This window comes from Psychrobacter sp. KFRI-CH2-11, assembly GCF_038239325.1.
GTDB lineage: Bacteria > Pseudomonadota > Gammaproteobacteria > Pseudomonadales > Moraxellaceae > Psychrobacter > Psychrobacter celer.
This window is the reverse complement of the sequence record NZ_CP151283.1, coordinates 57672-115342: the sequence shown is the minus strand read 5'-3', so window position 1 is coordinate 115342 and position 57671 is coordinate 57672. Positions and strand designations below refer to the sequence as shown.

The 57671-nt window shown below is 46.7% G+C and carries 43 protein-coding genes, 5 tRNA genes and 6 rRNA genes (2 of these 54 cut by a window edge); 28 read left to right on the top strand and 26 right to left on the bottom strand.

Annotated elements, in window-relative coordinates; genetic code table 11:
• Positions 1-575: the start of a DNA topoisomerase IV subunit B gene (gene parE / locus AADH33_RS00505; RefSeq protein ID WP_348549206.1), read on the bottom strand. The gene continues 1312 nt to the left of window position 1, outside the view; the window shows 575 of its 1887 coding nt (coding positions 1-575); the start codon lies at positions 573-575; its stop codon lies off the left edge, out of view.
• 110 nt (positions 576-685) lie between these two features.
• A complete protein-coding gene (locus tag AADH33_RS00500; protein ID WP_348549205.1) occupies positions 686-1351 on the bottom strand; it encodes a YqiA/YcfP family alpha/beta fold hydrolase in 666 nt (221 codons plus the stop codon).
• A gap of 189 nt (positions 1352-1540) precedes the next feature.
• Between AADH33_RS00500 and AADH33_RS00495 the strand changes: the two genes are divergently transcribed.
• Positions 1541-1801 carry a DUF1289 domain-containing protein gene (locus AADH33_RS00495; RefSeq protein WP_348549204.1) on the top strand — a complete coding sequence of 87 codons (261 nt, stop codon included), beginning with the start codon at positions 1541-1543 and terminating at the stop codon, positions 1799-1801.
• A 132-nt stretch (positions 1802-1933) separates the two neighbouring features.
• Positions 1934-2827: a pirin family protein gene (locus AADH33_RS00490; protein ID WP_348549203.1), complete on the top strand. Its 894-nt coding sequence runs from the start codon at positions 1934-1936 to the stop codon at positions 2825-2827.
• A gap of 69 nt (positions 2828-2896) precedes the next feature.
• Here the strand turns inward: AADH33_RS00490 and AADH33_RS00485 are convergent, their stop codons facing one another.
• From AADH33_RS00485 to AADH33_RS00430, 12 genes are all read right to left on the bottom strand, one after another.
• Entirely contained in the window at positions 2897-3817 is a 921-nt protein-coding gene (locus tag AADH33_RS00485; RefSeq protein ID WP_348549202.1) for an AbiTii domain-containing protein, read from the bottom strand.
• A gap of 23 nt (positions 3818-3840) precedes the next feature.
• Complete coding sequence (locus AADH33_RS00480; RefSeq protein ID WP_201559438.1) at positions 3841-4410, bottom strand: HNH endonuclease; 570 nt, start codon at positions 4408-4410, stop codon at positions 3841-3843.
• Between the two features lie 129 nt (positions 4411-4539).
• Positions 4540-4654, bottom strand: a 5S ribosomal RNA gene (gene rrf, locus AADH33_RS00475).
• A gap of 121 nt (positions 4655-4775) precedes the next feature.
• Positions 4776-7632: ribosomal RNA gene (locus AADH33_RS00470) — 23S ribosomal RNA — on the bottom strand.
• Positions 7633-7959: 327 nt separating this feature from the next.
• Positions 7960-8035: transfer RNA gene (locus AADH33_RS00465), tRNA-Ala, on the bottom strand.
• An 8-nt stretch (positions 8036-8043) separates the two neighbouring features.
• Positions 8044-8120: transfer RNA gene (locus tag AADH33_RS00460), tRNA-Ile, on the bottom strand.
• A gap of 72 nt (positions 8121-8192) precedes the next feature.
• Positions 8193-9732 (bottom strand): 16S ribosomal RNA (locus AADH33_RS00455).
• Positions 9733-10701: 969 nt separating this feature from the next.
• A 5S ribosomal RNA gene (gene rrf / locus AADH33_RS00450) occupies positions 10702-10816 on the bottom strand.
• A gap of 123 nt (positions 10817-10939) precedes the next feature.
• Positions 10940-13796, bottom strand: a 23S ribosomal RNA gene (locus AADH33_RS00445).
• A gap of 327 nt (positions 13797-14123) precedes the next feature.
• Positions 14124-14199, bottom strand: a tRNA-Ala gene (locus AADH33_RS00440).
• A gap of 8 nt (positions 14200-14207) precedes the next feature.
• Positions 14208-14284, bottom strand: a tRNA-Ile gene (locus AADH33_RS00435).
• A gap of 72 nt (positions 14285-14356) precedes the next feature.
• Positions 14357-15896: ribosomal RNA gene (locus AADH33_RS00430) — 16S ribosomal RNA — on the bottom strand.
• The 16S, 23S and 5S rRNA genes sit together here with 4 tRNA genes alongside, the layout of an rRNA operon.
• Before the next feature lie 1076 nt (positions 15897-16972).
• Here AADH33_RS00430 and thrS point away from each other — a divergent pair.
• The 4 genes from thrS (at position 16973) to rnr (ending at position 23615) form a co-directional block, all read left to right on the top strand.
• Entirely contained in the window at positions 16973-18907 is a 1935-nt protein-coding gene (gene thrS / locus AADH33_RS00425) for a threonine--tRNA ligase (RefSeq protein ID WP_075101251.1), read from the top strand.
• A 23-nt stretch (positions 18908-18930) separates the two neighbouring features.
• The gene (gene infC / locus AADH33_RS00420) at positions 18931-19434 is read left to right on the top strand and encodes a translation initiation factor IF-3 (RefSeq protein WP_075101252.1); all 504 of its coding nucleotides are present in this window, start codon (positions 18931-18933) and stop codon (positions 19432-19434) included.
• Between the two features lie 518 nt (positions 19435-19952).
• Positions 19953-21197, top strand: coding sequence for a toxic anion resistance protein (locus AADH33_RS00415; protein ID WP_348549201.1), 1245 nt, complete (start codon positions 19953-19955; stop codon positions 21195-21197).
• A 141-nt stretch (positions 21198-21338) separates the two neighbouring features.
• On the top strand, positions 21339-23615 hold the full coding sequence (gene rnr, locus AADH33_RS00410) for a ribonuclease R (protein ID WP_348549200.1): 2277 nt from the start codon (positions 21339-21341) through the stop codon (positions 23613-23615).
• Positions 23616-23694: 79 nt separating this feature from the next.
• On the opposite strand, the gene AADH33_RS00405 is transcribed toward rnr, so the two are convergent.
• The 3 genes from AADH33_RS00405 to hisA all read right to left on the bottom strand — a co-directional run bounded on the left by AADH33_RS00405 (position 23695) and on the right by hisA (position 27002).
• On the bottom strand, positions 23695-23982 hold the full coding sequence (locus AADH33_RS00405) for a hypothetical protein (RefSeq protein ID WP_207969979.1): 288 nt from the start codon (positions 23980-23982) through the stop codon (positions 23695-23697).
• A gap of 270 nt (positions 23983-24252) precedes the next feature.
• The gene (locus AADH33_RS00400; protein ID WP_348549199.1) at positions 24253-26016 is read right to left on the bottom strand and encodes a mechanosensitive ion channel family protein; all 1764 of its coding nucleotides are present in this window, start codon (positions 26014-26016) and stop codon (positions 24253-24255) included.
• A gap of 248 nt (positions 26017-26264) precedes the next feature.
• Complete coding sequence (gene hisA / locus AADH33_RS00395) at positions 26265-27002, bottom strand: 1-(5-phosphoribosyl)-5-[(5-phosphoribosylamino)methylideneamino]imidazole-4-carboxamide isomerase (protein ID WP_192995118.1); 738 nt, start codon at positions 27000-27002, stop codon at positions 26265-26267.
• Between the two features lie 1132 nt (positions 27003-28134).
• On the opposite strand from hisA, the gene AADH33_RS00390 reads away from it, so the two are divergent.
• The 13 genes from AADH33_RS00390 (at position 28135) to AADH33_RS00330 (ending at position 43457) form a co-directional block, all read left to right on the top strand.
• Entirely contained in the window at positions 28135-29487 is a 1353-nt protein-coding gene (locus AADH33_RS00390; protein ID WP_348549198.1) for a Na(+)-translocating NADH-quinone reductase subunit A, read from the top strand.
• 5 nt (positions 29488-29492) lie between these two features.
• Positions 29493-30728 carry an NADH:ubiquinone reductase (Na(+)-transporting) subunit B gene (locus AADH33_RS00385; RefSeq protein ID WP_075101258.1) on the top strand — a complete coding sequence of 412 codons (1236 nt, stop codon included), beginning with the start codon at positions 29493-29495 and terminating at the stop codon, positions 30726-30728.
• Entirely contained in the window at positions 30709-31605 is an 897-nt protein-coding gene (locus AADH33_RS00380) for a Na(+)-translocating NADH-quinone reductase subunit C (RefSeq protein WP_207969972.1), read from the top strand. The genes AADH33_RS00385 and AADH33_RS00380 overlap by 20 nt, the downstream gene beginning before the upstream one ends.
• Before the next feature lies 1 nt (position 31606).
• Positions 31607-32278 (top strand): NADH:ubiquinone reductase (Na(+)-transporting) subunit D, encoded by a 672-nt coding sequence (locus AADH33_RS00375; RefSeq protein WP_075101260.1) that lies wholly within the window; start codon positions 31607-31609, stop codon positions 32276-32278.
• Positions 32278-32886 (top strand): NADH:ubiquinone reductase (Na(+)-transporting) subunit E, encoded by a 609-nt coding sequence (gene nqrE / locus AADH33_RS00370; protein ID WP_075101261.1) that lies wholly within the window; start codon positions 32278-32280, stop codon positions 32884-32886. Before AADH33_RS00375 ends, nqrE begins: the two co-directional genes overlap by 1 nt.
• Positions 32887-33007: 121 nt before the next feature.
• A complete protein-coding gene (gene nqrF, locus AADH33_RS00365; RefSeq protein ID WP_348549197.1) occupies positions 33008-34243 on the top strand; it encodes an NADH:ubiquinone reductase (Na(+)-transporting) subunit F in 1236 nt (411 codons plus the stop codon).
• A gap of 302 nt (positions 34244-34545) precedes the next feature.
• Complete coding sequence (locus AADH33_RS00360) at positions 34546-35631, top strand: FAD:protein FMN transferase (protein ID WP_348550000.1); 1086 nt, start codon at positions 34546-34548, stop codon at positions 35629-35631.
• Positions 35632-35752: 121 nt separating this feature from the next.
• Positions 35753-35998: a (Na+)-NQR maturation NqrM gene (nqrM, locus tag AADH33_RS00355; protein ID WP_075101264.1), complete on the top strand. Its 246-nt coding sequence runs from the start codon at positions 35753-35755 to the stop codon at positions 35996-35998.
• 287 nt (positions 35999-36285) lie between these two features.
• Positions 36286-37626: an MFS transporter gene (locus AADH33_RS00350; RefSeq protein WP_143507068.1), complete on the top strand. Its 1341-nt coding sequence runs from the start codon at positions 36286-36288 to the stop codon at positions 37624-37626.
• Positions 37627-37724: 98 nt separating this feature from the next.
• A complete protein-coding gene (locus AADH33_RS00345; RefSeq protein ID WP_348549196.1) occupies positions 37725-38510 on the top strand; it encodes an arylesterase in 786 nt (261 codons plus the stop codon).
• 68 nt (positions 38511-38578) lie between these two features.
• Positions 38579-39280: an ABC transporter ATP-binding protein gene (locus tag AADH33_RS00340; protein ID WP_348549195.1), complete on the top strand. Its 702-nt coding sequence runs from the start codon at positions 38579-38581 to the stop codon at positions 39278-39280.
• Positions 39270-41888 (top strand): ABC transporter permease, encoded by a 2619-nt coding sequence (locus tag AADH33_RS00335; RefSeq protein ID WP_348549194.1) that lies wholly within the window; start codon positions 39270-39272, stop codon positions 41886-41888. The genes AADH33_RS00340 and AADH33_RS00335 overlap by 11 nt, the downstream gene beginning before the upstream one ends.
• A 246-nt stretch (positions 41889-42134) precedes the next feature.
• On the top strand, positions 42135-43457 hold the full coding sequence (locus AADH33_RS00330) for a valine--pyruvate transaminase (RefSeq protein WP_348549193.1): 1323 nt from the start codon (positions 42135-42137) through the stop codon (positions 43455-43457).
• Positions 43458-43500: 43 nt separating this feature from the next.
• On the opposite strand, the gene AADH33_RS00325 is transcribed toward AADH33_RS00330, so the two are convergent.
• The 6 genes from AADH33_RS00325 to hisB form a co-directional block, all read right to left on the bottom strand.
• Positions 43501-44252, bottom strand: a protein-coding gene (locus tag AADH33_RS00325; protein WP_198411581.1) for an IS5 family transposase whose coding sequence is annotated in 2 segments (ribosomal slippage) — positions 43501-44024 and positions 44024-44252 — 753 coding nt in all. Because the reading frame shifts where the segments join, the coding sequence is not laid out codon by codon here.
• A gap of 121 nt (positions 44253-44373) precedes the next feature.
• Positions 44374-45306 (bottom strand): DJ-1/PfpI family protein, encoded by a 933-nt coding sequence (locus AADH33_RS00320; RefSeq protein WP_348549192.1) that lies wholly within the window; start codon positions 45304-45306, stop codon positions 44374-44376.
• Between the two features lie 282 nt (positions 45307-45588).
• Entirely contained in the window at positions 45589-45978 is a 390-nt protein-coding gene (locus AADH33_RS00315; RefSeq protein ID WP_348549191.1) for a hypothetical protein, read from the bottom strand.
• 127 nt (positions 45979-46105) lie between these two features.
• Entirely contained in the window at positions 46106-46738 is a 633-nt protein-coding gene (gene hisH, locus AADH33_RS00310; protein WP_348549190.1) for an imidazole glycerol phosphate synthase subunit HisH, read from the bottom strand.
• Positions 46735-47142, bottom strand: coding sequence for a hypothetical protein (locus AADH33_RS00305; protein ID WP_207969957.1), 408 nt, complete (start codon positions 47140-47142; stop codon positions 46735-46737). The genes hisH and AADH33_RS00305 overlap by 4 nt, the downstream gene beginning before the upstream one ends.
• Positions 47143-47802 carry an imidazoleglycerol-phosphate dehydratase HisB gene (gene hisB, locus AADH33_RS00300; RefSeq protein ID WP_243456282.1) on the bottom strand — a complete coding sequence of 220 codons (660 nt, stop codon included), beginning with the start codon at positions 47800-47802 and terminating at the stop codon, positions 47143-47145.
• A 400-nt stretch (positions 47803-48202) separates the two neighbouring features.
• Between hisB and AADH33_RS00295 the strand changes: the two genes are divergently transcribed.
• Positions 48203-48625, top strand: coding sequence for a hypothetical protein (locus AADH33_RS00295; protein WP_348549189.1), 423 nt, complete (start codon positions 48203-48205; stop codon positions 48623-48625).
• Between the two features lie 147 nt (positions 48626-48772).
• Positions 48773-48848, top strand: a tRNA-Phe gene (locus AADH33_RS00290).
• Positions 48849-48931: 83 nt separating this feature from the next.
• Here the strand turns inward: AADH33_RS00290 and AADH33_RS00285 are convergent.
• Positions 48932-49288: a hypothetical protein gene (locus tag AADH33_RS00285; RefSeq protein ID WP_348549188.1), complete on the bottom strand. Its 357-nt coding sequence runs from the start codon at positions 49286-49288 to the stop codon at positions 48932-48934.
• Between the two features lie 190 nt (positions 49289-49478).
• On the opposite strand from AADH33_RS00285, the gene AADH33_RS00280 reads away from it, so the two are divergent.
• The gene (locus AADH33_RS00280) at positions 49479-49979 is read left to right on the top strand and encodes a DUF4385 domain-containing protein (RefSeq protein ID WP_348549187.1); all 501 of its coding nucleotides are present in this window, start codon (positions 49479-49481) and stop codon (positions 49977-49979) included.
• 228 nt (positions 49980-50207) lie between these two features.
• Positions 50208-50891 carry a phosphoglycolate phosphatase gene (locus AADH33_RS00275; protein WP_348549186.1) on the top strand — a complete coding sequence of 228 codons (684 nt, stop codon included), beginning with the start codon at positions 50208-50210 and terminating at the stop codon, positions 50889-50891.
• A gap of 71 nt (positions 50892-50962) precedes the next feature.
• Here the strand turns inward: AADH33_RS00275 and AADH33_RS00270 are convergent, their stop codons facing one another.
• The gene (locus tag AADH33_RS00270) at positions 50963-51682 is read right to left on the bottom strand and encodes an ATP-binding protein (protein ID WP_348549999.1); all 720 of its coding nucleotides are present in this window, start codon (positions 51680-51682) and stop codon (positions 50963-50965) included.
• A 64-nt stretch (positions 51683-51746) separates the two neighbouring features.
• Between AADH33_RS00270 and AADH33_RS00265 the strand changes: the two genes are divergently transcribed.
• From AADH33_RS00265 to AADH33_RS00245, 5 genes are read left to right on the top strand one after another with little or no spacing between them, the layout of a single operon-like run.
• Positions 51747-52394, top strand: coding sequence for a TnsA endonuclease N-terminal domain-containing protein (locus AADH33_RS00265; protein ID WP_192518606.1), 648 nt, complete (start codon positions 51747-51749; stop codon positions 52392-52394).
• The gene (locus AADH33_RS00260) at positions 52384-54399 is read left to right on the top strand and encodes a Mu transposase C-terminal domain-containing protein (protein ID WP_192518607.1); all 2016 of its coding nucleotides are present in this window, start codon (positions 52384-52386) and stop codon (positions 54397-54399) included. Before AADH33_RS00265 ends, AADH33_RS00260 begins: the two co-directional genes overlap by 11 nt.
• A complete protein-coding gene (locus AADH33_RS00255; protein ID WP_192518608.1) occupies positions 54399-55292 on the top strand; it encodes a TniB family NTP-binding protein in 894 nt (297 codons plus the stop codon). Before AADH33_RS00260 ends, AADH33_RS00255 begins: the two co-directional genes overlap by 1 nt.
• The gene (locus tag AADH33_RS00250; protein ID WP_192518609.1) at positions 55250-56407 is read left to right on the top strand and encodes a TniQ family protein; all 1158 of its coding nucleotides are present in this window, start codon (positions 55250-55252) and stop codon (positions 56405-56407) included. The genes AADH33_RS00255 and AADH33_RS00250 overlap by 43 nt, the downstream gene beginning before the upstream one ends.
• On the top strand, positions 56385-57236 hold the full coding sequence (locus AADH33_RS00245; protein ID WP_348549185.1) for a hypothetical protein: 852 nt from the start codon (positions 56385-56387) through the stop codon (positions 57234-57236). Before AADH33_RS00250 ends, AADH33_RS00245 begins: the two co-directional genes overlap by 23 nt.
• On the opposite strand, the gene AADH33_RS00240 is transcribed toward AADH33_RS00245, so the two are convergent.
• Positions 57237-57671, bottom strand: a protein-coding gene (locus AADH33_RS00240) for an IS3 family transposase (RefSeq protein ID WP_348548557.1); it runs 731 nt beyond the window's last position. Within the gene, positions 57237-57671 belong to an annotated coding region that runs on past the window's edge; the region does not span the whole gene.

Genomic DNA, 57671 nt, shown 5'->3' with positions numbered 1-57671 from the left:
ACCGCCTTGGCTTTTAGGTTATGCTTGAGCTGTTTAATATTGAATTTTGGCGTATCAAAAAAACTGCCATCGGCCCAAAACTGCACCCGAGTACCGCGTTTGCGTTTATTGGAGCTGACAGACTTAGTCAATGGCGTCACCGCTGCGCCATTTTCAAACGCCATCGCAAACTGCGTACTATCACGCCATACTGTCACCTCAACGCGTGTTGATAGCGCATTGACCACAGAGATACCGACACCGTGCAACCCGCCCGACACCTCATAATTGGAGGTCGAAAACTTACCGCCTGCGTGTAGACGCGTCAAAATCAGCTCAATACCTGACTGACCAAACTCAGGATGGATATCAGTTGGCATACCGCGGCCGTCATCTTCGACCGATAGCGAGCCGTCGCTATGCAGCTGTACTTTGATGGTTTTGGCATACCCTGCCAGCGCTTCATCGACGGAGTTATCGATGACTTCTTGGGCCAAATGGTTGGGACGAGTGGTGTCAGTATACATCCCGGGGCGACGGCGTACCGGCTCCAGCCCTTCTAAAACTTCTAACGATTGCGCATTATATTGACTCACAAATGCATCCTTAACTGTTTATATACGATAAATTCTATACAGCCATTATAACGAAAAATAACGCCATTAAGGTCAATACTCAGTCGCTCACGTCAGATAATGTCGTCTCTTTAAATCAAGCGGCCTTTGACCAATTGCTGTATGACCTCGATGACTTTGGGCAATTGTGTTTTAAAATCACTAAAGCGATGATCGCCGCCTTTTTGCATATCGACCGTTGCTCCTTGCTCCGTATAGAAGTTGGCAGAAAGACTGCTATTGAGCAACTCATCACCCTCTTTGATTAGCGCGACTACTTTTTTAGGATAGTTCAGGCTCGATAGCTGATGGCACGCAAACCACTCCAAATCAGCATTCGTGATGCGCCAACCACCTGAAGTGTTGTATAGCACCTCGGATGCCTCGCCCTTCGCATTCTCGTCCTTCGCACCGTCATCCTTAGTCTCAGCGTTATACTTAAATCGCTGCAGTGTCTGATGCGGCTGTATACTAGGGTTTAATAAAAGCGCCGGACAGCCGGTATGGTTACTGAGCAACGTAGCAAAATACCCGCCTAATGAGCTACCGACCAAGACCGTATCTTGACCGTAAGGGTTTTTGCTCGCCACACTATCGATTAACGACAGCATCTGGTCAAACACTTGATCTGGCGTCTTATTTAGATCGGGGCGTAACACCTTGATATCGGGATCATACTGGTGGCAATACTCCTCTAATAGCGAGCCTTTTATAGAATTGGCATCACTGTCTAAGCCATGGATATAAATAATATTCACGTATCATCTCACTTATTGGTTTTGTTAAGATGGTTTTATCTCGATAATAAAAATCCAGCATAGCACTGCCGCAAGCAAAACAATAACACTAAAACGGCACACTATTATTCAGTATTTGCGCCATAATAACAGTATCGACTATACGACGATATAAGTAAAAGGACTAACGACAATAGCAATGGAGCTGCCATGAGTCAGCAGTTTGAACTGTTCGAGATTGCCAATCCCTGTATTGGTGTCTGTCAAAGCAATAAAAAAGGCTATTGCTTTGGCTGTCTGCGTAGTCGTACAGAGCGTCAGCTATGGCATGATATGACAGCAGAACAGCGCCGTGAAGTACTACGACTGGTCAATGGGCGCAGACAGCGTATCGAGCAGATGCGCCAGCGCAAAAACGAGCAGCTAGGCTTTGATTTTAATGAAGCGGCTGAGACAGGAAAGTTGTTTTAATTAGCTCAAAACAATTAAGTAATATTTTACAATGATTTTTATAATTATAGAAAAACTACATAATAGCTATTGAAATATATATCTATATCCTCAAATATATACGAGTAGCCGTTAAAAATGTAGGAGAGCACAATGGATAACAGCCTAATAAATAGCAAAAAAGATACTGTGACCCAATCGCGTCAAATCGAGCAGCTTTTTGCTGGGGTCGATACCCAAGACGGCGCTGGTGTTAAACTCACTCGCGTACTGACGCAGCAGTTGCAACAGCGCCTCGATCCGTACTTGATGCTAGATAACTTCAAAAGTGACAATCCAGATGATTATGTCGCAGGGTTCCCCAATCACCCGCATCGCGGCTTTGAAACCATTACTTATATGATTACAGGCCGTATGCGTCATCGTGATAGCGCGGGTAACGAAGGACTATTACAGAACGGCGGCGTGCAGTGGATGACGGCAGCGAGTGGTGTTATTCATTCAGAGCTACCGGAACAAGAAGACGGCGCGATGGAAGGCTTCCAGCTGTGGCTTAATTTACCTGCCAAAGACAAAATGAATGACCCTTGGTATAAAGACTTCCAAAGTGAGGATTTGCCTAAATACACCACAGAAGATGGCGTAGACGTTACGGTCATTGCAGGTACATCGCATGGCGTCGAAGGTGCAGTCACCCGCGACATTACTGAGCCGACGTATTTGGATATTCATCTACCCGCAGGGACTAGCTTTAGCCAAGCCATTCCAGCCGATCATAATGCGTTTGCCTTTGTCTATCGCGGTAAAGTAGATATCGAAGGTAGAGAAGTACCAACTAAGACCATGGCTATCTTGAAAAATGATGACAATACGGATGGCGTTACCATTACTGCTGATAGTAGTGAGGATACCAAAGTGATTTTGATTACTGGACGCCCATTACGCGAGCCGATTGTGCAATACGGTCCCTTTGTCATGAACAGTCAGCAAGAAATCATGCAAGCCGTCACTGATTTCCAAAGTGGCAAATTTGGTGAAGGGGCTTAATAGTTAGGCTAGTTTATTAGATACTTTACTGGATGTGAAAGCCCGTATTAGTTGTTAATGCGGGCTTTTTTATGGGATCAAACCATAATAATAGTTCAAAGCTGTAGCAAGCAAACTCCCAGCTACACCCAACTCAATTTGCCAACTTGTACTAATTGCTTTAGACAACATTGATTCCATCCAAGATTTTACTGAAGGACCAAATTTATCTTTTTCAACTACAGAAAAACTCTGATCCTTATCAATGGCATCTTTAAGCAAATTGATATCGTCTCTATCAACTCCATTTTTCTGTAGAACTTTTGATAAAGTCTCAAAATCATTTTTTATGATGCTGTTTGTTACTTTTTGAGTATTTTCTGAGCCTAATAATATTGTTACATTGTCCCCAAATATAGCATTGTTAAAAAGGTTTGAAGCGTCAAAACCTCCAACTGCCTCCCGTAGTTCCTTGTCGGATTCTATTTCAGAAAACTCGGAATTCAACTCAAGAACGAAGTCTAATAAACGTGATCTTACCTGCATTAAAATATTTGAAACACTAGCTATTGGTATTTCAGACCATGCTCTTTGAATTATAAATGAATTAGCCAGACCTTCACCAAGCAACCCATTGAACTCCATTGGTAATGGTCTATGAAGCATGACATCATCACTGTCGGTCACCATTTTCTCTATTATAGCTAATGAATAAGCTATTTTAGCTTCTTCTAATGAATGTTTGAACTCATCATCTAAATGTTTCATAGGAATAGGATGTGAATTTACTTGATAAGCTCCATTTGTTGCTGAAACACGTACTTGGGCTGGAATAATACGGTAATCAGGTAACTCATCATCTTGACTATACCCATTCAATTCTTTATTTACCCATATTACTAACTCTTTGTGCCCCATCTTATGAAGAAGGACCTTCGTTTTGATCAAAGCATTAGTTAGAATGCAATTATCAGAGCTTAATATTTCAATAATCTCATCTACTAGCTTCATTAACTTTTCTTTTTATTATTAATTTATTTTTCATACGACCTAGCTATTAATTGATTAATCTCTGTAGCTAAGACCTGAGCTTCTTTCATAGTATCCTGCACGAGTTGCCAATTTTTCCAATGTTGTACCCACTTTTCTTTACCTACAATAGCCTCAAAATCTACTAATGTTGGTTCTAGCCACTGTTCATAAATGGCTAATCTTTCCATTCGCTGTTCTAGGTCTTTAATACCCCTAGACCTAGGTGATAATTTTGCTTCGCTAACCATCCAAGAGCTCCAAAGTTTATTGCCCTTTGACTGATTACACTTACCGCATGCTGGTACAAGATTATGTATTTCTGATATATAACCAGTAGGCTTCTTATTTACGACAAGTGGTCTCAGATGGTCCCATTCTGAAGCAGAAGAACCACAGTAAGAACATTCAAATTTATCACAATCCATTCCAAGAATATTTAAAGCTTCTTTCACTTGTTCATTGGTAGGTAACACAACTGGGATAATCGAATTAATGAATGCGTTAGTAATACTAGATGATCTTCCTGTGATTTTCATCGGTTTTGGCATTTTAAAGAGTAATAAATATTCCATAACTTTTTACTAAAAAATTTATTGAGTTATAAAGTTAGCACTAATGTAATTAATGAACAAGAAAAATATAAAAACCGCACACAAAAGAAAACCCCCTCTGCTTATGCAAAGGGGGCTTTAGGAATAGAGAGCTGACGATGACCTACTCTCACATGGCCGGAGCCACACTACCATTGGCGCAACGATGTTTCACTTCTGAGTTCGGGAAGGGATCAGGTGGTGCCATCGTGCTATTGTCGTCAGCAAAGGGGGTTAGATATGAGTCTGTGTGTTTTACTTATTTGACTAAGTATCACTTATCCTAACTGAATCAAGGATAAAGGTGATATCGATATAATGCTTGATACAAACCACTTGGGTGTTGTATGGTCAAGCCAAACGAGCAATTAGTACAGGTTAGCTCCACACATCGCTGCGCTTCCACACCCTGCCTATCAACGTCCTAGTCTTGAACGGCTCTTTAGGGAAATCTAATCTTGAGGTGGGCTTCCCGCTTAGATGCTTTCAGCGGTTATCCCATCCGAACGTAGCTACCGGGCAATGCCATTGGCATGACAACCCGAACACCAGCGGTTCGTCCACTCTGGTCCTCTCGTACTAGGAGCAGATCCTCTCAAATTTCCAACGCCCACGGTAGATAGGGACCGAACTGTCTCACGACGTTCTAAACCCAGCTCGCGTACCTCTTTAAATGGCGAACAGCCATACCCTTAGGACCTGCTTCAGCCCTAGGATGAGATGAGCCGACATCGAGGTGCCAAACACCGCCGTCGATATGAACTCTTGGGCGGTATCAGCCTGTTATCCCCAGAGTACCTTTTATCCGTTGAGCGATGGCCCTTCCATACAGAACCACCGGATCACTAAGACCTACTTTCGTACCTGCTCGACTTGTGGGTCTCGCAGTTAAGCGCGCTTTTGCCTTTATACTCTATGAACGATTTCCGACCGTTCTGAGCGCACCTTCGTACTCCTCCGTTACTCTTTAGGAGGAGACCGCCCCAGTCAAACTACCCACCATACATTGTCCTCGGTATTGTTATACCTGAGTTAGAACCCCAACATGACCAGGGTGGTATTTCAAGATTGGCTCCACCAAGACTAGCGTCTCGGTTTCAAAGCCTCCCACCTATCCTGCACAAGTCAGGTCAAAGTTCAATGTAAAGCTGTAGTAAAGGTTCACGGGGTCTTTCCGTCTAGCCGCGGGTACACAGCATCTTCACTGCGATTTCGATTTCACTGAGTCTCTGCTGGAGACAGCGCTGCCATCATTATGTCATTCGTGCAGGTCGGAACTTACCCGACAAGGAATTTCGCTACCTTAGGACCGTTATAGTTACGGCCGCCGTTTACTGGGGCTTCGATCAAGACCTTCGCATACGCTAAGCCCATCAATTAACCTTCCAGCACCGGGCAGACATCACACCCTATACGTCCACTTTCGTGTTTGCAGAGTGCTGTGTTTTTAATAAACAGTTGCAGCAGCCTGGTATCTGCGACTGCCAATAGCTTACGGAGCAAGTCCTTCACCATCAGCAGCGTACCTTCTCCCGAAGTTACGGTACCATTTTGCCTAGTTCCTTCAGCAGAGTTCTCTCAAGCGCCTTGGTATTCTCTACCTGATCACCTGTGTCGGTTTAGGGTACGATTCGTTTATGACTATCGCTTAGAAGCTTTTCCTGGAAGCATGGTATTTGCCACTTCGTCCTACAAGTAGGACTTGCTATCAGATCTCGGTATAAAATAGCCCGGATTTACCTAAGCTATAAACCTACATCCTTCCACTCAGACAACCATCGCTGAGCTGGCATAACCTTCTCCGTCCCTCCATCGCATCATAAACAAGTATCGGAATATTAACCGATTTCCCATCGACTACGCCTTTCGGCCTCGCCTTAGGGGTCGACTCACCCAGCCCCGATTAACGTTGGACTGGAACCCTTGATCTTCCGGCGTGCGAGCTTTTCACTCGCATTATCGTTACTCACGTCAGCATTCGCTCTTGTGATACCTCCAGCATGCTTTACAACACACCTTCACAGGCTTACACAACGCTCCCCTACCACTTGAAAACAAATTCAAATCCGCAGCTTCGGCTCCTAGTTTGAGCCCCGTTACATCTTCCGCGCGGGCCGACTCGACTAGTGAGCTATTACGCTTTCTTTAAAGGATGGCTGCTTCTAAGCCAACCTCCTAGCTGTCTATGCCTTCCCACCTCGTTTCCCACTTAACTAGGAATTTGGGGCCTTAGCTGGCGGTCTGGGTTGTTTCCCTCTCCACGATGGACGTTAGCACCCACCGTGTGTCTCCCGGATATCACTCATCGGTATTCGGAGTTTGCATCGGTTTGGTAAGTCGGTATGACCCCCTAGCCGAAACAGTGCTCTACCCCCAATGGTGTTCGTCCGAGGCGCTACCTAAATAGCTTTCGGGGAGAACCAGCTATCACCGAGTTTGATTAGCCTTTCACCCCTATCCACAAGTCATCCCCTGGCTTTTCAACGACAGTGGGTTCGGTCCTCCGGTGCCTGTTACGGCACTTTCAACCTGCTCATGGATAGATCACTCGGTTTCGGGTCTATACCCTGCAACTAGACGCCCTATTAAGACTCGGTTTCCCTACGGCTCCCCTAAACGGTTAACCTTGCTACAGAATATAAGTCGCTGACCCATTATACAAAAGGTACGCGGTCACCCAACAAGTGGGCTCCCACTGCTTGTACGCACACGGTTTCAGGTTCTATTTCACTCCCCTCACAGGGGTTCTTTTCGCCTTTCCCTCACGGTACTGGTTCACTATCGGTCAGTCAGGAGTATTTAGCCTTGGAGGATGGTCCCCCCATCTTCAAACAGGATTTCTCGTGCCCCGCTCTACTTAATATGTTAACGCTAATGTTTCGAATACAGGACTATCACCTACTATGGTCAGCTTTCCCACGCTGTTCTTCTACATTAGCATTAATCGGCTTCTCCCCGTTCGCTCGCCGCTACTAGGGGAATCTCAATTGATGTCTATTCCTAAGGGTACTGAGATGTTTCACTTCCCCTCGTTCGCTTCTTGTACAAGTACAAGATACTTACCTTATGGTAAGTGGGTTTCCCCATTCAGAAATCTCCGGATCACAGGATATTGCCGCCTCCCCGAAGCTTATCGCAGGCTGTCACGTCTTTCATCGCCTCTGACTGCCAAGGCATCCACCATGTGCGCTTAATTACTTGACCATACAACCCCAAAGGGTCTTTGTCAGCAATTATAACGATATCACCTATGTTTACGCTTGATTCAGTTCTCTTTACTTTGAAGACTAGCCCTTGGGATAACAAACAATGTCGTTAAAAGGCTAGCCTTCAGGTTAGCAATAACACGTGAAATGTTATTGCTAACCCAGACTCATATCTATGTTTTTAAATAGTCTCTATGCTCTCGTCAAGTCATAGATTTCCGTATAAAACAGAAAGAAGTAATCGTGTCTTTATACAAGATAAATCACTTGTTTCTATTTAATACCTATTGTATTTATTTGCACTCTAAGCTACCGAGGTTTGTAGTGGTGGAGCCAAACGGAGTCGAACCGTTGACCTCCTGCGTGCAAGGCAGGCGCTCTACCAACTGAGCTATGGCCCCATGTATAATGGTGGGTCTAGGTGGACTTGAACCACCGACCCCCGCGTTATCAACACGGTGCTCTAACCAGCTGAGCTACAGACCCTAGTACGTCCTAAAACGTAAGCTTAAACTAAAGAACAACTTGTTGTGAATTCTTGCTGACCGAATGCGTCTATAAGGAGGTGATCCAGCCGCAGGTTCCCCTACGGCTACCTTGTTACGACTTCACCCCAGTCATCAACCACACCGTGGTGATCGCCGTCCTAAAAGGTTCGGCTAACCACTTCTGGTGCAATCAACTCCCATGGTGTGACGGGCGGTGTGTACAAGGCCCGGGAACGTATTCACCGCGGCATTCTGATCCGCGATTACTAGCGATTCCTACTTCATGGAGTCGAGTTGCAGACTCCAATCTGGACTACGATAGGCTTTTTGAGATTCGCATCACATCGCTGTGTAGCTGCCCTCTGTACCTACCATTGTAGCACGTGTGTAGCCCTGGTCGTAAGGGCCATGATGACTTGACGTCGTCCCCGCCTTCCTCCAGTTTGTCACTGGCAGTATCCTTAGAGTTCCCGGCTTAACCCGCTGGTAACTAAGGACAAGGGTTGCGCTCGTTGCGGGACTTAACCCAACATCTCACGACACGAGCTGACGACAGCCATGCAGCACCTGTATTCTAATTCCCGAAGGCACTCCCGCATCTCTGCAGGATTCTAGATATGTCAAGACCAGGTAAGGTTCTTCGCGTTGCATCGAATTAAACCACATGCTCCACCGCTTGTGCGGGCCCCCGTCAATTCATTTGAGTTTTAACCTTGCGGCCGTACTCCCCAGGCGGTCTACTTATTGCGTTAGCTGCGTCACTAAGTCCTCAAGGGACCCAACGACTAGTAGACATCGTTTACGGCGTGGACTACCAGGGTATCTAATCCTGTTTGCTACCCACGCTTTCGAGCCTCAGTGTCAGTATGATGCCAGGAAGCTGCCTTCGCCATCGGTATTCCTCCAGATCTCTACGCATTTCACCGCTACACCTGGAATTCTACTTCCCTCTCACCTACTCTAGCTTAACAGTATCAGATGCAGTTCCCAGGTTAAGCCCGGGGATTTCACATCTGACTTATCAAGCCACCTACGCTCGCTTTACGCCCAGTAATTCCGATTAACGCTTGCACCCTCTGTATTACCGCGGCTGCTGGCACAGAGTTAGCCGGTGCTTATTCTGCAGCTAATGTCATCGCATATGGGTATTAGCCATATGGTCTTCTTCACTGCTTAAAGTGCTTTACAACCAAAAGGCCTTCTTCACACACGCGGCATGGCTGGATCAGGGTTGCCCCCATTGTCCAATATTCCCCACTGCTGCCTCCCGTAGGAGTCCGGGCCGTGTCTCAGTCCCGGTGTGGCTGATCATCCTCTCAGACCAGCTACAGATCGTCGCCATGGTAGGCCTTTACCCCACCATCTAGCTAATCCGACTTAGGCTCATCTAATAGCGAGAGCAGTAAACTGCCCCCTTTCTCCCGTAGGTCGTATGCGGTATTAATTCGAGTTTCCCCGAGCTATCCCCCACTACTAGGTAGATTCCTAAGTGTTACTCACCCGTCCGCCGCTCGACGCCTACCAGCAAGCTGGTATCGTTTCCGCTCGACTTGCATGTGTTAAGCCTGCCGCCAGCGTTCAATCTGAGCCATGATCAAACTCTTCAGTTTAATCTTGCTATGAAGCTCTTTAAAGAAGCTTCTAAACTTGGCTCATTTATTCTAGCAAATCGCTTAAAATTATGTTCGTAATGAATTAACTTTGAGTTTTTCTGCTGAGTAAATGATAATTTTTATAGTTAGACTGACTCCCGAAATGAGAGTAAAACCAACTTTATTTTTTAGCATTCTAAATCAGCAAAAATCCACACAAGTTGTTCTTTAGTTGTGCTTTTAAATAGTGTCTTATACTGTCGTCCAGTAGTAAGATATTTCGCTTACTTATAGTAAGTAAGGCTAAATAGCGCTAAACCTTAGTGGTTTATCCTATCTAGCGAGCCGACTATCATATCATAACGATTTGGTTTGTCAAGCTTTTTTATCTAATTTGTTTCTCAAGGTTCGCTGCGTTGTTACTATGTAATTTACCCTAGTAATGCTTAGCTCGTCCTGATGAGGTGCGTATTATAGACGCTTTATTTGGTAAGTCAAGAACTAATTTGGTTTATTTTAAACCAGTTGGTTAGACTCAGATTTTAGAATGGTGGCTCATTGTTTAAATGAGTCATTCTTTAATCGGCCTTCCCTTTCGACTGGGTGGCATTATACGCGTATTTGGGTGGGGGTCAAGGGATGTTTAATCTTTTATTTGAAATAAATCATAACTCATTGAAATATATACGTTAAAAAATCAAAATATACTGAGCCTTTAAAACCACAACTGCAGCCATACTCTATATACTCGGTAAACGAAGCTTGCAAACATTAATATTCCCATCGCCTGGGCATCGGGCTCTCTCAATAATAAAAGCTTGTCTATAAGGTAGTAGTTTAGAAGACGATTATTTTCAAAGCAATTGGGATCCAATTTAAAGACTATTTACGATCGCTGAGAGATATGAAAGATAAAAATAAGCTTTAACCCATCAGATAAAAAAGCCCCCTTCTACTCACGTAGAAGGGGGCTTTTAGGGTATAGGGAGCTGACGATGACCTACTCTCACATGGCCGGAGCCACACTACCATTGGCGCAACGATGTTTCACTTCTGAGTTCGGGAAGGGATCAGGTGGTGCCATCGTGCTATTGTCGTCAGCAAAGGGGGTTAGATATGAGTCTGTGTTTGTTTTACTTAATGATTTAAGTATCACTTATCCTAACTGAATCAAGGATAAAGGTGATATCGATATAATGCTTGATACAAACCACTTGGGTGTTGTATGGTCAAGCCAAACGAGCAATTAGTACAGGTTAGCTCCACACATCGCTGCGCTTCCACACCCTGCCTATCAACGTCCTAGTCTTGAACGGCTCTTTAGGGAAATCTAATCTTGAGGTGGGCTTCCCGCTTAGATGCTTTCAGCGGTTATCCCATCCGAACGTAGCTACCGGGCAATGCCATTGGCATGACAACCCGAACACCAGCGGTTCGTCCACTCTGGTCCTCTCGTACTAGGAGCAGATCCTCTCAAATTTCCAACGCCCACGGTAGATAGGGACCGAACTGTCTCACGACGTTCTAAACCCAGCTCGCGTACCTCTTTAAATGGCGAACAGCCATACCCTTAGGACCTGCTTCAGCCCTAGGATGAGATGAGCCGACATCGAGGTGCCAAACACCGCCGTCGATATGAACTCTTGGGCGGTATCAGCCTGTTATCCCCAGAGTACCTTTTATCCGTTGAGCGATGGCCCTTCCATACAGAACCACCGGATCACTAAGACCTACTTTCGTACCTGCTCGACTTGTGGGTCTCGCAGTTAAGCGCGCTTTTGCCTTTATACTCTATGAACGATTTCCGACCGTTCTGAGCGCACCTTCGTACTCCTCCGTTACTCTTTAGGAGGAGACCGCCCCAGTCAAACTACCCACCATACATTGTCCTCGGTATTGTTATACCTGAGTTAGAACCCCAACATGACCAGGGTGGTATTTCAAGATTGGCTCCACCAAGACTAGCGTCTCGGTTTCAAAGCCTCCCACCTATCCTGCACAAGTCAGGTCAAAGTTCAATGTAAAGCTGTAGTAAAGGTTCACGGGGTCTTTCCGTCTAGCCGCGGGTACACAGCATCTTCACTGCGATTTCGATTTCACTGAGTCTCTGCTGGAGACAGCGCTGCCATCATTATGTCATTCGTGCAGGTCGGAACTTACCCGACAAGGAATTTCGCTACCTTAGGACCGTTATAGTTACGGCCGCCGTTTACTGGGGCTTCGATCAAGACCTTCGCATACGCTAAGCCCATCAATTAACCTTCCAGCACCGGGCAGACATCACACCCTATACGTCCACTTTCGTGTTTGCAGAGTGCTGTGTTTTTAATAAACAGTTGCAGCAGCCTGGTATCTGCGACTGCCAATAGCTTACGGAGCAAGTCCTTCACCATCAGCAGCGTACCTTCTCCCGAAGTTACGGTACCATTTTGCCTAGTTCCTTCAGCAGAGTTCTCTCAAGCGCCTTGGTATTCTCTACCTGATCACCTGTGTCGGTTTAGGGTACGATTCGTTTATGACTATCGCTTAGAAGCTTTTCCTGGAAGCATGGTATTTGCCACTTCGTCCTACAAGTAGGACTTGCTATCAGATCTCGGTATAAAATAGCCCGGATTTACCTAAGCTATAAACCTACATCCTTCCACTCAGACAACCATCGCTGAGCTGGCATAACCTTCTCCGTCCCTCCATCGCATCATAAACAAGTATCGGAATATTAACCGATTTCCCATCGACTACGCCTTTCGGCCTCGCCTTAGGGGTCGACTCACCCAGCCCCGATTAACGTTGGACTGGAACCCTTGATCTTCCGGCGTGCGAGCTTTTCACTCGCATTATCGTTACTCACGTCAGCATTCGCTCTTGTGATACCTCCAGCATGCTTTACAACACACCTTCACAGGCTTACACAACGCTCCCCTACCACTTGAAAACAAATTCAAATCCGCAGCTTCGGCTCCTAGTTTGAGCCCCGTTACATCTTCCGCGCGGGCCGACTCGACTAGTGAGCTATTACGCTTTCTTTAAAGGATGGCTGCTTCTAAGCCAACCTCCTAGCTGTCTATGCCTTCCCACCTCGTTTCCCACTTAACTAGGAATTTGGGGCCTTAGCTGGCGGTCTGGGTTGTTTCCCTCTCCACGATGGACGTTAGCACCCACCGTGTGTCTCCCGGATATCACTCATCGGTATTCGGAGTTTGCATCGGTTTGGTAAGTCGGTATGACCCCCTAGCCGAAACAGTGCTCTACCCCCAATGGTGTTCGTCCGAGGCGCTACCTAAATAGCTTTCGGGGAGAACCAGCTATCACCGAGTTTGATTAGCCTTTCACCCCTATCCACAAGTCATCCCCTGGCTTTTCAACGACAGTGGGTTCGGTCCTCCGGTGCCTGTTACGGCACTTTCAACCTGCTCATGGATAGATCACTCGGTTTCGGGTCTATACCCTGCAACTAGACGCCCTATTAAGACTCGGTTTCCCTACGGCTCCCCTAAACGGTTAACCTTGCTACAGAATATAAGTCGCTGACCCATTATACAAAAGGTACGCGGTCACCCAACAAGTGGGCTCCCACTGCTTGTACGCACACGGTTTCAGGTTCTATTTCACTCCCCTCACAGGGGTTCTTTTCGCCTTTCCCTCACGGTACTGGTTCACTATCGGTCAGTCAGGAGTATTTAGCCTTGGAGGATGGTCCCCCCATCTTCAAACAGGATTTCTCGTGCCCCGCTCTACTTAATATGTTAACGCTAATGTTTCGAATACAGGACTATCACCTACTATGGTCAGCTTTCCCACGCTGTTCTTCTACATTAGCATTAATCGGCTTCTCCCCGTTCGCTCGCCGCTACTAGGGGAATCTCAATTGATGTCTATTCCTAAGGGTACTGAGATGTTTCACTTCCCCTCGTTCGCTTCTTGTACAAGTACAAGATACTTACCTTATGGTAAGTGGGTTTCCCCATTCAGAAATCTCCGGATCACAGGATATTGCCGCCTCCCCGAAGCTTATCGCAGGCTGTCACGTCTTTCATCGCCTCTGACTGCCAAGGCATCCACCATGTGCGCTTAATTACTTGACCATACAACCCCAAAGGGTCTTTGTCAGCAATTATAACGATATCACCTATGTTTACGCTTGATTCAGTTCTCTTTACTTTGAAGACTAGCCCTTGGGATAACAAACAATGTCGTTAAAAGGCTAGCCTTCAGGTTAGCAATAACACGTGAAATGTTATTGCTAACCCAGACTCATATCTATGTTTTTAAATAGTCTCTATGCTCTCGTCAAGTCATAGATTTCCGTATAAAACAGAAAGAAGTAATCGTGTCTTTATACAAGATAAATCACTTGTTTCTATTTAATACCTATTGTATTTATTTGCACTCTAAGCTACCGAGGTTTGTAGTGGTGGAGCCAAACGGAGTCGAACCGTTGACCTCCTGCGTGCAAGGCAGGCGCTCTACCAACTGAGCTATGGCCCCATGTATAATGGTGGGTCTAGGTGGACTTGAACCACCGACCCCCGCGTTATCAACACGGTGCTCTAACCAGCTGAGCTACAGACCCTAGTACGTCCTAAAACGTAAGCTTAAACTAAAGAACAACTTGTTGTGAATTCTTGCTGACCGAATGCGTCTATAAGGAGGTGATCCAGCCGCAGGTTCCCCTACGGCTACCTTGTTACGACTTCACCCCAGTCATCAACCACACCGTGGTGATCGCCGTCCTAAAAGGTTCGGCTAACCACTTCTGGTGCAATCAACTCCCATGGTGTGACGGGCGGTGTGTACAAGGCCCGGGAACGTATTCACCGCGGCATTCTGATCCGCGATTACTAGCGATTCCTACTTCATGGAGTCGAGTTGCAGACTCCAATCTGGACTACGATAGGCTTTTTGAGATTCGCATCACATCGCTGTGTAGCTGCCCTCTGTACCTACCATTGTAGCACGTGTGTAGCCCTGGTCGTAAGGGCCATGATGACTTGACGTCGTCCCCGCCTTCCTCCAGTTTGTCACTGGCAGTATCCTTAGAGTTCCCGGCTTAACCCGCTGGTAACTAAGGACAAGGGTTGCGCTCGTTGCGGGACTTAACCCAACATCTCACGACACGAGCTGACGACAGCCATGCAGCACCTGTATTCTAATTCCCGAAGGCACTCCCGCATCTCTGCAGGATTCTAGATATGTCAAGACCAGGTAAGGTTCTTCGCGTTGCATCGAATTAAACCACATGCTCCACCGCTTGTGCGGGCCCCCGTCAATTCATTTGAGTTTTAACCTTGCGGCCGTACTCCCCAGGCGGTCTACTTATTGCGTTAGCTGCGTCACTAAGTCCTCAAGGGACCCAACGACTAGTAGACATCGTTTACGGCGTGGACTACCAGGGTATCTAATCCTGTTTGCTACCCACGCTTTCGAGCCTCAGTGTCAGTATGATGCCAGGAAGCTGCCTTCGCCATCGGTATTCCTCCAGATCTCTACGCATTTCACCGCTACACCTGGAATTCTACTTCCCTCTCACCTACTCTAGCTTAACAGTATCAGATGCAGTTCCCAGGTTAAGCCCGGGGATTTCACATCTGACTTATCAAGCCACCTACGCTCGCTTTACGCCCAGTAATTCCGATTAACGCTTGCACCCTCTGTATTACCGCGGCTGCTGGCACAGAGTTAGCCGGTGCTTATTCTGCAGCTAATGTCATCGCATATGGGTATTAGCCATATGGTCTTCTTCACTGCTTAAAGTGCTTTACAACCAAAAGGCCTTCTTCACACACGCGGCATGGCTGGATCAGGGTTGCCCCCATTGTCCAATATTCCCCACTGCTGCCTCCCGTAGGAGTCCGGGCCGTGTCTCAGTCCCGGTGTGGCTGATCATCCTCTCAGACCAGCTACAGATCGTCGCCATGGTAGGCCTTTACCCCACCATCTAGCTAATCCGACTTAGGCTCATCTAATAGCGAGAGCAGTAAACTGCCCCCTTTCTCCCGTAGGTCGTATGCGGTATTAATTCGAGTTTCCCCGAGCTATCCCCCACTACTAGGTAGATTCCTAAGTGTTACTCACCCGTCCGCCGCTCGACGCCTACCAGCAAGCTGGTATCGTTTCCGCTCGACTTGCATGTGTTAAGCCTGCCGCCAGCGTTCAATCTGAGCCATGATCAAACTCTTCAGTTTAATCTTGCTATGAAGCTCTTTAAAGAAGCTTCTAAACTTGGCTCATTTATTCTAGCAAATCGCTTAAAATTATGTTCGTAATGAATTAACTTTGAGTTTTTCTGCTGAGTAAATGATAATTTTTATAGTTAGACTGACTCCCGAAATGAGAGTAAAACCAACTTTATTTTTTAGCATTCTAAATCAGCAAAAATCCACACAAGTTGTTCTTTAGTTGTGCTTTTAAATAGTGTCTTATACTGTCGTCCAGTAGTAAGATATTTCGCTTACTTATAGTAAGTAAGGCTAAATAGCGCTAAACCTTAGTGGTTTATCCTATCTAGCGAGCCGACTATCATATCATAACGATTTGGTTTGTCAAGCTTTTTTATCTAATTTGTTTCTCAAGGTTCGCTGCGTTGTTACTATGTAATTTACCCTAGTAATGCTTAGCTCGTCCTGATGAGGTGCGTATTATAGAGAGTTTCTGACGGGTGTCAACTGCTTTTTGATAAGTTTTTTAATTAATTTCGATAAATATAAAATAGACTAGTGTTTTCAATATGTTAACGAAAAAACTTTTTAGGGCGGCGCTGCGACTTAAACCATCATCACTTCATTAGTTATATAGAGGTAGCAAAATTGGCATTATCTATTAGCTATTGAAATCTACTTAACAGATACTTATATAGTCAATCTGATATGAACACGATACAGCGAGATGAAACGTTATTTTTCATAGCATCGGTAATTAGATAACTTTGAAGCATCAAGTGCTGCATCGATACTTAAACAATCACTGTGCTGACGTCGCTTGTCATAACACTTTTGTCACTTTGTATCTATAGTCTCCAACCTAGTGTTGCTAGGCAGTGTTTGCTATAATAGTGGCTTTTATGACACTACCTTGCAATGCTAAAGTGAGCCTTTAGATAAAGTGGCCAAAAGCCTGCTATTAATATCGTCTCAACTTAGTGTTTTGGGTGGTACTTTTCTTAACATATCACAGCAGTTAGATATAATTGATGCGGTCTTACGGTTATATGATTGATGGTTGCAATCATCACTGCCAACGGATCCAAAAAGGTGAATAGATTATGGTAGCGATTACTTTACCAGATGGTAGCGTAAAAAACTTTGAAGGCAATACAACCGTCATGGAAGTGGCGCAGAGTATTGGTGCAGGACTTGCCAAAGCGACGGTCGCTGGGCGCGTTGATGGTCAATTAGTCGATGCACACGATCCGATCACCCATGATGCCAAAGTTGAAATCGTGACGCCAAAAGACGCTGACGGTGTCGATATCATTCGCCACTCCTGCGCCCACTTGTTAGGTCATGCAGTAAAACAGCTCTACCCAGAGGTGAAAATGGTCATCGGACCGGTCATCGAAGATGGTTTTTATTACGACATCTATAGCGAGACGCCGTTTACCCCTGAGCATATGGAAGCCATCGAAAAACGCATGATGCAACTGATCAAACAAGATTATGATGTTATCAAAAAAATGACACCGCGCGATGAAGTCATCAAGATATTCGAAGCGCGCGGCGAAGATTATAAGCTGAAACTGATCAATGATATGCCGGGTGAAGAAGCCTTTGGTCTGTATCACCATCAAGAATATGTCGATATGTGCCGTGGTCCGCACGTGCCAAATACGCGCTTCTTAAAAGTATTTAAACTGACCAAAATGTCGGGTGCATACTGGCGCGGTGATGCCAAAAACGAGCAGCTGCAACGTATCTATGGTACAGCGTGGGCTGATAAAAAAGACCTAAAGGCCTATATCCAGCGTATTGAAGAAGCGGAAAAACGCGACCACCGTAAAATTGGTAAAGCGCTCAATCTGTTTCATATGCAAGAGCAAGCGCCGGGCATGGTGTTTTGGCACCCTAATGGCTGGACGATTTATCAAGTGCTTGAGCAATATATGCGCAAAGTCCAACACGATCACGGCTATGAAGAAATTAAAACGCCGCAAATCGTCGATCGTAGCTTGTGGGAGCGCTCAGGCCACTGGGGTAACTATGCCACCAATATGTTTACCACTGCCAGCGAAAACCGTGATTATGCGGTAAAGCCAATGAACTGCCCATGTCACGTGCAAGTATTTAACCAAGGCTTAAAGTCATATCGTGACCTGCCACTGCGTATGGCAGAGTTTGGCTCGTGTCACCGTAATGAGCCCTCAGGCTCTTTGCATGGTTTGATGCGCGTACGCGGCTTTACGCAAGATGATGCGCATATCTTCTGTACCGCAGCACAAATTCAGCAAGAGGTCGCTGACTTTATTAAACTGACCCTAAAAGTCTACGAAGACTTCGGCTTTGATAACATCATCATGAAGCTCTCCACCCGCCCTGAAAAGCGTGTCGGCTCTGATGAGTCTTGGGATTTTGCCGAAAAAGCTTTGGCCGATGCTCTCGACAGCTCAGGTCTCGATTGGGAATATCTACCAGGTGAAGGCGCGTTTTATGGTCCCAAAATTGAATTTAGTCTAAAAGACTCTCTAGGCCGCGTCTGGCAGTGCGGTACCATTCAGGTCGACCCCAATATGCCTGAGCGTCTTGATGCAGAGTTTGTCAACGAACAAAACGAGCGTGAAACCCCAATCATGCTACACCGTGCTATTTTAGGATCGTTCGAGCGTTTCATCGGTATTTTGATCGAACACTATGCCGGTTGGATGCCAGTATGGCTTGCACCCAAGCAAGTGGTAGTGATGAATATCACTGACAAGCAAGCAGAGGCTTGTGAAAATGTGGTTAATGAGCTGAAAAACGTCGGTATTCGAGCCGTTAGCGACTTGCGTAACGAAAAGATTGGATTTAAGATACGAGAGAAAACATTAGAACGTATCCCCTATATGCTAGTATTAGGGGATAAAGAGATTGAAACGGGCAGCGTCAATGTCCGGACGCGTGAAGGCGAAAACCTTGGCGTGATGAGTATCTCTGACTTTATGGCATTAGTACAGACCGCTGTCGGTAAAAAAGGCCGACAGACCCCAAAAACAGATGAGGAGTAATACCTATTAAACAGTCCAACCGTTTGAACATCAACGAAGATATCAAAGTCAAAGAAGTCCGACTCGTTAAAGAAGACGGCGAACAAATGGGCGTGGTCGATATCGAAACCGCGATGAAAGCGGCGCGTGATGAAAACTTAGATTTGGTCGAATTGGTTCCTGAAGCAAAACCGCCTGTATGTAAGATCATGGATTACAAGCATTTCTTATATGATCAAAAACAAAAGGCCAAAGAAGCTAAGAAAAACCAAAAGCAGACTCAGCTTAAAGAGATGAAACTACGCCCCAGTACTGAAGAGGCGGATTATCAAGTTAAGCTGCGTAAAATTATCAGCTTTTTGGAAGCTCAAGATAAGGTTAAGATTAGTATTCGTTTCCGTGGACGCGAAATGGCGCACCAAGATATTGGTCGCAAGCAACTTGACCGCATCATTGAAGATACCGCTGATATCTCAAACGTCGAACAATATCCTAAGATGGAAGGTCGTCAGATGGGTATGCTGCTCGGCCCAACTAAGAAAAAGTGATCGACTAACCAGATTGCTATTAGTTAGTGGCGGCTGTCAATCGGCATGCTAATCCGTCGATGTTAGATAATGTCGATATTGATTAATATGGATACTTATACTGTTGACCATCAATATGCTACGGGATATTGATGGTTTTTTTGTATATAGGCTTTCTGCCTCTTTATCATAAGCAGCGATACTGCCTTTATTAGCCATGGCTTTTATCACCTATAGTTTTTATCAGTTATAGCGTTTTAAACGCTGTTTTTGGTATCACAAGCTGACGCTATTTTACAAAACCTCTCTTCTCAAGCTTTTCATTACCAGTTAGTCTAAAGCTCAATGGCTCTGTATTTATTCGCCTTTGTACTTATTCGCCTTTGTATTTATTCGGCTTTATATAAGACACAGGCTATGACACATACAGGCCGCGACTTGTCTTTTAAATAAAACAATACCCGATATAGTCGACACTACATAAACCGCACGGATGATGTATTACTGATTTTTTCTCTTTAGATATTATAGGAAACTTTATGCAAGAATTGACGCCACCAGAAAATGCCGCTGCGCCAAGCATTTCACTGACGCCGCCTGAGCCCGTCAAAGAAATACAAAAAAGTGAAGCCGACCAGATGGTGACCCTCGATAAAAGCCAAATACCAGAACTCGATGCTAAAGTTGATGCTTTTGTCGATCATGTCATTACCAACTCTGTACATAGCCCTGAGTTTCAGCAAAACGTCCAATCCATACACAACTTAGGCAATAAAGAGATTCGTGAGTCCGCGCAAGTCTCTAATCGTATGCTCGAGCTGCCAGCAAAGAGCATCAACGACAATCTGTTTGATAACTCCCCTATCGCCAAATCTCTGACAGAGCTGCGCGGTATCGTCGAAGATTTGGACCCTAGCAAAAAAGATTTGACCAGCTCACGCAAGCTGTTTGGCCTTATTCCTTTTGGCAATAAGGTTCAAGATTACTTTCGTCAATACGAGTCAGCACAGTCACATATCAATGCCGTCGTGACCAGTCTCTATAACGGCAAAGACGAGCTGCTCAAAGACAATGCCATGATTGAGCAAGAAAAAGTCAATATGTGGGAGCTGATGCAATCGATTCGTCAGTACATTTATGTGGGTAAAAAAATCGATGAGCAGTTGGAGCAAAAAGTCTATGCCATCGAGGCGGCTGACCCAGAAAAAGCGCGCATCATCAAAGAAGAGATGCTGTTTTATGTGCGCCAAAAAAACACCGACTTTTTGACGCAGTTGGCCGTCAACGTCCAAGGTTATTTGGCGCTTGATACCATTCGCAAAAATAATCTGGAGCTGATTAAAGGTGTCGACCGTGCGACAACGACGACCATCTCAGCACTCCGCACGGCGGTGGTGGTCGCACAAGCGATGACCAATCAAAAACTGGTACTTGATCAAATCACTGCGCTTAATAAAACTACGAGCAGTTTGATCGAATCGACCTCTGCGATGCTCAAACGCCAATCGGGCGAGATCCATGAGCAGGCGACCAGCAGCAGTATCGAGCTTGATAAACTGCAAAACGCCTTCAATAATGTCTATGATACGATGGACATGATCAGCAATTATAAAATTGAAGCGCTAGAGAACATGAAACAAACGGTCAATACCTTGACCACTGAGGTCGATAAAGCACAAAAGTATCTCGACAAATCCAATCAGACCACGGTGCTAGAGGTCTCAAAGGAATTAGACAGCAAAAAAATCACCGATAAGTCTAGTGCGGTGGATATCGATATTTGATGGTTTTTTTCAGCTGTCTTCTTTAAAAGCAGACAGCTTGTTGCGACTTAATACAGATTAGACGATTGACGCAAGATATTGCCTCGTCGTTCGTGTTAAGATAGCCCTTATTAATAATTTTAAAAATAGATACGGTAATTTATGAGTTGGAACGATCCAAACGCCTCAAGTGAGGCAAAAAGATATGACAATCCTATCCCTAGTCGCGAGCTGATACTGGGCACGATTAATGAGCATGGCGAAGTCACTCACAAGCAACTGGCGCAGATCTTTGAGATTGAAGACCCAGATCAGTTTGATGCGCTGGGCAATCGCCTAAAAGCCATGGCACGCGACGGTCAAGTAAACCGTGAAGGTCGTCCTTATCGTTATCGGACAGTGACCAAGCAAGATGTGGTCACCGGTACTGTGTCTGCGCACCCCAAAGGTTTTGGCTTTGTATTATTAGAAGACATGCCCGATTTGTTTTTGCACGAAAAGCAAATGCGCTGGGTATTTAATGGCGATACAGTAGCCGCAATCGGTACCTCAACAGACAATCGCGGTCGCACCGAAGGCCGCATCGTCGATATCATAGAGCGTCGTCAAAACAACTTCATCGGCACGCTAACACGTGATGATGAAGGCTACTGTGTCGAGCTTGGTAGTCCAAACCATCACCAACCCATTACTGTCACTGATGACAACGTACAGGCTCTAAACGCCAAGCAAGGCGCGCCCGTCAAAATAGACATCATCGACTGGCCAAACCAGCACGAGTTTGCTACTGGCAAAATCACTGACGTCCTCTCCGATGATAACGACCGCGAGCTGATCATCGAAACGACGTTGCTCAATTATGATATTCCATCAGAATTTAGTGAAGCGGCTCTCAAGCAAGCCAATGATTACGAAGAGCCTACTGACAAAGACCTAAAGGGCCGTACTGACTTACGTCATTTGCCCTTAGTCACCATCGATGGTGAAGACGCACGCGACTTCGATGATGCGGTATATGCCGAAAAACGCTCAGGTGGTAACTACCGCGTCTTAGTGGCTATTGCAGATGTCAGCTACTACGTCACGCCAAACTCGCCGTTAGATAAAGACGCGTATGAGCGAGGTACGTCAGTATACTTTCCGCATCGTGTGATTCCGATGCTCCCTGAAGTATTGTCGAATGGTCTGTGTTCGCTAAACCCTGAGCTTGATCGCCTATGTATGGTGGCTGATATCAAGATATCGCGCGCTGGTAAAATCACAGGCTATGAGTTTTATCCAGGTGTGATGCACTCACAAGCACGCTTGACGTACAACCAAGTCAACGCGTATTTTGACAATCCAAAAGACAAAAGCGTGCCTGATTCTTTGACAGGCAATAAAGACGTCAAAAAATCAATTGATACACTGCATCAACTCTACGAGCTGCTTTTGAAAAAACGCGAAGAGCGCCATGCGATGGAGTTTGAGACAGTAGAGACCTACATTAAGTTTGATGAAAAAGGTGGCATCGAAGCAATATTGCCACGTACGCGCGGCGATGCGCAAAAGCTGATCGAAGAATGTATGCTACTGGCCAATACTTGTGCGGCAAACTTTGCTCTCAAGCATGAACTGCCTGTCTTGTATCGTAACCACGATCAGCCAGATAGCGAAAAATCCATGCGTATCCATGAGTACGCCAAAAACTTTGGTTTGAGCTTCCCAGAAGAAAGCCCAACGCAGGCAGATTATCAGCGTATCATCGAAGCCACCAAAGACAGACCCGATGCCATTAGCATCCATAGTATGCTGCTGCGCTCGATGATGCAGGCCAACTACGCGCCGGACAACATCGGTCACTTTGGCTTGGCATATGACGAGTACAGTCACTTTACCTCGCCTATCCGCCGTTATCCTGATTTGATGCTACACCGTGCGATCAAGGCAAAAGTCACGGGTAGCAAGCAGCCAGTGATGGATTTTTCACTCGAAGGTGCTGGCACGCAAACCTCAGATACCGAGCGCCGCGCCGAAAAAGCCTCGCGTTTTGTGGAGTCATGGCTCAAATGTCACTACATGAAAGATCATGTCGGTGAAGAGTTCAATGGCGTGGTGACCACCGTGACGAGCTTTGGCTTATTTGTCACCTTGACTGACTTGTATATCGACGGTCTGGTGCATATCTCAAACGTCGGCGATGACTTCTTTGTCTATGATGAGACGCAGCAGCAGCTCATCGGTAAAGACAAAGGCACGCTGTTTGGTCTGGGCGATTTGGTCAAAGTCAAAGTCGCAGGCGTCAATATGGACTTGCTACAAATTGACTTTGATTTACAAGCCAAGCTACAAGCCAGTGAGATGAACCAAACCAAAAAAGACCAAGCTAAAAAACCACCAGCCAAAAAATCACCAGCTAAAAAGAGCAGCAACCGCAAAGGCTCAAGCAAAAAAGGCTAAGCCACATAAGAGGTGGTAGATAAAAAGGTATTGATAAAAAAGGCTAACCCAGTGTTAGCCTTTTTTTGTGCCCGCTACGCTACTGGGCATTAGCCACTTGCGCGACTCGCTGCTGCTCGGCTCGCTGTGCTTGCTCTATCTGTGTGGTGGCATCATCCAAGAGGGCCTTGGGCTGCTGACCTAACGGCTGATTGGCAATATTTTCGCCAGTGTTTGCACCTGTATCTGTCGCAGCAGCCGACTCAGCGCTATTATTGTTTACTAGTACCTCTCTGTGCTTATCACGCTGATGCCCGCTTATCAGATTAAAACCCAATAATGCTACCATGCCCACAAGTGCGAAGATAATCAAATGTTTCATTTGCATAAAAGTGTCTCGTCTCTAGATAGTCATCAAATATCTATTTTGTTGCACTTTTTATGCCGTTTTTGAGGGCGTGTTCGCATTTCAAAAATGATGATAAAAATGAGATAAACTGCCGCTAAACATTGCCACTAAACATTGCCACTAAACAAGGAAGATAGCACAGATAATCTCGAGATATTAGTCAGCTATTTGGCCCTGTTTGGCCAGATTTAGCCATTTTTCACTCATTTAGGTGGCTATCTATTGAGTTGAGGACAGGCGCTAAGCTGATTATTCTTGCGGGCTATTGTTATTTAGCAAATCAGTCTCATCTGAGTTTTCGGCAATTTCTTGCTCGACCTTTTCCATCAGCTTATCATCGGGGCGGGCATCGAGGACATCGCTGCCACTGCGGCCTTGCAGGATAGTTTTGGCACGGGCTTTTGCTTGCTCTTTATCTTTATCATCGGTGGAGCTTGGCACTTGATTGCTTGAGGTAGCGCTGGGCACGGTGGTCGTAAGGGTAGCACCCGAGGTGGTGTTGTTTTGTGGCATCTGCTCAAAAGCTTGCTCTAATTTATGGTTAAAACGCAGTCGATAAATGGGCTCAGGTAAGCTAAAGCCTTCATTTTCTAGCGCGTGCTTGGTTTCGCGAATGGCGATACTACGCGCTTTAGAAAAATCGGTCTCGGATTGATCCACCCATACCTGAAACTCTAAAATGATATTTGAGTCGCCGACATTGGTAATGACAGCAATCGCTTTTGGCTCATCTAAGACAAACGCCAACTGGTGTATCGCATCTAGCCCAACCTTAATGGCTGCCAGTGGGTCATCGTTGGCGTCCACACCCAGCTCAAAAGTAAAGCGGCGCTCAGGGTTTTTGGTGTAATTTAGAATAGTACCTTTAAAGACCTCGGCATTCGGAATGCGCAGCTGGTTGCCATCTAAGGTCATCAAAATAGTCGCCCGCGATGTCAGGCGCACGACGATACCCTCTTGCCCATTGATGACAATGTGGTCACGCGCGCGAAACGGCTGCCGGATACTAAGCATGAGTGAGGCAATATAGTTTTCAATGGTGTCTTTGACCGCAAAACCAACCGCGATACCGATCACGCCTGCCCCGCCAAGTAGCGTACCCAAAACAGTCTCTGCGCCGATCAGACTCAGCGCCAAGATCAGACCAAAAATGATAAAAATGACTTTGATGGTTTGGGCCAGTAGCTCTGCCACAAATGGATTTGGCGTCAGACGTTGCCACATGTTTTTGCGATTAGAGAGCCAGCTGCCAAACCAAGTCACCAAGGCAAACAGCACTATACCGACCAGTAGTAGCGGTAGCGCCTTCACTAGATTGGTCACCTGTGCTTTTAGGCCTTGATAGACAGTGGTGACGTTGTCTTGTACATCGAGGGTGCGATTGATTCGGTCTTCGACCGTAACCACGTCTGTCAAGCGATTGGTCAAGTTGATGGCTTGCTGCGCCTTTTTTTCATTGGGCGTCTCTCCCGTCAGCGTAACCACCCCTTGCGTCACGCTGACATTGACCGCTTGCAACCCGTCTATTTCTGAAAATATGCCAGTGATACGTTGGCGGATATCATTGTCTTTTTGCGGAGTCGGCGTGGTCTCGATTTGCGCGTTATTGGTGCTCTCACCACTGATGATAGGCGGCGGGTCAGGCTCAGATGATGGCTCTATGATCTCTGGCGTTTTAGCTACGCTGTCAGAGGTAGCAGGTGCTGGCTCGGCATTGTCTTCATCAAGCGCTTCTGCATTGTCAACATTGTCAACATTGTCAACATTGTCAACATTGTCAACATTGTCAACATTGTCAACATTGTCAACATTGTCAACATTGTCAACATTGTCACCACTGTCACCACTGTCACCACTGTCACCACTGAGCGCAGCGCTAATGGAGGCAGCGTCTTCAATAACTGCATGAGCTGGCAGCTGACCAAGCAGGGCCCATAGCAACAGCAGCTGACCGCATATACTGGCCAGACGGCGGATGATGGTGGGCATTTTTTGCGTTAGATAAATCGACATAAGCATCCTTTGCTTGTTGCGTCATTGCCAAAATCTCAAGGTCTCATGCAAGCGTGATCCCTGCTCTTTGTCTTAGCAGCTAGGCGTGAGTCTATCTACGATAAAGTAAACATACGGCTATTTGCTTGACACCGCCGCTATGGCGCAGCAAACAGATAGCCGTAGCGCGTTGCCTATCCTCGCCATTGAGCGCTGAGCTCAGCAAGTAAGAGCCTAGCGAGTAATTTTTTAGCAAATCTTAGGTGAGCTTAGCTGTCTAGATATGCTTGAGCAGCACGCAAATCGAGTGTGCCTTCGTAGATGGCACGGCCGGTGATGATACCCTCGATACAGTCGCCATAGGGTTTTAGTAGCTCGATGTCTTTTATGTCAGTCACGCCGCCTGAGGCAATCACAGGCAAGCCACCTTCGCGAGCTAGATTGACTGTCTGTTCGACGTTGACGCCTTGCATCATGCCGTCACGGGCGATGTCGGTATAGACGATTGACGATACGCCTACATCGGCAAAGCGCTTGGCCAGCTCGGTGGCGCGAGTATCAGTGACATTTGCCCAGCCATGGGTCGCCACCATACCGTCTTTGGCATCGATACCCACGATGATATGCCCTGCAAACTCACGGCAAGCCTCAGTAACAAAGTCGGGATCTTCGACTGCTTTGGTGCCGATAATAATATACGTCAAACCTGCAGTGATGTACTGCTCGATGGTGTTCATATTGCGCACACCGCCGCCCAACTGGATAGGTAAGGTTGGATAAGCCTTGGCGATGTCATTGACCACTTGTCTATGTACTGGTACCCCATCAAACGCGCCATTTAAGTCCACCAAATGTAAGCGGCGAGCACCTTCTTCTACCCAGCGCGCCGCCATGGCCACAGGATCGTCAGAAAACACCGTATCATCCTCCATACGGCCTTGCTTTAAGCGCACACATTTACCATCTTTTAAATCAATCGCCGGAATAATGACAGGCACAGCACACATAGGACATTCCTTATAACGCATAAATAAAATAAGTAATCAATATATCACTGAATCAATATATCACTGATATCGAAATACCATCTAGACAGCCACTTGATATATCGCTGATGACAGAGCTATACCGCAGACCGTTTCGAAATCAGTGGCCAACAAAATCAGTCAGAATATAGTATCAGTAAATTCTCTTCGTGTTGGTTCAAATCTGAATAATTCAAACAACAAATAATGCCAAAAACTTAACAATCATAACCATAAGTTTTAGCAGACGGAATCACTGGCAACATTAGGTAAATTCACTTACCGGCTGGCAATTTTAGGTCAATTTAGCGTATAATCCTAGGTAAATTTGTATTTGTTTCTATATGATAGCAACCATGCGCCACACTTTTTTTCAGTTAACCATTACTGAAGTGCTCATGGCGGTCAGGATGAATCGAGCAACAGCTAAATGAACCAGTACAATATTGGCTGACAGTTGGCTAAAAGGGTTAACGTAACAATCTTCAATGCCAGTCTGAGAGCAGACTGCGCTGCGCCATTACCCTTGAGACGTCTTTTTATATATCTCCCTTACATCCCTATCATGAGATAACGCCTTAGAAAGTCACTCCTAGATTACCAGCGGCAGATGGTCATACACCGTATGTCTACCAGCGGCAGGGCTAGTGTGGCTTCGACCAGTTTATCTATCTTTGTAGATTACTTGGCTGCGTTTTTATGTCATTGGCTCTGCAACAAAAAGCCAGTTCATAAAGCGACAATCGTGCTGGTTTACAGGTTTTAATTTTCAATGAAACGTATGATGGAGCTGTTTACGATCAATGCAGTCGCTTTTGGCCAACGCCCAAAGTGAGTGCGTTTGGTTTGATGGTTTTAGCATACACCTTGGTAGCCAGTCGCCAACTTTGGTAATTCGAATAAGACATTAACGTGTTGTTAAGGAGTCTAAGGTCAGCGTTAATACTCTTACTAGCAGTGATATTCTTGCGTTGTTTTCAAAGCCTTATGTATCTCTATCCTACTATAGGAATAGCGAGTTGAGGGCTTTATTAAATGACGCAGATGTTCATGCTGCCGATATACCAAACAGGACGTCTGGTATCGTTTTAGACTATGGACTAAGTTTTCGCTTATGATTACCATCAAAAAAGGTTTGGATTTGCCCATCACCGGTGAACCCTCCCGCGAGATATCTGAGCACCAACCAACACATGTAGCAGTCATTGGCTATGATTATGTGGGTATGAAACCCACAATGAATGTCAAAGAAGGTGATGTCGTAGCTAAAGGCCAGCCCGTTTTTGAAGACAAAAAACGTGTTGGTGTTATCTACACTGCCCCTGCTGCTGGTAAAGTCGTCGCGATCAATCGCGGCGAGCGCCGAGTGTTTGAAAGCCTTGTGATTGCGGTCGACCCAAACGGTGAAGAAGTAGACTTCGAGCGCTATGACTCCCAGCAACTTGCTGACCTAGACTCGAAGGTCGTTGAAACCCAACTGCTGGCCTCTGGCGAATGGACTGCGTTTCGTACGCGCCCCTATAGCCGCGCACCAGAAATCGGTGCCCGTCCGCATGCCATCTTTGTCACCGCGATGGATACCAATCCACTTGCGTTTGACCCGATGCTGCTGATCAATGAGGAGCTGCAAGCGTTCAATGACGGTCTCGCAGTATTATCTACCCTCAGCCCTAAGACTTTCGTCTGTCATCATGGTGATGCTAGCCTGACGCCCGTTGCAAAAACCGCGGCAAACAACGTCACTGAGTATCATAGTTTTGCAGGTAAGCACCCAGCAGGACTGGCCGGCACGCACATTCACTTTTTGCATCCAATCATGCGCGGTGTCACCGTCTGGACGATTGGCTATCAAGACGTGATTGCTATCGGTAAGCTATTTACCACTGGCCGCTTGTATACGCGCCGTATGATTAGCTTGGCAGGCCCTGCAGTCAATACTCCACATCTGATCGCAACCGAACGCGGTGCTGACATCACAGCATTGACCAAAGGCCAACTGGCCGCTGGTGAAAACCGTGTCATCTCAGGCTCAGTGCTGTCAGGACGCAAGGTGTTTAGCAACATCGCTTATCTTGGCCGCTTTCACAACCAAGTCAGCGTCCTACCTGAAGGCCGTGAGCGTCCAGCATTTCACTTCTTTACCGCTGGTAAAAACCGCTTTTCTAAACTGCCGATCTATATCTCACAGTTTTTTGGTGGCAAAAAATACAACTTCACCACCACCAGCAACGGCTCACCGCGTGCGATGGTACCCATCGGGGTCTATGAAGAAGTCATGCCGCAAGATTATCTGCCAACACAGCTACTACGTGCCTTGATTGTTGAGGACATCGTTAGCGCCGTTGATTTGGGCGCACTCGAATTGGACGAAGAAGATTTGGCATTATGCACCTTCGTCTCTCCTGGCAAATATGAATTCGGTGATATCTTGCGTGATAACTTAACGCGCATTGAGCTGGAGGGCTAACCACGATGAAATTTTTACACAATATGTTCGATCGTATGGAGCCGTCTTTTACCAAGGGTGGCAAACACGAAAAGTACTATGCCATCTTTGAGATGTTCGATACGTTTTTGCGTCAGCCAGGTACCACTACCTACGCCTCGTCACACGTGCGCGATGGTATCGATCTAAAACGCATCATGATTACCGTCTGGCTCTGTACCTTCCCTGCGATGTTTTGGGGTATGTACAATATCGGCCACCAAGCATTAACCGCCATCGCTCAGCTAGGCTTGCAGCCTGAAGGCTGGCGCACGGTTATCACCAGCATGGCAGGCTACAACCCAGATAGTATTTGGGCCAGCTTTGTCTATGGAGCCATGCAGTTCTTACCCATTTATATCGTCACCTTCGCGGTTGGTATTCTCTGTGAGATTATCTTTGCCGTGGTGCGCGGACATGAAGTCAACGAAGGTTTCTTTGTGACCTCAGTGCTCTTTGCGCTTTGTCTACCGCCAGATATCCCATTATGGCAAGTCGCCTTGGGTATCATCTTTGGTGTGGTCGTGGCAAAAGAGGTCTTCGGTGGTACGGGTAAAAACTTCCTAAACCCTGCCCTATCAGGTCGTGCCTTCCTCTACTTTGCCTATCCAGCGTATATGTCTGGTGACTCAATCTGGACGGCGGTGGACGGCTTCTCTGGCGCGACACCGCTTGGTCTTGCAGCACTTGGCGTCTCTCCACAAGATTTCGTCGATGTCTATGGCAATGCCATCACTTGGAGTGATGCGTTCTTGGGCAACATGCAAGGCAGTATCGGTGAAGTCTCTACGCTCGCGATCCTCATGGGTGCGGTCGTACTACTGTGGACGCGTATCGCCTCCTGGCGCATCATGGCAGGCTGTGTGGTCGGCCTCATCGCCACCTCGCTGGTCTTTAACATGATCGGCTCAGAAGACAATCTGATGATGAACTTGCCGTTTTATTGGCATTTGGTCATCGGTGGCTTTGCCTTTGGTGCCGTCTTTATGGCAACCGACCCAGTCTCTGCTGCGCATACCAATAAAGGCCGCTGGGCGTATGGCATCTTGATTGGCTTTATGACCGTATTGATTCGCGTCGTCAACCCAGCCTTCCCAGAAGGCATCATGCTGGCCATTTTATTCGCCAACTTATTTGCTCCATTGTTTGATTACTTTGTTACCCAAGCAAACATCAAACGCCAAACTGCTCGGAGGGTTCGTTATGTCCAAGCCCAAAAGTAATAACGCAAAAACCATCAGCGTTGCACTGACGCTATGTTTGGTGTGCTCTGTATTGGTCTCGGCAGTTGCTGTGGGTCTAAAACCAGCACAAATCGAAAACGCTCGCTTAGACCGTAACAAAAATATCCTCGTTGCCGCCGGCATGTACAATGCTGAGTCAGATACTGCAAGCGATGTGGCTGAGCGTTTTAAAGATTTTGATGTCGAGATCATCGACCTAAATAAAGGTGACTATCTCGATGATGACGCGCTAAAAGCCGCTGGCATCCCTGATCGTAACGCCTATGACGCCAGTCAAGCGACCAAAAACCAAGCCTTGAGTGAAGACTTGGGCAACAACGATCCCGCTGGTATTGGCCGTAAGCCAAAATATGCCAAAGTCTACGTAAAAAGCGACGACGCTGGCAATCCTGAAATGGTGGTGCTACCGATTCAAGGCTACGGCCTATGGGGCACGATCTATGGTTTCTTAACGCTTGAGAGCGACATGAATACCATCAAAGGTATCAGTTTTTATGAGCATAAAGAAACCCCAGGGCTCGGTGCTCGTATCGAAGAGCCAGAGTGGCGCGCCCAATGGAGTGGCATCCAGTCGTATGACGAAGATGGCAATGTGGCCACTGGTGTGACCAAAGCTGGCACACCAAAAGACAACTGGGTCGATGGCATCAGCGGTGCAACCTTAACGGGTCGCGGTGTCAGCAATATGATTCAGTTTTGGCTGGGTGAGCAAGGCTACAAGCCTTATCTAGATAAGCTGCGCCAAGACAGTGGTCAAACGATTGACAATGCAGACACGCAAGCCAGTCAAGCGACGCTGACAGCTGAACCGAACACCGAACTGGCAGCGCCAGTAGTAAACGGCAAGGAGGCATAACATGGCTGACACCAAAAGTATTTTAACCACGCCTATCTTTGACAATAACCCCATTGCCCTACAGATCCTAGGTATCTGCTCGGCATTGGCAGTCACCACCAGCATGGCCAACGCCATGGTGATGTGTGTGGCCTTGACACTGGTAACGGCGTTTTCGAGCTTTTTTATCTCTATCATCCGTAAGCAAATTCCATCGAGCATCCGTATCATCGTCCAGATGACGATTATTGCCTCGTTGGTTATTTTGGTCGATCAGGTACTAAAAGCGGTGGCTTATGATGTGAGTAAAGGTCTATCGGTCTTCGTTGGCTTGATCATTACCAACTGTATCGTGATGGGCCGTGCCGAAGCCTTTGCCATGAGCAATCCGCCTGTCCCTAGCTTTTTGGATGGGATCGGTAACGGTCTTGGGTATTCAGCGGTATTGTTATTTGTCGCAACCATCCGTGAGCTACTCGGTGCCGGTACCTGGTTTGGTATCACCATCTTGCAGCCTGTCACTGATGGCGGCTGGTATATTCCAAACGGTTTGTTATTACTACCACCGTCAGCGTTCTTTATCATTGGTTTGTTTATCGCCATCGTGCGTATCTGGAAACCAGAACAAGTTGAAGACGCTGAGTTTGTCATGAAGCCGCAATCTAAAGGCATGGTACATGGAGGCGGTCACTAATGGGACACTATGTTAGTTTATTTATAACCTCAGTCTTTATCGAGAATATGGCGCTGGCCTACTTCTTAGGTATGTGTACCTTTTTGGCAGTGTCCAAAAAAGTCTCAACGGCCATAGGTCTTGGGGTCGCGGTCATTGTCGTGATGGCCATCACCGTACCGCTAAACAATCTGTTGTTTCAGTTTATCCTAAAAAGTGGGGCGCTGGCATGGGCAGGTTTTCCTGATATTGACCTAAGCTTCTTAGGCCTACTCAGTTACATCGGTCTGATTGCTGCGACCGTACAGATTCTAGAGATGTTCTTAGATAAGTTCGTTCCAAGCTTGTACAACGCGCTTGGGGTGTTCTTACCGCTGATTACTGTCAACTGTGCCATCTTGGGTGGTGTTCTGTTTATGGTGGAGCGTGACTACAACTTTAGCGAATCGGTCGTATATGGCGTGGGCGCAGGTTTTGGTTGGGCATTGGCGATTACCGCATTGGCTGGCATCCGTGAAAAGCTCAAATACTCAGATATCCCAGCACCGCTGCGTGGTCTTGGTATTACCTTTATCACGGTTGGTCTGATGTCACTTGGCTTTATGTCTTTTGGCGGTATGTCAATCTAAACCGCTACGCTGAAAAGCCTAGTTAGCGATTTGACCTATTTAATTCATTTATTCGGTAGGGGGAGCAGTAGACGCTGGGCGTCCTGTTACTCCCCTACTCCATAGATTAAGGATACATATCATGGATTATGCTACGGCGATTGGTGGCGTTGCTATGTTTACCTTGATCATCATGGGCCTTGTCGCCATTATTTTGGCGGCGCGCTCAAGACTGGTCAGTTCAGGGGACGTTACCATCCATATCAATGATAATCCCGATAATGACGTTGTGACACCAGCGGGCGGTAAGCTACTGCAAACCCTAGCAAGCGAAGGTATTTTCTTATCTTCAGCTTGTGGTGGCGGTGGTACGTGCGCGCAGTGTCGTTGCCGCGTTATTGAAGGTGGCGGTTCTATCCTGCCCACCGAAGAAGGCTATTTTACGCAAGGCGAGATTCGCAATCACATGCGCTTAGCCTGTCAGGTAGCTGTCAAGCAAGACATGAAAATTGAGATCGACCCTGAGTTTTTTGATGTACAAAAATGGGAATGTGAAGTTGTCTCTAACGATAACGTGGCAACCTTTATCAAAGAGCTGGTACTTAAGATTCCAGAAGGTGAGGAAGTCAACTTCCGCGCTGGTGGCTATGTACAGCTAGAAGCGCCGCCGCATGAAGTACATTACAAAGACTTCGATATCGGCGAAGAGTACCGTGAAGACTGGGAAAAGTTCGGCGTCTTCAAATACGTCTCAAAAGTTGATGAGCCTGTTATTCGTGCGTACTCGATGGCCAACTACCCAGAAGAAAAAGGTATCATCAAGTTTAATATCCGTATCGCCAGTCCACCGCCGCGTGGTCCTGAAGGTATCCCGCCGGGCAAGATGTCGTCTTGGGTATTTAGCCTAAAACCTGGGGACAAGGTGACGGTATCAGGCCCGTATGGTGAGTTCTTTGCCAAAGATACCGATGCTGAGATGATCTTCGTCGGGGGCGGTGCTGGTATGGCACCGATGCGCTCGCATATCTTCGATCAACTAAAACGTCTAAATTCTAAGCGTAAGATTAGCTTTTGGTACGGTGCGCGCTCGATTCGTGAAATGTTCTATGTCGAAGACTACGATCAGCTCGAAGAAGAGTTCGATAACTTTGAGTGGCATGTGGCGCTATCTGATCCATTACCAGAAGATAACTGGGATGGTCCGACCGGCTTTATCCATAATGTCCTGCTTGAAAATTACCTAAAAGACCATCCAAACCCAGAAGACTGTGAATACTACATGTGCGGGCCACCGATGATGAACGCGGCGGTAATCGACATGCTCCATAGTTTGGGCGTGGAGGATGAAAACATCCTACTTGATGACTTCGGTGGTTAAGTAAAAAAGCAAAAATAAAAGCGATAGTAAAAAAAGAGTCTCAAGTGAGGCTCTTTTTTTTGTCAAAAAATTGACCGCTAAGAAAAACACTGACTTAAAACTTGAACTGTAACCTGAGGCAACGCTATTGGCCTTATAAGTGATAAGGGGTGTAAAATAGGAGAGGTTTAGCGCCGTTATTCGTTGACGCTCCACTCACCCCTTTGCTTTATCAAGCTGTGATGACTCATATGACAAATGTAACCTCATTTTTTGCCGCGTTTTTTGCCGCGCCTCAATCCATACGCCCGACCTTACTGACGATGACCACGGTAGGCGCTGTACTGAGCCTCAGTGCCTGCCAGCAGCTCCCTGACTATGACTACCTAAGTGGTGAAACGATGGGCACCAGCTATCATATTAGCTATCAGTTACCAGCAGGGGCGGATGAAGCGGCCATACAAGCAGCCATTGATCAGCGGCTGCAACAGATCAACGACAGCATGTCGACCTATCAATCTGACTCTACCATCTCTAAGTTCAACCAGCTGGGAAAAGACACGCCCATAGCGATCGATGCCGACTTTGCGCATGTGCTTGAGGTGTCGCGCACCGTCTATCAGCAGTCCGGCGGTGCCTTTGATCCGACAGTGATGCCCCTAGTAGAGACATGGGGGTTTGGCAGTACCATGACCGTCGAGCGCTTACAAAGTCCGCCCACTGCACTCGAGATCGCTCAAGCAAAAGCCTTGGTCGATTTTGACAGTATCGTACAAGAACAGCAAAGCATCTACAAAACCAAAGAAGGCGTGGGGCTGGATTTTTCTGCGGTGGCAAAAGGCTATGGCGTCGATGTCATCGCTGATGTGCTCAGAGACGACTATCAAATCAATAATTATATGGTGGAGATAGGCGGCGAAATTGCGACCTCTGGTGTCAACAAACAAAAACAGCCTTGGCAAATCGCTATCGACGCCCCTATCGAAGACAGCACTGTCAGTGAGCGCGAGACCATATCAGCGATTCGCCAACCTATCAGCACGGCCAATCAAATGCATCTGGCGACCTCTGGCAACTACCGCAACTCTGTGGTGTTTGATGGCGAGCGCTATAGCCATACCATCGACCCCACCACAGGCACTCCCATCGCGGGCGGCGCGCCTTCTGTCACTGTCGCCGCAGAGTCTGTGGCGCTGGCCGATGCGTGGGCGACAGCGCTGACTGCCATGCCGTATCAGCAGGCGCTAGACGTCGCTCAAAAGCAAAACCTAGCGGCGATGTTTGTGGTATTAGCCGATACCGATCGTGATAGTGATAAAAAAACCACCAAAGACGCTGACAATATTGGGAAATGGCAAGTGGTACAGACACCAGCGATGCAAGCATTACGTGCCGACAAACCCTTGTAAACTGCCAGCTGCATGCGCCAAACATCTTGATACACTCAAGCGGCATCTGCAAAAATCTGCTATACTATAAAGGTGTTGTCTTTATAGATGACAGCCCTATTTTTAATACGAGGTTTCCTCTATGTTTACTCAATTGCTCCCCATGCTTGCGATTACCTTTACCGTATTTGTGCTGTTTTTTGTCTTTATGGGTATTGGATATATGGTGAAAAAAAAGCCCCTAAAAGGCTCTTGCGGCGGGGTGGCCAAACTGATGGGCGACGAGCATTGCTCATTTTGTGGCAATGACCCAAACAAATGCGACTCACTCATCGCCGAGCAGCAAGAAACCGCGCTTAAAGCCGCTCAGTTAGGCAAATCTGTCTAGAGTAGGTATAGATACCACGTTTGTTACCATACGCTGGTAGTATTTAGTCATCAATTGTTCTTATAATAGCGTCAAACTCTACAAAATAGAGTTGGCGCTATTTTTCTTGTGCCATATTCGTTTTGATAGCTTTTATAAGCCGCTGATGTTTTATAAAGCTAGAATCAAACCTTCATCGTTATCATCCATATACTAAGTTTGCCCTGATTGATAGGGCAGCAAGTTCATATGACAGGCTTTCTGCCTATGTTGTAAAGCTCTAACGGCTTTTCTGACTCATCGTTTTAATGAGACTTTTCTGGTGTTATTTGATAAGCGGTGCTGCGGCGGCGCTATCTAATGACGTGTTTTTTATTTTATATAATAGTCGTGCTGCCATGTCTACCTCTGCAAACCTGTCTGCTTCTCAAACAAAAGCGTCAAAATCCTCCATCCCGCCATCATCACGCTTTACTTTTTGGCTGGTGCTATGCGCGATCGTATTACTCGCGACCAACATGCGCGCGCCTATCGTGGCGCTTGGCTCTATCGCACCTGTGGTGCAAGAGGCGCTTGGTATCTCTGAGACTGAGCTTGGCTGGCTGGGCGCAGTGCCGATGCTGACTTTTGCCTTGGGCGCGCTTATCTCGCCTGCCATCGGTAAGCGCTTTGGGCTTGAGAATACCTTGATTGCGATGATTGCCCTGCTAACGATTGGCATGGTCATCCGCTCGGTGATTCCGACTTGGATTGGCTTTTTGAGCGGGACGGTATTACTGACGCTGGCCATCGGTTTTGCCAATACCTTGGCCGCGCCTGTCATCAAACAGCGCACGCCCAATCACATACCGCTAGTGACAGGCTGCTTTAGCTTGACCTTGACCGTCGCCGCAGGCATCGTCGCAGGTGTGGTGCTGCCGTTATCTGAGCAGTTTGGTTGGCAGTGGGCGCTTGGCGGTTGGGCGCTTTTGGGCTTTTTTGCCTTGGTTTTGTGGGTGTTTTTGCGGGTGCGGCTAGGCTCATCGACACGGGTGGTGGCGCCGCTCGCTACCGGCTCATCAGACATTTCGGTATGGCGCTCAGCATTTGCTTGGCAGATTGCGGTGTTTATGGGTCTGCAGTCTTTGTTGTTTTATACCGTTGCCAGTTTTTTACCATCGATTTGGCTCAGTAAGGGGCTGTCTGCGGTGAGTGCTGGACAAATGGGATCGGTGTTTCAGTTTATGGCACCGGTGGCGATTTTGAGCCTGACGTGGCTGGTCAATCGCGGTCGACCGATTCAGGCACTGGCCGTCTTTGCCGCCGCCTTAAACGTGTTTGGTGTATTGGGCATCATGTACCTATCGACCGACCTTGCTTGGCTGTGGTCTGGGCTCATGGGCATGGGCTGTTCGGCAATTTTTACCTTAAGTATGATGCTGTTTTCTATGCGCACTTATACCGCCAACCAGTCCAGCGAGTTGTCTGGCATGGCGCAGGCGGTGGGATATCTGCTGGCGTTTTTTGGTCCGCTCGGTACTGGCTGGATCCATGATGCCACAGGCAGTTGGGACTTGGCGCTGTTTATGCTGCTGATCTTGATGATCATCAACGTCGTGATGGCGTGGCTGGTCAGTCGCCCAATCATGGTCGATGGTAAGCACGCTTAACATCGGCTTACCCTAAATCACGGTAACCTTATCATAATATTGGTCGCGATCTTATTTTGCTACACTGGTTTGATTGCTTATAGGACAGACTACGTATTATGAAACCATCTTCTCGTTTGACTTCGCACCTACCGGTGGTAGCTCTCTTAGCCATGGTAATGGCCGCCACTGGTTGTCAAAAATCGCCTGATAAGGCTGATACCACGCCGGCCGACAGCACTCAACCAACCCCGCCTATCAGCCAAACTACTCAACCCAGCCAGACTGCCGACACATCATCCACCTCACGGTTGGATGAGCAGCAAGCAGCGCTGACAATCTTGGCGCTGGGCGATTCCTTGACCGAAGGCTTGGGCGTGTCGCCTGAAGATAACTACCCTGCCCAACTAGAAGCTCAGTTAAAAAAAATGGGCTATTCCAATGTCAAAGTCGTGAACTCCGGCTTGAGCGGCGAGACCAGCACAGGGCTGGTCAATCGCTTGGATTGGGTGCTACAGACCAAACCTGATATCACCATACTGACCATCGGTGCCAACGATGCCATGCGTGGTATCGATGTGGCGACTATCGAAAATAAAATCCGTACCGCCATCGAACGCTTGCAAGCAGGTGGCAGCGAAGTCATTTTGGGCGGTATGCAGATTTATGACAATCTTGGCTCAAATTACGTAGAGTCGTTTGCCGCGATTTATCCGCGCATCGCCGAAGACACGGGGGTTACGCTGATTCCGTTCTTTTTGGACGGGGTGGGCGGTGATGCCGCCCTCAACCAAGCGGATGCCATTCACCCGACTAAAGAGGGCTATCGCATGATCGTTAATGAAAATGTTTTGCCAGTGCTCACGCCTAAGCTAGAAAAAATAGTCGAAAGTGAGCGTAATTAAAGGCGCTTATCTGTAGCTGCTTCACTTCGATGCCTTATGGCCTTAAACCAACCAACCGGAACTGTCCCATGACCTCCACATTTACCAGTAACGCCATACTCAGTGCCGCGCATTTACATAAAACCGTGCAAGTCGGTGAGCAATCACTGGCCATCATCAAAGACGTCAGCATCCATGTCGATGCCGGCGAATTTGTGGTGATTATGGGCAAATCAGGCTCAGGTAAATCCACCTTACTGGGTCTACTGGCCGCGCTAGATTATCCCGATAGTGGCTCGGTTACGCTGGCTGGACAAACGCTAAGCGCGCTTGATGAAGATGCGCTAGCGGTGATTCGTCAGCGCGAGATGGGCTTTGTCTTTCAGTCGTTTCATCTACTGCCGACCTTGAGCGTGCGCGAAAATATCGCTTTTCCGCTAGATATCGCGCGTCGTGCTGATCCTGCGCGGGTCGATGCCTTAATCGAAGCAGTCGGACTCGGCCATCGACGTGATAGCTTGCCCAGTCAACTATCCGGCGGTGAGCAGCAGCGCACAGCGGTGGCGCGCGCGCTGGTCGCCCAGCCAAAGATTGTCTTTGCCGATGAGCCGACAGGTAACTTGGATGAGCAAAACGCCGAGCAGGTCATACAGCTATTGCTAGATTTGCGTGCGCAGACAGGCTCGGCGCTGGTCGTCGTGACGCATGATCCAGCACTCGCTGACATGGCCGATCGAGTCATCACCATGCATGACGGTATGATAGATGGGTCAAACGCTGATGAAAAATAAACCAAGCGCTGCTACAACCCAGTCTGCTACAACCCAATCTCATGGCCTGATAGGTCCGCTGTTTACTCGCACGTTAGGCGCGCAAGCCCTCACCCGTAGCTGGTGGCGACGCTGGGTGTATCCGGTATTGTTTTTATTGACGCTGACGCTATCGCTGGCCACTTATCTGACTCTGGACTCTATCCAGCAGTCCGTCGATCGCTACATCACTGACAATCAGCGAGCGCTGGTCGGCGGCGATCTGATACTCAACAGCAAACAAGACTGGCCAAGCGAGGTCATGGTACAAGTCAACACCCTGCCTGCCAGCCAAGTCGTCTACGACCATCAGTTTAGTGCGATGGTGGTGAGCGCAGAGCAGACATTGCTGACACAGCTCAAAGCCGTCTCTCCTGCTTATCCATTATATGGCGACGTCGAGCTGGCCTCCGGACAACCGCTGTGGCAACAGCTGACAGCCGATAGCATCATCGTCGCGCCAGAGGTGCTAAATGGTCTTGGCGCTACCGTCGGCGATGTCGTCACCATCGGTGATGGACGCTTTACCATCCGTGATGTACTGACCAAAGAGCCAGATCGCCCTTTAAGTGCCTTTGGCTTTGGCGGACGGGTCTTGATGCAGCAACAAGCGCTGGCAACCACCAACCTATTGGGGCAGCGCAGCCGTGTCAACTACCGTATCGAGATGGCAGGAGATGCCGAGACGATAGCGGCGCAGCACGCAACGCTTGAGCAGCTACTCGTAAGCCATCCTGATATCGAGCTGTCTGACGCTCAGTCAGCGGATACGTCTGTCTCGCGTATCTCTGATAATGTCTTGATGTTTTTAAAGCTATTGGTCATCGCCGTCCTCCTGCTCTCTGCGGTGGCGATGTATGGGGTGATTAGTGCCTTTGTCAGCAAAGAGCAGCCAAACAACGCCATTCGCCTCGCCTTAGGTGAGCCGCTTGCCTCGCTCAAACGCAGCTACTATCAGTTACTACTTACGACCACCGTCATCGCTTGTATCGCAGCGAGTATCCTTGGTGCCGGCTTACTACAGGTCAGTCAGCCCTACCTTGGCGCTATCTTACCTGCCGATGTGGCGCTAGCGATCAACCCCATTAGCGTCCTAAAAACCATCATCATCGCGCTGCTCTTGAGCTTTGTCATCGCCCAGCGCGGTTTACGCCCGCTGAACCACACCAAACCTGCAACCTTGCTCAATCAAGGCGCAAGTCAGTCCAATCAAAACCTGCCATGGTATCGACGCCTGCCTATACTATGGTACGGGCTGATGCTAACAAGTCTGTATGTGTTTTTTGCTTATGAAGTGGGCTCGTGGCTACTGGGCGCGCAGCTGCTGATCGGTCTGATTGGCTTTGTCGCGATATTTTGGCTGCTTGCTCGTGGCTGGCTATGGCTCTTGGCACAACTGGCCTCGCGCCGCCGTATCAGCTGGATGCAGCGTATCGCCATTCATAATTTGGCGCGCAAAGGCAACCAATCGGCGCTGTTTTTCGTCACCTTATCGCTGTCGGTCGCCGTCCTAACACTTATCACCACGCTTAATCACAGTATCAACGAGCAGTTTATCAACACCTACCCTGCAGACGCGCCCAATATATTTTTGCTCGATGTGCAAAGCGCGCAGCATGCGGCGATCGGCACCATTATCGATGCGCCAGTGAGCTACTACCCAGTCATTCGGGCGCGGGTGGTGGCAGCAGGCGGCGTGCCTGTACAAGATATCGAGCCTACAGAAGGTTTTGATGATCCGGCGCGAGTGTTTAATTTAAGCTACGCCGACACGGTGATGGATACTGAGTTCATCACTGATTCTCTAGAAAAAAACGCGCTCTATGCGCCTATCACCACCGATCATACCGATAATGGCAACGCCGCGCAGACCATAGCACCCCTATCTATCTTGGATACGGCCGCCAGTTTGCTCAATGTCGACATGGGCGATGAGATCGTCTTTAATATTCAGGGTATCGAGCTGACCGGTGAGATCACCAGTATTCGCTCGCGCTTCGAGCGTGGCCCGAGTCCGTATTTTTATTTTTTGTTTGAGCCATCGGTGCTGTCCAGCGCGCCGCAAATCCAGTTTGCCACCGCGCATATCCCTGAGGACCGTATCGCCGAGGTACAAGGTCAGCTGGTACGCAAGTTCCCTGCTGTCACCACCATTGACGGTACCGCTATCGCCGAGCAAGTCCAAGAGCTGGTCGTGCAAATGAGCCGCTTGGTCTATGTCTTCACTCTACTGGCATTGCTAACAGGCGTCATGGTATTGATCAGCTCGCTGCTGTCCACCTCACAGGACCGTATGACCGAGAGCGCCTCATTTCGCTTGCTGGGGATGCAAAAGCGCGATTTATATATGCTCAATATCTTAGAGCTTGGCGTGCTTGGGATTAGTGCGGCGGTGTTTGCGATGACTATCGCTAGTGTTGGTGCGTGGTTTGCGATTACCCAATGGTTTGACTTACGCTATAGTGTGCCATGGATGAGCTTAAGCATTGGCGGTGCAGCATTAGTTGCCTTGTTATTTGGTATTGCTATTATTTATGTACGCTTGGTGATTGGACGCGGGATTATGGCTCGGGTTCGGGCGATGGTTTGAGAAGCGTTAAAAAATTGTACTCAATTTTAGCTTTGCAAGAATTCCGCCCCAAATCTCTGAATTCCTAAACCCTCAAACCAAAACGCACACTATGGATATAGTGGGCGTTTTTTTACTTAAGACACAACTATATAAACCAATATCAGCCGCGCAGATTGCTTATTTTATAGAAACCTTTTGCTATACTAGCCTGACTTTATCGATTAAATCCTCCCTTACACTTCTCTAAAACAGCACGGTAACCTTATGAAATTCTCCAAGTTTGGTCAGAAATTTACCCAGCCGACCGGCATCTCTCAGCTTATGGATGATCTAGGCGATGCGCTCAAAAGCGATCAGCCAGTCAATATGCTCGGCGGTGGTAATCCGGCGCGGATCGATGCGGTCAATGAGTTATTTCTGCAGACGTATCAAGCGCTAGGCAGCGATGGTAGCTTTTGTGAGGAGGCCAATAGCACGGCGACGAGTAGCATGGCCAATTACTCCAACCCGCAAGGCGATGCCGCCTTTATCGAGGCGTTGGTGGGCTTCTTTAATCGCCATTATGATTGGAATCTCACGGCGAATAATATCGCGCTGACCAATGGCTCACAAAATGCGTTTTTCTTTTTGTTTAATTTGTTTGGCGGCGCTTTCGTTGACGAAAAAAACGAATCTATCGATAAATCCATATTATTGCCGCTGACGCCTGAATATATTGGCTATAGCGATGTGCATATAGAGGGTCAGCACTTTACCGCTGTGTTGCCGCATATTGAAGAAGTGACGCATGAGGGCGAAGACGGCTTCTTCAAATATCGCGTGGATTTTGAGGCGTTAGAGAGCTTGCCCGCGCTGACCGAAGGTCGTATCGGCGCGATTTGCTGCTCACGCCCGACCAATCCAACCGGTAATGTGTTGACCGATGAAGAGATGTCGCGCTTGGCCAAGATTGCGCGTCGCTATGAGGTACCGCTAATCATCGATAATGCGTATGGTATGCCCTTCCCCAATATTATTTATTCAGACGTCACGCTCAATTGGGATGACAATACCATTTTGTGTTTTAGCCTGTCCAAGATTGGCTTGCCGGGGGTGCGTACGGGAGTTATCGTGGCCGCGCCTGAGGTCATCGCAGCGGTCAGCGCGATGAATGCGGTGGTGAATCTCTCGCCCACGCGCTTTGGGGCGTCTATCGCCACGCCTCTGGTCGAAAACGATGCAATTAAAGACTTGTCCGATAACGAAATTAAGCCGTTTTATCAGCAGCAAGCGAAAACCGCGGTTGCCCTACTCCAGAACGAGCTGGGTGATTATCCATTGATGATTCATAAGCCTGAGGGGGCGATATTCTTTTGGTTGTGGTTTAAGGATTTACCGATTACCACACTTGAGCTTTACGATATTCTCAAAGAAAAAGGCACGCTTATCGTCCCAAGTCAGTATTTCTTCCCTGGTGTCGATATCAGTGACTATCAACACGCGCATGAGTGTATTCGGATGAGTATCGCGGCGGATGAAGACACGTTGGCCAAAGGCATTGCAGTGATTGGTGACGTGGTACGAAAGCTATATGATGAGGCTAAGTAAAACCTGCTCTTTTTGAATGTAAAAAACGGACTAGGGCGTGTCCCTAATTCAGTTTGCAATGAATCATAGTACAAGCTAGATACAGCATAGACTTATAATTACGAGCCAATTTCTCGTATCGAGTCGCAATACTACGGAACTGCTTTAGCCTTGCAAACGTGTTTTCAACTAAGTGTCGTAGCTTATATAAATAATGATCAAACGCTACATCTGGTTGTTTAGCATTTCTTCTTTTAGGGATGACAGGGCTTATGTTGTCTTGCTTTAGCCTGTTTCTAATGGTTTCAGAATCATAAGCTTTATCAGCAATGAAGTAGGTCGCATCCGTTAACATCTCTATGATGTCATCTACCGCTTGGCTGTCGTGGACGTCACCCCCAGTGATTTTAAAATCAATCGGGTTTCCATGCGAGTCGACGGCGAGATGTATCTTGGTGGTTGTTCCACCTCGAGATTTTCCAGTGGCTCGAAGCTCTCCTCGTCTGGCGCCGCTTGAATGCTGATGACAGCGGATGTAGCTTCCGTCTGCGAATACCCATTCTTCATCAATACTTGCTCGTAGGTCAAAAAAAATTGCTCCCATAAGCCTTTTTTTGACAACCTGTTAAATCGATTATAGGCGGTTTTCCATGGACATAGCTCACTCGGTATATCACGCCATGGGGCTCCTGTACGAAGTTTCCACAATATGGCTTCCATAACTTGTCTGTCGTTTTTCCAAGTATGACAGCCATGAGCTTTCATGGTACTTTGGAGTTGTTCCCATGTATTATCATTGAGCACTGTTCTTGCCATAATTTAGAGAGCCATGTGGTAAATAGTCTCTTTATTTTAAAGGCTTTATACTTGCTTTTCCAGATTAGGGACACGCCCTAATAAATAGTCCGTTTTTTTGGATTAAACGCATCAAAACCTGTTAATTAAGCGCGTTTAGCAACGCTTTGGCACTTATTTTACCAAAGTCATTGGCTGCGAGCGGCCCATCACCTGAGATTAGCTTACGATCTTGATACGTTTGCCCCGAGGCCAGTTTATTGTCAATGGTAACGCCTAAATCTTCTAACTTATCCGCAAAGTACCACGTTAACTCACCCGGCAAATAACCAATTTTTGGCATTTGCTTATCCATCGCAGTGGGGAACGCCACCATTTTATAGTCCTTATAGATAAAGTCGCGACTGCCAGCATCGTCTTGATTTGCCTTTTTATCGGAGCGGTCAGGGCTATCTAGATTAGCCGCCAATAACGCTGCTGGTCCATGACAAATCGCCAAGGTAAACAAATCGTTTTTATACGCCCAGCGCAGCAACTCACCAAAGTTTTTATCCTCCGGCAGGCCGAGCATCGCGCCATGACCACCAGGGATAAAAATCGCTGCATAGTCGTCACTGGCATCATTATCAGCCATGTCATTTTTGACAAAATCCGCGATACTTTTTGGACTTTCAAACTTGGTCTCGTACTCGCTATAGAGTTGTTTGACGTCGTCATCATCCTCTGGCATCGCCCACTGCTCGACTTTTACAGACTCACCGGTTGGGGTAAATACATCGACATCGAAGCCTGCTTGCTTAAAGTGTAATAACGGCACCATCATCTCTACAGGGTGATTACCGGTCTTAAATTTATTACCGTTTTTCATGGTCATATACTGCTCTTGGGTACAGACCATCATGATTTTTTTATCGCCGGTATAGGGGTCGTCGTACTCGGTATGATCGTAGTTGGTCTTACTCGGTGCGGCTATTTTTAGCGAGGATGGGGAGGGTATAAAAACGCCTGCCTCTATCTCTTGCGGCTCTAACCCCAAGGTGTCTTTGGCCTTGTCTAATAGATCTTGGATATTCATCGTACTTCCTTTTTTATTGCTTATAGTTTTATGACTTGTATTGGCCTCATCAAAAAAGATGACACCTGTAAAGTAGCAAAATAAGGAGACGTAAAATAGACGAGACTTTTTATGTTTCGTAAGCTTTGTAAAAATAAGGCCGCTTATAAACCTGCAACTGGTACAAATTTTTCTTGCATGCTGTGCCTGCGCCGCTCAAGGCTAAGAAAAACCACGTGTCTTCTCGCTGTATCGTTTTTATATCGGATTGACTATAGTGACGGGCGACAGCAGAAGCTAGCTTTAGCCGTCCATTTTTTTATGGCGCTTGAGTAAGGCTTTGGTATGGGGGGTAGGCTGAAATATTTTTAGCCATTTATTGGCCGCATACAGCACCAAGGGCAGCAGGCAGGTGTTTATCAGGTCGTGTAGGCTGGCTTTGATATCCAAGACTTCCAGCGCAAACACCCCTTTTGGAATGATGATATGGCGATTATCTAGATATTCCCCGAGCAGCGCCACGCTCACCACCACCAGCAGTGCCATAAAAGCTCTGAGATTTTGGTTTTTGATAAGAGGGCGCAGTATCAGCAGGCACAGCAGATATACCCCGACACCGACATAGATGTGCAGCGCATCTTTGGCTAGGCCTGTGACGTCGATGATATTGATTTTAAACGCGGTAAAATCCACTGGTGTTTTCCGTATATAACAGCAAGCAATAGCTGCGGCCTATAAAAAGTGAGCAACGCTGCCGACTCGCCTTTCAAACTAATATCTGTTCAGCGTGACTACTGATGAAAAAGACAGCGTTGTCAGGCTATATATCCCACTCCACAAAGTTTTTTAATAGCTGCAAGCCTGCGGTGTGGCTTTTTTCGGGGTGAAACTGGGTGGCAAACAAGTTGTCTTGGATCACGCTGGCACAAAACGGCTGGCCATAGTCGCAGACAGCGGCCACTTGTGCGCTGTTGGCAGGCGCGCAGTAATAACTGTGCACAAAATAAAAATACGCATGGTCATCGATACCGCGCCACAATGGATGGTGAAAGTCCATACCGCTAATGGTATTCCAGCCCATGTGCGGCACTTTAATCGTCGCGCCTTGCTCTTCTGTCCACGCCGGATCAAAGGCTTCTACGCTACCATTTAGGATGCCTAGGCAATTTGTGCCGCCATTTTCTGCCGATTGCTCAAACAGCGCTTGCATACCGACACAAATGGCCATCACGGGTTTGTTAAAGATCGCGTCGCGTACGACATCATCGATACCCGCAGCGGCCATACCAGCCATACAATCGCGCATGGCACCGACACCGGGGAAGACGATTTTGTCGGCAGCAGCGACGACTTTTGGGTCATTGGTGATAGAGACGTCTGCCCCTACCGCTGACAATGCTTTGCCAGCTGAGTGCAAATTGCCCATGCCGTAATCTAATAGTGCTACTTTCATAATTCCTCACATACTAACCAATAACGATTAACCGTTGCATAACTATTATATTCGGGTGATTCTTCGCCTATGGTGACAACCTTGAGGTTATTACCATAGATGTCAGCAAAGTTAAATATACACTGACCAAGCCCCGTTCCCGCACAGGTTTCAGTTTCGCTATAACCTTTATTCCAAAATATTGCTTCGTTACCATAGCGGATATCTGAATCATCAGTATCGTTATAATCAATACTATTTAACGGTTGCCAGCCTGCTCTTAGCAGTGAAGTTCTAGCATCGTGATAGCTTAGATCAGTAATAGCAGGCACTTTGCTGTGCTGGATCACTGGACATTGAGCAAAGCCAGTATTGGCGACAACCATTGTAATGACAGCTAATACAAGGGTTGTAGATCGCTGCATTTAAAACGCCTCTTTGGTCGACGGCAAGGTATTTAGCGCGCGCTCATCATATTCACAGGCCATACGCAGGGCGCGAGCAAAGGCTTTAAAGGTCGACTCGATCTGGTGATGGCTGTTTTTGCCTTTAAGATTGTCCAAATGCACGGTCATCCATGAGTGGTTGACAAAGCCATAAAAGAATTCACTAAACAGATCGACATCGAACTTGCCGACATGTGAGCGGGTAAATGGAATATCCATATGCAGACCTGGACGCCCTGAGAGATCGACGACCGCGCGAGTCAATGACTCATCGAGCGGCGCATAAAAATGCCCATAACGACGAATGCCTTTTTTGTCGCCGAGCGCTTTGGCAAATGCCTGCCCAAGGGTGATACCGGTGTCCTCGACGCTGTGATGGTCATCGATATAGGTATCGCCTGTGCATTTTATATCTAAGTCAAACAAGCCATGACGCTTGATTTGATCGATCATATGATCCAAAAACGGCACCCCTGTGTCGACGATGCCTTGACCGGTGCCATCGAGATTGACCGTACATTTGACTTGGGTCTCAGCGGTATTGCGCTCAACGGTGGCGGTGCGCGCTGGACGGCCATGTAGGTTTGGGGTTTGTGGCAGGGATTGTTCAGGGGTATGGGTGGTCGAATTGGCTGTCATGGCTACTCTCTATCAATAAAAGCGGTCAATAAAATGTGCTCAATAAAATAGGACGACAAACGTCCAATAAACACTCGTACGTTGCGAGCGGTGTCAACAAAGTCTGTCAATTACAAAAGATTAAAAAAGACTAAAACATGGCTGGCGTGCATGAGCTAAATGCAGTCTGTCTGCCAGAGACAATACGCGGCCTACCTGCATCATAGCAAACCCTAACCACGACCGCCACGGCCAAGCGCCAAACCACGCACAAAATCTGCGTATTCTGCTAAAATAGTGCATTGAGTTTTATCAATCATCAATGCTGTGACGCTGTGATGCCGCGTGCTATCTTGTTTATACCGACCTGACCTTATCACTGTCTATTTATAATATTCCATTTTTGATAGGAACAACTGCCATGCCTTTAGAAGCCATTGCCATCAACCGCTTAGACGCCCCGCTGATCAAAAAACCTGCACGCGACAATGAGCTGGCCGAGCGCTTGGCGGCACTATATGACAGCGATGAAACCCAGCCTAGTGGGGCAGAGGTGCTTCGGCTCGTTGAGCAAGGGTTTAGCCGTGGGCAATATCTATACGTCGGTATGTTTAATGATAAGCCCATCGCTGCGGTGGCTTGCTTCGACGACGGGCAAACCAATGCCAAACGCCTGCAGTACCTCACCGTACATCCAGAAAACCGCAAACGCGCGATTGATGCCAAGTTTATCAAGCTGGTGTATGATGCCGAGGTCAAAAAAGGCGTGCGAGAGTTCGTCCCTGCCGATGATGCTATTCATCGTATCATGAGCGAGTATGAGCTGCTGCGCGTCAAAAACTAGGGCGTGTCCTCAATTCAATCACTCAAAGTAAGACAAAACCCAATTATTTTGCTTATATTGACTGATATAGAGACTTTTATCACATATAATGCAAAAACCCCTTGACAGCAGCGGCGATATTTAGTTTAATAGCGCCTCAACGAAGACGGCTCGATAGCTCAGTAGGTAGAGCAACGGATTGAAAATCCGTGTGTCGGCAGTTCGATCCTGCCTCGAGCCACCATTCGTTTACTAGATTCTAAAACCCCAAACATTGAGAAATGTTTGGGGTTTTTTTATGGCTAATTTTTATGGATTAATACTCACTTAACGCTGGTATAGCCTACCGCGCAATAACAGCTCACAGCGCTCGCGCGAATCCAAATCATACACCGTCGCGCGGTAATCAATACCATGACGCCCCTCAAAAAACACCACCCGATCCCCCACCGCCAAAAAACACGACGTGCGCGCATCATAGATAAAACCATCAATCACAAAGGCCAAGTCACGGTCTATCTCACGTACGGTATAGGTCTCACCCTGCGGGATAAAGCGCTCAAACCACGCGCCATATGCCGCCGTGCTACTGAGCACACTGATAAGTAGCGCCGCGACACCCAGCCTATATTTTGAAAATAAAATCGAGGTGATGCCAAATGGTTTTGTACGTTTTATTGTCATGGTTTTGACCTACTCAATAATCATCAAACGCTGTCTAATGCTGGTCTTAGCGATAAGGCCAGCAGCGGTGACTCATATAGTAATCACTCACTGTCACGGTTGTATAACACTTTTGCGCTGTTTTTTAGACAGCTGCGCTCAGTATACTCGATAGTAGCCGTAAACATCATACAAAGGATAAGGGCACACGATGAGAGAGTTTGATTATGACTTAGATTATAAAAACCTAGACCTGCGCGCGCAGCCTGAGCTATACCGAGTCGGGCGCGGCGAGCAAGGCGTGCTGTTGGTCGAGCCTTATAAGTCTGAGATTTTGCCGCACTGGCGCTTTGCTACCCCTGAGGTTGCCAAGCAAAGTAGCGAAACGATTTATCAGATGTTTTTGGATTACTTGGCAAAGGATGATTTTGTCGGTGCTGACATGGCGTGCAAGTTTATCCAAATGGGCTACACACGCGCGCGGCGCTACGCCAATCACAAGGGCGGCAAAAAATACAAAGGGCCGGTACCTGACGATAAAAAAGGCCAAAGCGGCGCGCATGGCCGCGAAGCGTTACCGAGGCAGCAAGAGGACCCTATCAAAGCAGAGTCCGCTCGTATTTTTAAACAGAAATGGGACGCGTGCCGTAAAAATGACACCTATCTACAAATGAAAAAAGTGCACCGCGAGCGCTATAAAGATGTCGACTAGCGATATTCAAGCCCGCATAAAAGTGGGTGCAAAAGCTTAGCTGTGCTATGGTAGCACAGACGATAAAGATAGCTATCCTTGTATAAAATCGATACAGCGCTTGGCTCGCTTGCAGTGTTCCAACTCATTGCACACTGTCACTTGCCTGCCTTGCCTTATATTGTTTGGTATTGCTTGGCATCGAAGCTATCTTAACTCCGCTATAGCAACACAAAACCGAGAGGAATAATGGATAAGCAACTGTTGATTTTTGATTTTGATGGTACGCTCATCGATAGCGTGCCAGACTTGGCCGATGCCGTAAACGCCATGCTGAGCACACTTGGCAAAGACACCTACCCTATTGCTACCATACGTAATTGGGTCGGCAACGGCTCACGCATGCTGGTGGCACGTGCCTTGGTCGGCAAAATAGAGGTGCTAGAAGACGAGCTAAATACAGACACTCTGGATCACGCCGAAGCGGTGTTTTTTACGGCTTACAAAGACATCAGCGGTAGCAAAACGGTCGCCTATCCAGACGTCGATGATGGCCTCAAACAACTAAAAGCAGCGGGCTATACACTGGCTTTGGTCACCAACAAACCCATTGATTTTGTCCCAAAAATCTTACAGTCCTTTGGCTGGCAAGAGCTGTTTAGTGCTGTGCGCGGCGGCGATAGCTTACCGCAAAAAAAACCAGATGCCGCGCCGCTGCTACATGTCTGCCAAACGCTGGGCGTCACGCCAGCACAAGCCATCATGATAGGCGACTCTAGAAACGATATCTTAGCCGGCCAAAACGCCGGTATGGACACGCTGGGGCTGTCTTATGGCTACAACTATGGACAAGATATTCGCAAGCTAAATCCCACCCATGCGTTCGATGACTTTGCCGCTTTGGTGCAATGGATCCTGCAAAACGATGCGTAAGCGATAAAACACAATCTATATATTGATAATACAACCTATAGACCTTTAACGTAGGCCAGTCTAATATGCTGTTATGCTTTGCCTCGATAGCTGAGCGCCTCGGACAAATGAGCGCTGGTGACATCCTGACTAGCGGCAAGATCGGCAATGGTACGAGCAACGCGTAAGACTCTATGATAGCCACGCGCCGATAAATTAAGTCGCTGCTGCGCCAACTGCAACAGTTGCTGCTCGCCCTCGCCCAGTGGCACATACTTATCGATCTCGCTTGGGCTCAGTGCATTATTGACCTTGTGTTGCCGCGTTATTTGGCGTTGATGCGCGGCGGCGACACGCTCGCGGACTTGGGCGGAGGTTTCGCCTGTCTGCGCGCTCTGCAAGTCTGCGATGGGTAGTGCAGGTACAGTGATGTGCAAATCAATACGATCGAGTAGCGGCCCTGAGAGTTTGTCTTGATAGCGCTTGATCTGCTCAGGCCGACAGCGGCAACGTCCCGAGCCATCACCGTCATAGCCACATGGGCAAGGGTTCATCGCCGCTACGAGCTGAAAGCTGGCCGGAAAGGTCATTTGTGAGTTGGCACGGCTGATGGTGATTTGCTTGGCCTCCAACGGCTGACGCAAGACCTCGAGCACAGTACGATCAAACTCTGGCAGCTCATCGAGAAATAAAACCCCCTTATCAGCAAGTGTTATTTCACCAGGTTTCGGACGTGAGCCACTGTCAATTCCAACAATAGCTGTCATAATTAGAGCATTTTTTTTAGCCTGAAGCATATTGCTACCTAGAATAAATGTCATATATTACCAGTAATAGCTGTCATAAACTTACAAATTACCAGAAATAGGTGTCATAATGTTCAAACATCAAACTCGTAAGATAAAACCGACTAGACGCAGTGTTTCAGGTGTCATTTCTTACAAGAAAAAGCCACTTGCTTACGAATCGACTTTAGAAAGAGATTTTATCATCTATCATGCTTTTCGAGAGGACGTTAAGAACATAACCCCTCAGCCTGTGAAAATACCTTTTACTAAAAATGGTAGAACCTATCATTACACGCCTGACTACTATGTGGAACTAGATGCCAAATTAGGTAAGTCTTTTATTGCAGAGGTTAAGCCAAAAAGTGAGTGGAAACTAAACTGGCGGGACTGGTCTGATAAGTGGAAAGCAGCTAAGCGATACTGCAAAGAAAAAGGTGTTAGGTTCATCATATTCGATGAGGATAGGATTAGACATGAGGCTCTTGAAAATATCAACTTTCTGAGGGCTTATGAGTCCTTAAGCGTAAGTAAGGAAGAGATTGAAGTAATACTTGCTGATATCGAGCAACGTGGTATTACCACTGTTGACTACATCTTGGCGAGATACTTCAAATCAGCACTTTATCGGCCTGATGGACATGCACTAGTTTGGCACTTAATGGCAAATAAGCAAATCGGGTTTGATGTTTGGAGCGACGTTCGAGATCTGCAAATGGAGGTCTGGCATGTTGAATAATGAAGTAGTAACCAAACCAATAGGGTTAAGAATGAGCACTCATTTCGATACCAGTAGTCCATATAGTCGTGATCATATTCAAATGGTGCTTGGTGGCATTTATCGTAATAAAAGCGATGACGATGAATATCAGCTTATCGAATACCTTGATGACTTAAATCAGGCGGTGTTTAAAAACTTAAAAACACTGAGCAATCAGGTTTTATCCATCCATGACTTTGATAATGTAACTGATGGTGCAAATACTTCGTTTGTCATTGACCTTAATGACATTGGTGATGATGAGTGGCAAGAAGCTCAAAAGAAGTACCTAGCTATTACCCCACTCATTTTGGAAGACGACTGGTATGGTGAGGATCACTATCGAGGTGAGCAAGGCTATATAAGAAGAGCCGAGGAAGTAGGTGTTTCCACTCGTACTCTTAGACGATGGGTTGATTCTTATCAATCAACAGGATCAATCGGCTCTTTAATTGACCAAAAAAGAGGGTGGAGAAAAGGGGCTAAACGTCTAGATGACAATATAGAAAACATCATTGGCGATGTCATTAATGACTTCTACCTTACGGTTCAAAGACCTAATGTACAGGCTACTATCAGAGAGATCTTTAGGCGTTGTCACTTAGAGGGGATCGATAAACCTAGTAAGAATACCATCCGTAACCGTATCAGCGAGATTAAAGAAAAAGACTTATTGCGCGGTCGTGGTCAAAGAAAGCGTGCTAAACAAAAATTTACCCCTAAAGCAGGGCAATTTCCTGATGCCAAATACCCTCTTAGTGTTATTCAGATAGACCATACACCAGTAGATTTAATATTGGTTGATGACAAGCATAGAAAGCCTATTGGTAGGCCATTCATTACAGTGGCTATTGATGTTTATAGTCGCATGGTCACAGGCTACTACATATCATTAGATGCACCCTCTGTTACCTCAGTGAGCATGTGCATCTCACGAAGTATTTTACCAAAAGATGAGTTGTTGCTTGAGTTTGGATTATCCGATGTGAAATGGAATGTCTTTGGTGTGCCAAAGAAAATTCATGTTGATAATGGATCGGATTTTAGAGCGCAAAGCTTGCAAAAATCTTGCGCCTTTCATGGTATTAATCTTGAATTTAGACCAGTAGCAAGACCTGAGTACGGTGGTCATATTGAGCGATTGATTGGCACTATGATGAAGCGTGTTCATGAATTGCCGGGCACTACATTCTCTAATATCAAAGAAAAAGACGAATACAACTCTGAAAAGCATGCCAGTTTGACCTTGCATGAGTTTGAAACGTGGTTTCTTACCTATGTCACAATGGATTATCACGAAAGCATACATTCAAGTATTGATCGCAGCCCTAAAGAACAATGGCGTATCGGTATATATGGTGATGGCTTTGAGAGTGGTGTTGGGTTGCCATCCATTCCATCAGACCCTCATACACTGGTACTAGATTTTATGCCTAGTATTGATCGTACCATTCAAAGAAATGGCGCAACAATAGATGGCTTGCAGTATTACGATGCTTGTTTAAACAACTTCATTAATCATACGGACGATAATGGTAATAAGACTAAATTTATCTTTAGACAAGATCCGAGGGATATTACTCGAATATGGTTTTATGACCCTGAGTTACTACAATACTTTCCTGTGCCGCTGGCAAATCAAGTTCTGCCACCTATTAGCCTTTGGGAATATAAGAGTATTTATAAACAAGTTAAGCAGGAGTCAGGAACCGTTAACGAGGCGCTGATATACCAAGCATTACAAGACATGCAAACCCTAGTTGATGAGTCTAAAAGTGCAACAAAAAAAATGCGTAGAAGTGAGCAGCGTAAAAAAGCCCACATTAAATCGCAGGTAATGTATGAGCAGTTGAAAACAGACGAGAGTGAAGAGGTAGTTGTATTAAATGATTTGCCCGAATCAACTAGGGTTTTAAGTAAAAGCGTAAACCTTGATGAGTCTGATGACAACGATGACGACCTATACTTTGAGGATATTGACTGATGAGCGAATCTCTATATACCCACATTCATGAGAAGTTTAGGCATATCGCTCATCTACCCGATAAACAGAGGATCGAATTTATCTATTCTCCAAGATGGGTAGGTTACAGCACTGCTAATGAGATTATTGATGTTATGCAGGGGCTGATGAATCATGTAAAGCAGCATCGTATGCCAAACTTGCTACTTATTGGTGATTCCAATAATGGCAAAACCACAATCATAAACCGTTTTTATGACAAGTTTGGAGATAACTATACGGCTGATGAGGAATTAATCATTCCTCTGATCAAAATACAAGCACCTCCAACTGCCAGTGAGAAGGATTTGTATATCTCTATTATTGAAGCGTTTCAGTTACCATACAGACCCACCGATGCTGCTAGTAAATTGAGATACCAAGTTGTTAACGCCTTTAGACACACCAACGTCAAAATGCTCATTATCGATGAAGTCCACTCAATGCTCACGGGTACTGCTAGACAGCAACGAGCCATCATGAATGTCATTAAATTCTTATGCAACGAGCTACTCATGCCTATCGTGCTATGTGGCACTAAAGACGCTATTCGCATTCTACATACTGATCCGCAACACGCCAGTCGCTTCGATGTAGCTGAACTGTCTTTGTGGCGCAACGATAAAGAGTTTAAACGTCTGGTTGGTAGTTTTGAGAAGATTTTACCGCTTAAAAGGCCCTCTAAACTTATTGAGACTGAAAAAGTCAATCTAATATACAGCATTAGCACAGGCAACCTTGGTGATGTTAAGCGCTTAATTAATGATTGTGCTATTAGCGCTATTGAATCAGGTGAAGAAGAAATTACCGTTGAGAACATTAGGGGTAAGTCATGTTTAAAACCAACCAAGGGGCTACGCAAAATTATTGGGTAAAACCACTAACTTTTGCCACACCTTTTTTATATGGTGAGAGCTTAACGTCATGGTTGGTACGCGCCGCGCTTAAGCATGGCTGTAGTCCTTTGACCTTTACTTACTATTATTGGCCCCAGTATCGGATATGGACGTATGACGCTGATAAAGGCTTTAATCATTTTGACGAGCAAATAATTTCTGATATAGCGGTGCTAACAGGTCATAACGTCGATACTTTTGATGATCAGATACTCATTGATTTCTCAAAGGACACATCCGTTGTATTAGATAAAAAAACACCCTTACAATGGACAGCACCTTTATCAAAACGCAACCGCTATTCGAGACTAGGCTATCCTTATTGCCCTGATTGCATGGAGGACGATAAGGAGGCTTACCTTAAATTGCAGTGGCGCTTCACATGGTCTGTCTGCTGCGCTAAGCATAAGACATTTCTACAAGTAGACTGTGGACACTGTAATCAGCCCTACCAACCCCAGCTTTTAAGCCCAGAGCAGCAGTTTATCAATCGCTGTCATGCCTGTTATGATAAGTTGGATCAAGCTATATCAGGTATTAAGCCAAGCGAAACTCTTTATGAGTTTCAGAAGCTTGCGGATCAGGCCTTTTTTAGCAAGCAAGGCATTGTTTTAGGGCAAGTGGTTAGCATGTGTCAGTGGTTTGAGTACCTGTTATTTTTAATTAATCTGATTAGACGAGGACTGAAAAACCCTAACTATATGTTTGGCAAGCTTATCGCTGCATTAGGAATTGATACTACTACACTATCCCTACCTAAAACAGCGCTTAGGTTTGACTACCTACCAGTTGATGAGAGAACAGTACTACTTGAATGCGCCTATCACTTACTACAGGTAGATACTGATAATTGGATCAAGGTCTGCTTAGATCTTGATATCACCCAAAATAGCTTTCAGTGGTCGAAAAGTACAATTACCCCTAAAGCTTTTAGTGATGTATATGATCAACTCCATAGAGTACCTACACGGCGGTATGAGGTGCAGTCAGAAGATATAAAGCCTGCCTCACCTGAAGTTGTGATGGCGTCATGGAATAGACTCAAGCGAAAGATGCAGATGAGGGAGAATTATGATAAACATAAAAAAAGCTAAGCATCGATGCGACTCCTGCGGTAATAAAGATGTTGAAATAAAAAGACGCTATAAAAACGATACTTACTGCGCGAATTGTTATCGGATATGGTTTATCAGAAAGCCTTGCAGTCAGTGCGGCGAGATAAATCGTCTGCACAAAAAAGAGGCTTTTGCCGTCTGTCGCGCTTGCCGTATGAATCAGCCTTGCACTCGTTGTGGTGGCGAGGCGGTTAAGGATGGAGCCAATACGGAATACGGGCGGGTGTGCCAAACCTGTTATCAGGGCTATTTTAAGACCAAAAAACAGTGTTTTGAGTGCGGTAAGTTTGAAAGAGGGGTTTGTAGCTATTCAAAGTTGTCTCATGATCATGGGGTATGCGTAAGCTGCTACCAAAGTCATTTTAGAGAAACTTGTCCTCTTTGTCACAAATATAGAGAGCTTGTCACTACTGATACAGGTGTTATGTGTCGCAAATGCCATGAGTTCGGTGAGATACCCTGCAAGAGTTGCCATAAGCTTATGCCTGCTGGTATGGGTAAAAAATGTGATAGTTGTTATTGGTCACAGAGACTCAAGCATGAGGCCGAGATTAATACTTATCTTTTGACTGATGGTGTGATGAGACAAGCTTACACTGCTTTCACAATATGGTTTGAGGCTGAGCTTGATAGCAAGACTGCTGCGCTTAAACATCATAACTATATCGATTTCTTTGTTCGCTGTGATGGGTTATGGGGCGTGATACCCGATTATGAATCATTGGTGAATGAGTTTAAGCCTAATGGTCTGCGTAAGTATCTTGACCCCTGCCGTCAATCCCGTAGACTTAAACTTGGGAGATTTTAGTTACGCAGCTTGACGATAATAATCAAACCACATCTGTCTTGGCGACTTATAGCTCAAGCCCTTTTGAATCCTCGTTTGATTGTAATACAGCTCAATATAGCCAATGATATCGCTGATGGCTGCAAATCTAGTTTTATAGTTCTGGTGATACACTAGCTCATTCTTCAAGACGCCCCAGAAACTTTCTATCGGAGCGTTGTCGAAACAATTGCCTTTGCCACTCATAGATCCTGTAAACTGATGCTGTTTAATGATCTTGTGGTAGGCATGGCTACAGTACTGACTGCCTCTGTCAGAATGAACGATTAGCCCTTTAGCAGGTCGTTTATTCTTAATCCCCATGTTGAGTGCACGGCATACTAAATCTGCGGTCATACGCTTGTTAATAGCGTAACCGACAAGCTCTTTGGTGTATAAGTCTTTGACCCCTGCTAA

Coding starts and splice junctions, on each gene's coding strand:
- AADH33_RS00495 (WP_348549204.1), top strand. CDS start 1,541: ATGAGTCAGCAGTTTGAACTGTTCGAGATTGCCAATCCCTGTATTGGT.
- AADH33_RS00490 (WP_348549203.1), top strand. CDS start 1,934: ATGGATAACAGCCTAATAAATAGCAAAAAAGATACTGTGACCCAATCG.
- AADH33_RS00485 (WP_348549202.1), bottom strand. CDS start 3,817: ATGAAGCTAGTAGATGAGATTATTGAAATATTAAGCTCTGATAATTGC.
- AADH33_RS00480 (WP_201559438.1), bottom strand. CDS start 4,410: ATGGAATATTTATTACTCTTTAAAATGCCAAAACCGATGAAAATCACA.
- thrS (WP_075101251.1), top strand. CDS start 16,973: ATGGTAGCGATTACTTTACCAGATGGTAGCGTAAAAAACTTTGAAGGC.
- AADH33_RS00415 (WP_348549201.1), top strand. CDS start 19,953: ATGCAAGAATTGACGCCACCAGAAAATGCCGCTGCGCCAAGCATTTCA.
- rnr (WP_348549200.1), top strand. CDS start 21,339: ATGAGTTGGAACGATCCAAACGCCTCAAGTGAGGCAAAAAGATATGAC.
- AADH33_RS00405 (WP_207969979.1), bottom strand. CDS start 23,982: ATGCAAATGAAACATTTGATTATCTTCGCACTTGTGGGCATGGTAGCA.
- AADH33_RS00400 (WP_348549199.1), bottom strand. CDS start 26,016: ATGTCGATTTATCTAACGCAAAAAATGCCCACCATCATCCGCCGTCTG.
- hisA (WP_192995118.1), bottom strand. CDS start 27,002: ATGTGTGCTGTGCCTGTCATTATTCCGGCGATTGATTTAAAAGATGGT.
- AADH33_RS00390 (WP_348549198.1), top strand. CDS start 28,135: ATGATTACCATCAAAAAAGGTTTGGATTTGCCCATCACCGGTGAACCC.
- AADH33_RS00385 (WP_075101258.1), top strand. CDS start 29,493: ATGAAATTTTTACACAATATGTTCGATCGTATGGAGCCGTCTTTTACC.
- AADH33_RS00380 (WP_207969972.1), top strand. CDS start 30,709: ATGTCCAAGCCCAAAAGTAATAACGCAAAAACCATCAGCGTTGCACTG.
- AADH33_RS00375 (WP_075101260.1), top strand. CDS start 31,607: ATGGCTGACACCAAAAGTATTTTAACCACGCCTATCTTTGACAATAAC.
- nqrE (WP_075101261.1), top strand. CDS start 32,278: ATGGGACACTATGTTAGTTTATTTATAACCTCAGTCTTTATCGAGAAT.
- nqrF (WP_348549197.1), top strand. CDS start 33,008: ATGGATTATGCTACGGCGATTGGTGGCGTTGCTATGTTTACCTTGATC.
- AADH33_RS00360 (WP_348550000.1), top strand. CDS start 34,546: ATGACCACGGTAGGCGCTGTACTGAGCCTCAGTGCCTGCCAGCAGCTC.
- nqrM (WP_075101264.1), top strand. CDS start 35,753: ATGTTTACTCAATTGCTCCCCATGCTTGCGATTACCTTTACCGTATTT.
- AADH33_RS00350 (WP_143507068.1), top strand. CDS start 36,286: ATGAGACTTTTCTGGTGTTATTTGATAAGCGGTGCTGCGGCGGCGCTA.
- AADH33_RS00345 (WP_348549196.1), top strand. CDS start 37,725: ATGAAACCATCTTCTCGTTTGACTTCGCACCTACCGGTGGTAGCTCTC.
- AADH33_RS00340 (WP_348549195.1), top strand. CDS start 38,579: ATGACCTCCACATTTACCAGTAACGCCATACTCAGTGCCGCGCATTTA.
- AADH33_RS00335 (WP_348549194.1), top strand. CDS start 39,270: ATGAAAAATAAACCAAGCGCTGCTACAACCCAGTCTGCTACAACCCAA.
- AADH33_RS00330 (WP_348549193.1), top strand. CDS start 42,135: ATGAAATTCTCCAAGTTTGGTCAGAAATTTACCCAGCCGACCGGCATC.
- AADH33_RS00320 (WP_348549192.1), bottom strand. CDS start 45,306: ATGAATATCCAAGATCTATTAGACAAGGCCAAAGACACCTTGGGGTTA.
- hisH (WP_348549190.1), bottom strand. CDS start 46,738: ATGAAAGTAGCACTATTAGATTACGGCATGGGCAATTTGCACTCAGCT.
- AADH33_RS00305 (WP_207969957.1), bottom strand. CDS start 47,142: ATGCAGCGATCTACAACCCTTGTATTAGCTGTCATTACAATGGTTGTC.
- hisB (WP_243456282.1), bottom strand. CDS start 47,802: ATGACAGCCAATTCGACCACCCATACCCCTGAACAATCCCTGCCACAA.
- AADH33_RS00295 (WP_348549189.1), top strand. CDS start 48,203: ATGCCTTTAGAAGCCATTGCCATCAACCGCTTAGACGCCCCGCTGATC.
- AADH33_RS00285 (WP_348549188.1), bottom strand. CDS start 49,288: ATGACAATAAAACGTACAAAACCATTTGGCATCACCTCGATTTTATTT.
- AADH33_RS00280 (WP_348549187.1), top strand. CDS start 49,479: ATGAGAGAGTTTGATTATGACTTAGATTATAAAAACCTAGACCTGCGC.
- AADH33_RS00275 (WP_348549186.1), top strand. CDS start 50,208: ATGGATAAGCAACTGTTGATTTTTGATTTTGATGGTACGCTCATCGAT.
- AADH33_RS00265 (WP_192518606.1), top strand. CDS start 51,747: ATGTTCAAACATCAAACTCGTAAGATAAAACCGACTAGACGCAGTGTT.
- AADH33_RS00260 (WP_192518607.1), top strand. CDS start 52,384: ATGTTGAATAATGAAGTAGTAACCAAACCAATAGGGTTAAGAATGAGC.
- AADH33_RS00255 (WP_192518608.1), top strand. CDS start 54,399: ATGAGCGAATCTCTATATACCCACATTCATGAGAAGTTTAGGCATATC.
- AADH33_RS00250 (WP_192518609.1), top strand. CDS start 55,250: ATGTTTAAAACCAACCAAGGGGCTACGCAAAATTATTGGGTAAAACCA.
- AADH33_RS00245 (WP_348549185.1), top strand. CDS start 56,385: ATGATAAACATAAAAAAAGCTAAGCATCGATGCGACTCCTGCGGTAAT.